Genomic DNA, 56,958 nt, shown 5'->3' with positions numbered 1-56,958 from the left:
GTCCGGCCGGGTTCCTGGCCGGCCTTGCCCTGGACAATGGTGCGGATGTAGGTGATGCGCTCGCCCTTCTTCCCCGAAATCCGTGCCCAGTCGTCCGGGTTGGTGGTGTTGGGCATGTCCTCGTGCTCGCGGAACTCGTCCACCACGGCGCGCATCAGGTGCTCAATGCGCAGGCCCCGCTGGTGCAGCTGAAGCAGGTCCTTGATGGCGTACTTCTTCGCCCGGTCCACGACGTTCTGGATGACGGCGCCGGAGTTGAAATCCTTGAAGTAGAGCATCTCGGTGTCGCCGTTTGCGTAGGTGACCTCCAGGTACTCGTTTGCCTTGTCCTCGGCGTACATTTTTTCCACGGTGCGCCGGACCATTTCCCCGACTGTTGCCACCGGGTCGTAGCCGTGCTCCGCGAGGTCTTCCCGGTGCAGCGGAAGGTCCGGTGTGAGGTACTTGCCGAAGATTTCTGCGGCGCCTTCGGCGTCGGGACGCTGGATCTTGATTTTGACGTCCAGCCGGCCCGGCCGCAGGATGGCCGGATCGATCATGTCCTCCCGGTTGGAGGCACCGATCACTATGACGTTCTCCAGCTTCTCCACGCCGTCGATCTCGCTGAGCAGCTGCGGAACAATGGTGGTCTCGACGTCGGAGGACACCCCGGTGCCGCGCGTGCGGAAGAGGGAGTCCATTTCGTCGAAGAAGACCACCACGGGGCTGCCGTCCGAAGCCTTCTCCCGGGCGCGGCCGAAAATCAGCCGGATGTGCCGCTCGGTCTCCCCCACATACTTGTCCAGCAGTTCCGGGCCCTTGATGTTCAGGAAGTAGCTGCGGGCGCCCAGTGTCCCGTTCTGTTCCATGACACGGGCGGCCAGGGCGTGGGCCACGGCCTTCGCGATGAGCGTTTTGCCGCACCCCGGAGGGCCGTAAAGCAGGATCCCCTTGGGCGGTTTCAGCCCGTGCTCGCGGTAGAGGTCCGGATGCATGAACGGCAGCTCCACGGCGTCGCGGATCTGTTCGATCTGCGGGCCCAGCCCGCCGATATCGGCGTAGGAGATATCCGGAACTTCCTCCAGGACCAGGTTCTCCACTTCGCTGCGCGGAATTTTCTCCAGCGCGTAGCCGATGCGGGTATCCACGGTCAGCGCGTCCCCCACCCGCACCTTGTCCCTGCTGAGGGGGCCGTTGAGCCGGACCACCCGTTCGTCGTCGGCGCGTCCGATGACCAGGACCCGGTCCGGGTCCAGCAGTTCCTTGACCGTGAACAGTTCGCCTGCCCGTTCAAAACCGAGCGCCGCGATGACGGTGAGGGACTCGTTAAGCAGCACCTCCTGGCCCGGGACGATTTGTCCCAGGTCCAGGAGCGGTGAAACCGCCACCCTCAGCTTGCGCCCGGACTGGATGATGTCCAGGCTTTCCTGCACCGATGCCGTGGTGGTCACTCCCGGCTCGGCATCCCGGCGCTGGTTCACTCCGATCACGGTGCCGAAGCTGAACGGTGTGGCGCCCTCATTCTCCAGTGCATCCTTCAACCGGATGATTTCGGATTTTGCGGTTTCAAGCATGGCTACGAGCCGCGCGTTGTTGTGCGTCAGGGCAGCAAGCTGCCGGTCCAGGTTCCGGAGTTTATCCCGGAGCACATTCAACTGGCGTGCTTCGGCCGCTGTTCCGGCAGAAGCCGGAACAGTGTGGGATTCCCCGGTCCCGGGTGCGACGTTTTCGGGTTCAGCCATGGTACCGACCGCCTTCACATAGCTCTGGGTCTGTCCTTCGACAGTAACCCAGCGCTGCGTGAGATACACGGGGTCCGGCGTCTTGTGTTTCGCCGGTTACCCGTTAAGGGGTGTCGGTCTCCTGCTGGAACTTTTCGGCGTTTTCGAGGGCTCCGCGCTGCACTGTGGAGCTCGCGTCCTTGGCCGCCCGGCGCAGCTTGTGGGCTGATACTTCGCGTTCCCCCACTGCTGCGGGTGTCCATGCGTTGAGGTCCTCTTCGCTGAAATTGGTCTTGGACGCGCGGCGCTTGGCCACCAGTCCGGTGGCGCCTTCGGCCAGCCGGCGGGCGGTCAGCAGGAAGCCCGTGTGGGCCACCATCCGGTGGTCCGGGCGGACTGCGAGGCCTTCAAGGTGCCAGCCGCGGACCATGGACTCCCAGCCGTCCGGCTCGGTGAAGCGGCCGTCGGCGCGGATGGCCTCCGCCGTGCGGGAGAGCTGGGTGACCGTGGCAACGTAGGAGATCCACACCCCGCCCGGGGCCAGGACAGTGGCGACGGCGTCGGTGCACTCCCACGGGGCGAGCATGTCCAGGACCACGCGGTCCACGCTGCCCGGCTCTTCGGCCTTGACCACTTCGTCCTGGAAATCCCCCAGGGTGATGTTCCAGGCCGGGTGCGGGCCGCCGAAGAAGGTTTCCACGTTGCCGCGTGCGATCTGCGCGAACTCCTCCCGGCGCTCGAACGAGTGCAGGCTGCCGTTGTCGCCTACGGCGCGCAGCAGCGAGATGCTCAGCGCACCGGATCCGACGCCGGCTTCGACTACCCGGGCACCGGGGTAGATGTCCGCCATGGTGACGATCTGCGCGGCGTCCTTGGGATAGACCACTGCGGCACCGCGGGGCATGGACAGTACGAAGTCCGAGAGCAGCGGGCGCAGGACCTGGTACTGGTGGCCGGCGGTGTTGGATACTACGGAACCTTCGGGCAGCCCGATCAGGGTGTCGTGCTGAAGGTACCCGCGGTGGGTGTGGAAGGCGCCGCCTTCGGTGAGGGTGATGGTGTTGCGCCGGCCCTTTTCGTCGGTGAGCTGGACCCGTTCCCCGGGCTTCAGCGGTCCCCTGCGGATATCGGCGCCGTGGGGTGCAGCGCCGGGGGCCTGCTCCTGGTTATCGGAGTTCATGGATCTTCCTTTGGTTCTCTTGCGGGTATGTAACGGGCAACGGCGGTGCCGGGCCCGTAAGGAGGTGTGTGGCGGCCGGCCCTAGCGGGGCGGGCGGGCGGGTTTGCCGGTCACGGCGGTGACGACGGCGGCCTGGCGCAGCAGGCCCGTGACGGCGCCGTCACTGTCAATGACCGCGTATTCGCTTCCCTGCAGTTTGGCCAGGTAGGAGACCAGTTCCTGGCCGGCCGCGGCTTCGGGCACATAAGCGCCGGGCGCCAGCGGGCGGGCCACGGACTGCACGGGTATCTGTTCTGCCGTGCCGGGGGGAACGGAGGCCAGGGCATCCCGGTCCACCACCGCTTCGGGCTGGCCGGTGGCGGCGGTGACCACCACGGCGGTTCCCGGGTGCTGTTCGGCCAGATGCCGGGCGGCAGCCGCCGTAGAACCGGCGGGCAGGGAGACCGCAGGTTCCATCAGCGCGGAGGCAGCAACCCGGGGCAGGCGCAGGCGCAGCCGGGCATTGGTGATGGCCGCTCCCGCCCCCATCCACAGGAAGCCTGAGAGCAGGGCAGCCACCAGGACCAGGCTGAGGGTGGGCGTATCGCCGCGCACATAGGGCGGAATGAACAGCAGCCCCAGGATCAGGACAACAATGATCCGGCCGGCCCAGCCTGCCGCAATGGTGCCCCGTTCCTGCGAGCCGGTGGCTTTCCAGACGGCGCTTTCCACAATCCGGCCGCCGTCCAGCGGCAGGCCCGGAAGGACGTTGAAAACGGCCACGAGGAGGTTGGCGTAGGTGAAAACGGCTGCGACCAGCCAGCCCACCGTGCCGGAGGGAAGGATCCTCAGTAACCCGTAGCCGGCCAGGGCCAGCAGGAAATTCGCAGCCGGTCCGGCCAGCGCCACCAGCAGGGACCTGCCCGGTGTGGAGCGAAGGTCACCGAACTGGGTGTGTCCGCCCCACAGGGTCAAGACGATCTTCGTGGTGGGCCAGCGGTAGGCACGCGCAATGAGTGCGTGGGCAACCTCGTGCGCGAGTACCGACAGCAGGAGCAGGATGGCGTAGCCAAAGGCAACAGCGTAGGCGCCGGCCCCGAGGTTCGGGAAGAACTGCCGCACCTGGGGCCCGAACACGGCCACAATAAGCGCGGCAACCAGGAACCAGGAATAGGCCAGGATGATCGGCACCCCGGCAATGCTGCCCAGCGCGATGCCTTCCCGGCGGGCGGTGCCGCCGGGCCCGCTGCTGCTCACCTGGCGGGCTCCGGAACGGGACCCGAAAGCAGGAGCAGCAGGTCGCGGATGCCGCGCCCGGCCAGGGTGTCCCATTCATGCCGGACGGTCCCTGCCGGCAGCGGTACGAAGTTGGGTACTCCCAGTGTGGGAAGTCCGGCCGCCTGTGCGGAGGCGGCACCGGGCAGGGAGTCTTCGACGGCCACGATGCCGGTTTTCTCCAGTCCGGGAAGGGCTGCCGCCATGGTGTCGAAGGCCAGCTGGTAGGGCTCGGGGTCCGGCTTGCCTGCGCTGACCATGTCTCCGGTGACCACCACATCGAAGGTGCCTGCCGGCAGGGCCCGGACAATTTCCCGGGCCAGGACGGGTTCGGACATGGTCACCATGGCGCAGGGAATATCCGCCTGGCGCAGTTCTGCCAGCAGCTCACGCGCGCCGGGCCGCCAGGGTACAGCGAGGCGGACCTGCTCGGTGACCTGCCCGATCAGCCGGTCGATGATCTCCCGCACAGCCAGGGGCACGCCGGCGTTGCGGAGCATTCCGGCTGAGAATTCAAGGGCCTGGCCCACCATTGCCTCCGCCTGCGCTTCGGTCCACTCGATGCCGTAAGCGGCCGTGAGGTCTTTTTCGGCGGCGATCCAGTAGGGCTCTGTGTCAACGAGGGTGCCGTCCATATCCCAGAACACGGCCTGCAGGGTCGGGGCGGCATGGCTGCGGGCGGAATGGCCTGCGGGAAGTGTGGGCATGCCCTAAGTCTAAGGGGCGGCGCGGACCGGCGTTTCTTTTGCTCTGCGCGAAGCGCCCTGACCCGGTCCTGACACAGGGTGAAACGGGGCATAGTGTGATCGTGTGAGCACTACCGACGGCTTCCCGGCAACCGGGCTGCAGGACTTTTTTGGCGATGAGACTTCCCCCGAACGCGTCACCGTGATGCTGGCGGCGTTCGAGGGCTGGAACGATGCAGGTGAAGCTGCCTCGGACGCGCTGAAATTCCTCCACCGGCACTGGGACAGCGAAAAAATTGCCAGTATCGACGCCGATGAGTACTACGACTTCCAGTTCACCCGGCCGGCCATCAAGCGAACGGCCTCCGGCGGTCACCGGATCAAGTGGCCGACCACCCGGATCTCCCGTGCCGAGGTCCCGGACAGCAACCTTGACGTCATCTTCGTGACCGGGGTGGAACCCTCCTATAAGTGGCGGGCCTACACCGCCGAACTTATTGCCCTGGCCAAGGAACTGGACGTGGACTGCATAGTGCTTGCCGGCGCACTGCTGGCCGATGTGCCGCACTCGCGTCCCATCCCGGTTACGGCCACCTGCGAGGAACCGGACCTGCAGGAAAGCCTGAGCCTGGAGGAGTCCGCCTACGAGGGACCCATCGGCATTGTGGGCGTGGTCTCGGAGATGGCTAACCTCGCGGACATTCCCTCCGTCTCGCTGTGGGCGGCCGTGCCCCACTATGTGGGGCAGGCGCCATCACCCAAGGCGCAGCTGGCACTGCTCAACCGGATCGAAGAGCTCCTGCAGGTTCCCCTGGACACCCGCCTGATCACCGAAGAGGCCGAGGCGTGGGAACGCGGGGTGGACGAGCTGGCCACCGAGGACCCCGAAGTGGCCGCCTACGTCCGCCAGCTGGAAGAGGCCAAGGACACCGCCGAGCTCCCCGAGGCCAGCGGTGAATCCATTGCCCGCGAGTTCGAGCGTTACCTGAAGCGGCGCCGGCGGGACTGACCTGCGCTAGAGGCGGATGCCCAGCAGGGCATCCAGTGCGGCGGAGACCAGCTCTCCCCCGGCCGGTGTCCCCGCAGGGACGGTGGCCAGTGCCGCCGCGGCCCAGGCATCGGCGGCCTGGAGTGCGGCAGGGGCATTAAGGTCATCGGCCAGTGCTTCGCGGATCCGTGCGAGCAGGCCTTCGGCCGCACTCTCGTCCGTGAACTCCAGTGCGTGCCGCCAGCGGCTGAGGCGTTCCTCCGCCGACCGCAGCTGATCTTCGGTCCAGAACCAGTCGGTGCGGTAGTGGTGGGAGAGCAGGACCAGGCGGATGGCTGCCGGTTCCACCCCCTCGGCGCGCAGACGCGAAACCAGGACCAGGTTGCCCAGGGACTTGCTCATTTTCTCGCCGTCCAGGCCCACCATGCCCGCGTGTGCATAGTGGGAGGCCAGCGGGGTTCCGGCACTGGCGTAGGCGTGCCCGGCACTCATTTCGTGGTGCGGGAATACCAGGTCCGAGCCGCCGGCCTGAACCGTGAAGGGGCGGGGCAGGAACCGCTGGGCAATGACCGAACACTCAATGTGCCAGCCGGGCCGGCCCTGGCCCAGCCGCCCGCCGTCCCAGGACGGTTCCCCGGTCCGGGCCTGGCGCCACAGCAGCGGATCCAGGGCGTTGCGCTTGCCCGGACGGTCCGGATCTCCGCCGCGTTCGGCGAACACCGGAAGCATGGCTTCGCGGTTCAGGTGCGAGACCTGGCCAAGCCACCACGCATCGGGGTCTTCCGGGGCGAGCCGGGAGGCGGCGTCGACGTCGAAGTACAGATCGCCGTCGGGCTCCCCCGCAGTTCCGGGAACCCGGTAGGCCAAGCCGCGGTCCATCAGGTCCTCCACCACCGGAACAATCCACTCCACGGCCTCGACGGCACCAATGTAGTGGTCCGGGGCCAAAACGTTCAGGGCCTCCATGTCATCACGGAAGAGCTGGGTCTGTTCCTGGGCCAGCTTGCGCCAGTCGGCACCGGTGGCGTTGGCGCGTTCCAGCAGCGGATCGTCGACGTCGGTGACGTTCTGCACGTACCGGACGGTGTATCCGGCGTCGCGCCACTGGCGGTTCAGCAGGTCGAATGCAACGTAGGTGGAGGCATGGCCCATATGGGTCGCGTCGTAGGGGGTGATCCCGCAGACGTACATGCTCGCGTCTGAATCCGGCTGCACGGTCACCGGCGCCTGCGCGGCGGTGTCGTAGAGGCGGACGTTGGTCGACGTACCGGGCAGAGTGGGCAGGGAGGGGGATTTCCAGGCAATCACGCTATCAACTCTACTGGGCGCTGCCTCCGGCCGCTGACGCTCCCGGACCGGCCGGGCGGCCGTCAGGCGGCAATAAAGCCGAAGCCGAGAAGCAGGTAGATCAGCACGCCCAGCAGGATGCGGTACCAGACGAAAAGACTGTAGCTGCGGGTCGAGACGTAGCGAAGGAACCAGCCGATAATGACGAATCCCACAACGAAAGCGACAACGGTGGCAGCGCCGGTCTGGGCCGCCGAGTACGGCATCGGCTCATCCAGCGCCTTCACCAGCTGGAACAGTCCGCTGCCGAAGACGGCGGGAATGGCCAGGAGGAAGGCGTAGCGGGCCGCGGCTTCGCGGGTGTAACCCATCAGCAGCCCCGCCGTGATGGTGCCGCCGGAGCGGGAGACGCCGGGAATCAGGGCCAGCGCCTGGGCGAACCCGTAGAGGATGCCGTGCTTGTAACTGAGCTGGTCCAGGGAGCGCTGCTGGCGTCCGACGGCGTCGGCGATGGCCAGGATGATGCCGAAGACAATGAGCATGGTGGCCACAAGCCACAGGCTCCGGAACGTGCTTTCGATCTGGTCCTGGAAAAGCAGGCCCAGCACCACGATCGGGATGGTGCCGATAATGATGAGCCAGCCCATGCGCGCATCGGGATCGCTGCGGGGCACCCTGCCCGTGAGGGAACCGAACCAGGACTTGATGATCCGGACAATGTCCTTCCAGAAGTACACGGCCACGGCCGTCTCGGTGCCCAGCTGGGTGATGGCGGTGAACGCCGCCCCCGGATCCCCGGCACCGGGCAGCAGTTCCCCCACAATGCGCAGGTGCGCGCTGGAGGAGATGGGCAGGAACTCTGTCAGGCCCTGGACCAGGCCTAGGAAGATCGCTTCAAACCAATTCACACTAAGACTCTATGGCACCGGAGGGCTTCTTCCGGGCACTGCGGTGCGGTCAGCGGCTGGCCGGGCGCCCCAGCGGATTGCCGTTTTCATTCCCGTCATCCCCGGGAATCCCGTCCGGCGTTATCGGGTCCGTGTCGTCCTCGAGGGCCTCGTAGTCGTCTTCGTCGTCTTCGTAGATTTCCAGCGGGGTGACCTCCCCGTAGGCGTCATAGAGCACTTCCTCGTAGACTTCGAAGGCATCGGCGATCGCGAGGTACGCGCTCTCGACGACGGGATCCTTTTCGCCGCGGCGGCTGGCAGCCGCCGCAAGGTGCTCCTCGAAGGCCGTGACCAGGGACTGGAGCGCGATGCGCGGATCTATGCTCATTCCCTAGACGTTAGCGGTAAAGTAGGCAAAATTGGAGGGAAATGCGCGAACAAATTCTTGCACCAGATGTCTCCCGCCGGCGCGAAAACACCCGGGACTATGAATACCTGGTGGTCTCTGTTGAGCCCACCGAATCCCTGCCCGAAGCCCGGCGCCGCCTGATTGAACACGCCGAGTACGGCAAGTGGGAACTGCACCGCAGCCGCATCTACAGCGGCGGCGGACGGCGGTTCTGGCTGCGGCGAAGAATCCTGCGAGTCCAGCGGACCGCCTAGGGCCTACTCCAGCGGGCCCAGGACTGCATTGGCCACGGAGGCATGCACCGAGTCCTCGCTCGAGGGATGGAACATGCCCGCCAGTACATCCCGGTACAAGCGCTCCAGCTCCTGTCCCCGGGAGTAGCTCCGGCCGCCCGCCACCCGCATGGCGGTTTCAACGACGCCGCGGGCGGTTTCGGTGCTGCGGTACTTCAGGCCCGAGAGCAGCGGGAACCAGTAGCTGCCGTGGTCCGTGCCCTCTTCCAGGTCCCGGGCGACGGCGTCCAGCTCCAAGCCTGCGCCGTCCATCCGCAACGCGGCGTCGGCAACCTTCCACCGGGTGTCCGGATCAGCCGACGCCGGAACGCCGTCCGGTGAGCGGCGGCCACGGGCTGCGTCAGCGGCCAGCTGCACGGCGCGGTCCCCGATCCCCGTGTAGACCGCGGACAGCAGCGTCTCGAAAAGGCTGAAGATGCCGAAGACGAACGCGTCGCGGTGCGGGCCCACCGGCGTCGTGTGGACCATCCGGGCTGCCGGTACCACCGCGTCGTCCAACCGTGTGGTGCAGGACTGGCTGGCCCGCATGCCCATGGTGTTCCAGTCATCGGCGATGGTGATTCCTGCTGTCCCCCGGTCCGCGAAGCCAAAAACCAGCCGCGGGTCATCCGGGGCGGAGGTGTCCTTCCCGAAGATGCCCAGCCGGGTCCACGCCGGGGAAAGGCTGGTGAAGATCTTGGTGCCCGTGAAGGCATAGCCGCCGTCCCCCGTGGGCCGTGCCGCTGTGTGGGAGTCAAAGAGCACGGCGGGATTGCCGGGCTCGGAGACGCCGAAGGCAAACAGCTCCCCCGCTGCCGCTTCCTTCAGGACAAAGGCCAGGGAGTCATCGCCCTGCCGGGCCAGCAAGTGGGCTACTCCGCACCATACCTGGTGCATGTTCACGGCCAGCGCGGTGGCCGGGGCTGCTGCCGCCAGCAGGCGCTGGCTGGCAACGACGTCGGGAATGCCCAGTCCCGCCCCGCCCTCGGCTACCGGCGTGAACAGGGCGAGATACCCTGCTGCCCGCAGCTCTTCCAGGTCTTCGGTGAAGAAGCTGTTGGTTTCGTCGTAGCCTGCGGCGCGGGACCGCACGCGCTCAAGCAGATCCGGGGTGAGGATGTCGGTGGCGGGCACAGGGGTTCTCCTTGTTGGGGCAGCAACCGGGTGCGGTCAGTAACTTGTGAGCAGCCGCGACAGGACCCGGGTGCCGAACTTGAGTGAATCCACCGGCACCCGCTCGTCCACGCCGTGGAACATGCCGGTGAAATCCAGGTCCTCGGGCAGGCGGAGCGGGGCGAAGCCGTAGCCCGTGATGCCCAGCCGGCTGAGGGACTTGTTGTCCGTGCCGCCCGAGAGTGTGTAGGGAAGCACGGGCGCGCCGGGATCCTCGGCCTGCAGCGCACCGACCATGGAGTCCACAAGGTTGCCCTTGAACGGCACCTCCAGGGACACGTCCTGGTGCTCATAGCTGATGTCAATGCCGTCGCCGGCCAGTTCCCGGATGGTGGCCAGCACCTGTTCCTCCTGCCCGGGCAATGTGCGCGCATCAATCAGCGCCTCGGCAGTCCCGGGAATGACGTTGTGCTTGTAACCGGCCTTCAGCACGGTGGGGTTGGAGGTGTTCTGCAGCGTGGCACCCACAAAACGCGCCACGGTGCCCAGTTCGGCCAGGATGCGGTCCGGGTTGTCCGGATCGAACTCGACGCCGGTCAGTTCCGTCACGCCGTCAAGGAAGGCCCGCGTGGTGTCCGTCAGCTCAATGGGCCAGGGGTGGCTGCCGATATTGGCGACGGCGCGCGCCAGCCGCGTCACGGCGTTGTCGGTGTTGATCTGGGAGCCGTGCCCGGCGCGCCCGTGGGCCACCAGCCGGAGCCAGGAGATGCCCTTCTCCGCCGTCTGCAGCAGATAGGTCCGCCGGCCGCCGATGGTGGCCGAGAAGCCGCCCACCTCGGAGATAGCCTCCGTGGCGCCGTCGAACAGTTCCGGCCGGTGTTCCACAGCCCAGCGTGCTCCGTAGTCACCGCCGGCTTCCTCGTCAGCGAAGAACGCGAAAACAATGTCCCGGCGGGGCTTGGTGCCCGTGGCCGCCATGGAACGCATCACGGACAGGATCATGGCGTCCATGTCCTTCATGTCCACGGCACCGCGGCCCCAGATCAACCCGTCGCGCTCTTCGCCGCTGAACGGGTCCACGCTCCAATCCTGTTTCTGTGCCGGCACCACATCCAGGTGCCCGTGCACCACCAGGGCGGGCAGGGATGAATCACTGCCCGCCATCCGGGTCACCACCGACGCGCGGCCGGGCGCGGACTCAAAGAGATCCGCCGAGAGCCCGGCTTCCTCGATCAGCCCGGCCGTGTATTCAGCCGCGGCGCGCTCCCCCGGTCCGGAGTTGTCGCCGAAGTTGGAGGTGTCGAACCGGATCAGCTCCCGGCAGATCCGGGCCACCTCGTCTTCGGCGCGTACTGCTGCGCCGGACCGGACTGCACGGGAGTCGTCCCCGGCGGAGGAATTGGAGCGGGCGTCTTCAGGCATGGTGTCCCCTTCGGTATGCTGTGCTGCCAGCTTAGCCAGAGAGGGCGTGAGGTGCGCCGCATTTCGCCTTCCGGCGACGCCCAACCTGCCTGCGGCTTGGGTCGATTCGTTGTTCGGTGCGAAACCGTGTTAGAGTTTTTCCCGTTGCTTCCACAGGTTTTGAACAACACCGGAACCTGTGGAGATCACCCAAGCGCGGGTGGCGGAATGGCAGACGCGCTAGCTTGAGGTGCTAGTCCTCTAACGAGGGTGGGGGTTCAAGTCCCCCTCCGCGCACAGACAAACCCCCGGAATCTTTCGATTCCGGGGGTTTTTTGTTGGCCGCGAAAAGCACGTTGATGTGATGTTCGGCACCACTGGACGAACGGCTTGGATGCTAGGTGCCGGGTGCGGAACAGTATCCGTCCCGTTTGCGGGTCAATCATCGCAGGGCCGCTGCGGGGCGTGTTGCCCGGATGAACGCACCGGTACCCTCGATGCCATGGACGGCGGCGCGGTTTTCAATCTCCTGCTGGTTGTGTTCTTCATCCTGCTGGGCGGAGTTTTTGCGGGTGCTGAAATGGCCCTGGTGTCCCTGCGGGAAAGCCAGATCAGCGGCATTGAACGCAGCGGCCGGCAGGGGGCGCGCACCGCGCGTCTGGCCCGCAACCCGAATCTTTTCCTCTCCGCCATCCAGATAGGCGTGACGCTCACCGGTTTCTTCTCAGCGGCCTACGGCGCTTCCGCCCTGGCACCGGCGGTGGTGCCGCTGCTGCGCCGGTGGGGACTGTCCGAGGCGGCCGCTGACACTACGGCCTTTATTGTGCTGACCCTGTTCGTGGCCTACCTGTCCCTGGTGCTTTCGGAACTGGTACCCAAGCGCCTGGCCATGCAGAACGCGGTACGGTTCGCCAGGATCCTTTCGCCCGCACTGAACCTGTTCGCGGTGCTGATGCGCCCGGTAATCCGGTTCCTCTCGGTCTCCACCGATACCGTGGTGCGCCTGCTGGGCGGCAACCCCAACGTGAAGACGGTACCGGTGAGCAGCCAGGAACTTTGGGACATGGTGGCAGCCAGTCCCATGCTTGCCGAGGACAGCAGGCGGATCCTGTCCGATGTGTTCGGAGCCGGTACGCGGTTGGTGCAGGAAGTGATGCGTCCGCGCACCGAAGTGGTTTTCCTCCGCGCGGACCTGTCGCTGGAGCAGGCCCGGGAACAGGTGCGCGAACTGCCGTACTCGAGGTACCCGGTCATCAGCGGGTCCGTGGACGACGTCGCCGGGTTCATCCACGTCCGTGACCTGATGCCGGATCCGCAGGACCCGGAACGGGACGTGCGCACCGTGGCGCAGATCCTGCGGCCCATCCTCTTTGTACCCGGCACGGCCACGGTGCTGCCCTCCCTGACCCGGATGCGGCGGGAAAACAGCCACATAGCCGTTGTGGCCGACGAATACGGCGGTACGGACGGGATCATCACCTTGGAGGACCTGATCGAGGAACTCGTGGGCGAAATCTACGATGAATACGACACCGGCCGGGACCCGGAGGACCGTTACCGGCGCGAGAAGGGCCAGCTGGTGGTGGACGGCGCGCTGATCCTCCAGGAGTTCGAGCGGCTCACCGGCGTCGCCCTGCCGGAGGGGCAGTACGAGACACTTGCCGGCTACATCCTCGAACAACTGGGCCGGATGGCCCGCCCCGGCGACACTGTCCAGGGGCCCGGCTGCCGGTTGGAGGTACTGGGTGTGCGCAGGCGGCGGATTGGTGCGGTGCGGGTAATTCCCGAAGCCGCCCACTGAACGGCGTCCACTGAACGGCGCCCCCGTTGCCTTTACCGGGTGCCACCGCGCACAATACCGAGCAACGTGGTTTGGACCGATTGTCCGGGAGGGCAGACATGGCCGATATCAAGTCTGAAACGGACCGGACCGAACTCAAACGGGTCATGGGCACGAAACTGCTGCTGCTTTTCATTGTGGGCGACATCCTCGGCACTGGCGTTTATGCCCTGACCGGCCAAGTGGCCGGGGAAATCGGGGGCGCGGCGTGGGCGCCCATCCTGCTGGCCTTCGCGGTGGCCACCATTACCGCCCTGTCCTATCTGGAACTGGTCACCAAGTATCCGCAGGCCGCCGGAGCCGCCCTGTACACGCATAAAGCCTTCGGCGTACATTTCCTGACGTTCCTCGTGACCTTCGCGGTCCTCTGTTCCGGGATCACCTCGGCCTCGACCGCTTCCAAGTTCCTGGCTGAAAACTTCATGGTGGGGTTCCATCTGGGCTGGGGGCAGGCCGGCGTCACCTGGGTGGCGGTGATCTTCATGCTGCTGCTGGCGGCCGTCAACCTCCGGGGTGCGGCCGAAAGCGTGAAGTTCAACATTGTGCTGACTGCCATCGAGCTGACCGGCCTGCTGATTGTCATCCTGATCGGGTTCTGGGCCATGGGGCAGGGAAACGCCGACTTCTCCCGGGTGGTCGTGTTTGAAACCGAAGCGGGCAAAAGTGTTTTCCTGGCCCTCACCGGCGCAACCTCGCTGGCGTTTTTCTCCATGGTCGGGTTCGAGGACTCAGTGAACATGGCCGAGGAAACCCATGACCCCGTACGGATCTTCCCTAAAGTAATGCTGACCGGCCTGAGCATCACCGTCTCCGTCTACCTGTTGGTGTCCATCGCAGCCGTGGCCGTGGTGCCGGTGGGACAGCTGTCCCAAAGTGCCACGCCGCTGCTCGAGGTGGTGCGCGCCGGCGCCCCCAACCTGCCCGTCGACGCGGTCTACCCGTTCCTGTCCATCTTCGCCGTGGCCAACACCGCCCTGATCAACATGCTGATGGCCAGCCGCCTGCTGTACGGCATGGCCCGGCAGGACGTCCTGCCGCGCGGGCTGTCGCTGGTGCTGCCGGGACGGCGGACCCCGTGGGCGGCGATTGTGTTTACGACGGCGATCGCAGTGGGGCTGATCATTGTGGTCACCAACTTCATGGGCAAGGGAACGGTCACTGCGCTTGGCGGGACCACCGCCCTGCTCCTGCTGTGTGTCTTCACGGTGGTGAACATCGCCTGCATCGTGCTGCGCCGTACGCCGATTGACCGGCCGCACTTCCGCTCCCCCACCGTGATGCCCTTCATCGGTGCCATCACCTGTGCCTTCCTGGTGGGTCCGTGGGCCCAGGATGCCGTGGAGTACCGCATCGCGGGCATCCTGCTGCTTCTGGGCCTGGTCCTTTGGGTACTGACCTGGTTCTGGAACCGCGCCGTCAAGGCCCGCAAAACCCGCTTCAGCGACCCGTCCCAGCTCAGTTGATGCTTCGCCGGCGGCACGCGGCCGGCGAAGAACCGCCAGGAAGGAGGAGACCATGACCGTCGTCGTCGGATATGTACCCACACCGGAGGGGGAAACAGCACTGCGTGCCGGGGTGCGGGCAGCCCGGGAACTGGCCATGGGGCTGGTGGTGGTGAACGTGGAGAGCACCCGCGGGGCCCGGGACCCGGGCGAATCCCCCGGCTACCTGCAGGAGCTGGCCACGGTCCTGCAGGAAAGCCGGCTGCCGCATACCCTGCTGCATCCGGTGGGTGACTTTGACGCGTCGGAAGAGATCCTGAAGGCCGCCGAGGGCCATGGCGCCCAGCTTGTGGTGCTGGGCATCCGGCACCGGACACCGGTGGGGAAACTGTTCCTCGGCAGTACGGCCCAGCGGGTGCTCCTTGAAGCAGACTGCCCGGTCCTGGCGGTGAAGGCCGGGCAGGCGTGAGCTACAGCCTGGCCAGCACCGCTTCGATTCCGGTGAAGGTCTCCGCGAAGGACGTGGACAGCGGAGACAGGCCGATGCGGATGCCGTCGGGATTGCGGTAGTCCGGAATGACCCCCTGCTCCCACAGGGCGGCGGTGACCGCCTTGAACGCGGGATGGTCAATGGTGATGTGGCTGCCGCGGCGTTCCGGATCGCGCGGCGAGGCCAGCACGACGCCGCGCGGTGCCAGCAGCGCGTCCACAGCGGCAACGGCGTATTCGGTCAGCGCCTGCGACTTTGCCCGGACGGCTTCCATGCCGGCCTCGCGGATCAGGGCCACCATGTCCTGCATGGCAAGCATGCCCAGAATGGGCGGGGTGCCGGAGACCAGGCGCCGGATGCCGCTTGCCGGGACGTACCCCGGCGCCATCCCGAACGGGTCCTCGGAGCCGAGCCAGCCCTGGATGGGCTGGGTGAACTCCGCCTGGTGGCGGGCGGCGACGTAACCCCAGGCAGGTGCGCCCGGGCCGCCGTTGAGGTACTTGTAGCTGCAGCCGACGGCGTAATCCACACCCCACGCGTCCAGTTCGGCAGGGACCGCGCCGGCGGAGTGGCACAGGTCCCACAGCACCAGCCCGCCGGCGTCGTGCACCAGCGCGGAAATGGCTGCGGCATCGGCGAGGTAGCCGGAGCGGTAGGCGACGTGGCTGAAGACGGCCAGCGCGGTATGCGGGCCCACGGCCTCGGCCACGGCTTCGGCGCTGACTCCGCCGTCGTAATCCGCGCGCACCCAGCGCAGGGTCAGCCCGCACTCGCGGGCAACCCCCTCCAGTACGTACCGGTCCGTAGGGAAGTTGTCGGCATCGAGCAGGATCTCGGTTCGGCCCGGCCGGGCGGCGACGGCCGCCCGGGCCAGCTTGTACAGCAGCACGGTGGTGGAATCCGCCACGATGCACTGGCCCGGTGCCGCACCCAGCGCCACCGCCCCCAGTTCGTCGCCAATCCGCCCGGGAAGCTCCAGCCACTCCTCGTCCCAGCCGCGGATCAGCCGCTGGGCCCACTGTCCGGTGACAAAGTCCTGCAGGTGTTCGGCGGTCGCCCGGAGCGGCCGGCCCAGGGAGTTGCCGTCAAGATACGCGCTCACCTCCCCGGCCGGAAGGAAGCGGTCCCGGTAACCCGCGAGGGGATCCGCGGCATCCAGTTCCTTGGCGGTAACCAACAGGGAGGCGGCATCAATCATGGGAGGAACCTTAGCAGTTGGGGAAGTGCCGGATTGGCGGCGGGACGGGACGGGCCCCGCCGAGCTCCGCTGCTGCGGAGGCCGACGGGGCCCGGGGTGCTGCTGGGAAGTACTGCGGAGCCTGGGGAAGCCAGGCCCGGCCAATCAGGCCCGGGTGGCGGCAGCGAACCCGTCCCCGGGGGCGGCTGCCTCCAGCGGACGGACGGTGCCGGCGAAGTGCCGGCGCATCGAGCGCGGATTCCAGCCCGTGAAGGTGGAACCGGCCCAGCTGCTGCCCGCGTCGTCGTCGTGGATCGACACTGCAACAGTGGCCGGCAGGAACACCGGGGACTCAAAGTCGATGGTCCACTCGAAGGGGCCCTCCTGAGTCTGCACCGCATCGGAAACCACCCGCGAGGCCAGGTACATGCCGTGGGCCAGGGACCGCTTCATGCCCAGCGCCTTGGCGGACAGGCGGCTCAGGTGGATCGGGTTGAAGTCCCCGGAAACGCGGGCATAGTTGCGGCCGGCGTCGGCACCCAGCCGCCACATGGCGGTAGGCAGCGGCGGAACGAACTCGGGCCGTGCCGCGGACTCGCCGGGCCGGTCCGTCTTGGGAAGGAAAACACCCTTCGCCAAGTAGGTGGAACGCCCGCGCCACAGCACTTCGCCGTCCGCCCCCGTAACCTCGGCTACCAGCTCCACAGAGGTGCCGGACCGGTGTCCGCCCAGGTTCTCTGCCCAGGCGGTGACTGTCAGCGGCTCGCTGTAGTGGATTGGACGGTAATGCTGGACCACGTTGCGCAGGTGCACCATGCCCAGCAGGGGCAGCGGAAAGTCATCGCGCGCCATGAGGCTCATGGCCACCGGGAACGCGAAGGTGTGCACGTAACCGGTGGGCAGGTAATCCGTGGCACTGTGCAGGACCAGGCGCTGGAAGTCGGTCAGCTTGGCCAGGTCGACGGCGGCGCCGGACACCACGTGCCGGTCCGCCGGCAGCGTCGTGCTGCCTTTAGCGGAGGACATCCTGGCCTTGGCGGCACTGCCCAGTGCGCCGGCATAAAGCTTGCCGAGGGCCGGGATTTCACGCAGCTGGGTGAAGCTCATGCGCCCACCATGTTCTGCCCGCATACCCGAACCACCTGGCCGTTGACCCCGGCCGCGGAGTCCGAAGCCAGGAAGGAAATGGTTTCGGCCACATCCACCGGCAGGCCGCCCTGCTGCAGGCTGGACAGGCGGCGTGCCACCTGCCTGGTCAGGGCCGGAATAGCAGCAGTCATGTCCGTTTCGATAAACCCCGGAGCGACGGCATTGATGGACCCGCCGCGCGGAGCCAGCAGGGGTGCGGTGGCCCGGACCATGCCGATGACGCCGCCCTTGGAAGCGGCGTAGTTCGTCTGGCCGCGGTTGCCGGCAATACCGCTGGTGGAAGCCAGCGACACGATCCGGCCCTCGGGGCTGAAGCCGCTGGAGGCCAGGAAGGCCTGGTTCATGCGCAGCTGGGAGGCAATATTGACGGCGATGACCGAACCCCAGCGGGCTTCGTCCATGTTGGCCAGCAGCTTGTCGCGGGTGATCCCGGCATTGTGGATCACGATGTCCAGGTGCCCGTAGCGCTCGACGGCATGGGCAAGGATGCGCTCTGCCGCGTCATCGCGGGTGATGTCCACCTGCAGCGCGGTGCCGCCGATTTCGTTGGCGACCTTGGCCAGCTGTTCGCCGGCGGCCGGCACGTCCACCACAATCACGGTGGCGCCGTCGCGGTGCAGCACCTTGGCAATGGCTGCGCCGATGCCGCGGGCGGCACCGGTTACCACGGCCACCTTGCCGGCCAGGGGTGCGTTCCAATCCGCCGGCAGCGAGCCTGCGTCGGAGCCGACAGTGATGAACTGGCCGCTGACGTAGGCGCTTTTGCCCGAGAGGAGGAAACGCAGGGCAGCGGCCACTGAGGGGGCCGACGCCTGCACGCCGTTGGCGAGCACGATGCCGTTGGCGGTGGCGCCGCCGCGCAGTTCATGCGCGATGGAACGCAACGTACCGTCAATGCCTTGGCGGGCGGCGGCGGCGGCCGGATCCTGCGCTTCTGCTGCGGGCCGGGACACTGTGAGCACCCGTCCGCCCGGGGCGAGGTCGCGCAGGGCGGCGCCTGCCGCCAGTGTGGGTTCGGCCAAATCGGTGGGATCGGCGGCATCATCCAGGACAATCAGGATGGCGCCGAGCTTTTCCTTCGGAGTGGCATGCCGGCGTACGTCCTGGTCCCAGGCAAGCAGCAGCTGTGAGAGGTCATCCGCGGTTTCGCCCTTGCCGAGCACCAGCACCGGCCCCGGTACCAGCGGCTTGGCCGGGTCGAAGCGGCGCAGGATGGCCGGCCGGGGCAGGCCGAGCTTCTTGGACAGGTCTTTGGTGAAGCCGGTATTGACCAGCTTGAGGTAGGTATCAGTCATGGCTAGCGCGCCTCCAGGATCGCGACGAGGCCCTGCCCGCCGGCAGCGCAGATGGAAATGAGGCCGCGGCCCGAACCCTTTTCGTGGAGCATCTTGGCCAGCGAGGCCACAATGCGTCCGCCGGTGGCAGCGAAGGGGTGGCCGGCGGCCAGCGAGGAACCGTTGACGTTGAGCTTGCCGCGGTCGATGCTGCCCAGCGGTGCATCCAGGCCCAGGCGGGTGCGGCAGAACTCTTCGTCTTCCCAAGCGGCCAGGGTTGAGAGCACCGTGCCGGCGAAGGCCTCATGGATTTCGAAGAAGTCGAAGTCGTCGAAGGTGAGGCCATGGCGGGCCAGCAGGCGCGGGACGGCGAAGGCCGGAGCCATCAGCAGTCCGTCCTTGCCGTGCACAAAGTCCACGGCGCCGGCTTCGGCGTCCACAACGTTCGCGAGCATCGGCAGGTCGTGTTCGCGGGCGTAGTCCTCCGAGCCCAGCAGCACCACGGAGGCACCGTCGGTCAGCGGAGTGGAGTTGCCGGCGGTCATGGTGGCGGCATCCCCAAGGGACTTGCCGAAGGCGGGCTTGAGCTTGGCGAGCTTCTCCATGGTGGTGTCCGGACGCAGGTTCGCGTCCTTGGACAGCCCGCGGTACGGGGTGACAAGGTCATCGAAGAAGCCGCGGTCGTAGGCGGCAGCCATATTGCGGTGGCTGTTGTAGGCCAGCTCGTCCTGTGCCTCGCGTGTGATCTTCCACTGCGCGGTGGTCAGGGCCTGGTGCTCGCCCATGGACAGGCCGGTGCGGGGCTCGCCGGTGGACGGGGCATTCGGGGACAGGTCCTTGGGGCGGATCTTCGCGACGGCGGCCAGCTTCTGCTTGGTGGTGCGGGCGCGGGAGAGGTCCAGCAGGGCCCGGCGCAGGCCTTCACTGACGGCAATCGGGGCGTCCGACGCCGAGTCCACGCCGCCGGCAATAGCGGATTCCAGCTGGCCGAGCTTGATCTTGTTGGCCAGGCTGACCACTGTTTCCAGTCCGGTGGCGCAGGCCTGCTGGACATCGTAGGCGGGGGTCTCCGGCGACAGTGCCGAGCCCAGGACCGCTTCGCGGGTCAGGTTGAAATCGCGGGAGTGCTTCAGGACGGCGCCGCCGGCTACTTCGCCGATCCGCTCGCCCTGCAGGCCGAAGCGGGCAATAAGCCCGTCAAGGGCTGCCGTGAGCATGTCCTGGTTGGAGCTGTAGGTGTACTTTCCGCCCGAACGGGCGAAGGGGATCCGGTTGCCGCCGATCACCACGGCCTTGCGTACCGCGGGTGCGGTCTCGTTGGGCCGGGCGGTGAGGGGTTCGGGCTGTGCAGCCATTCGTCGTTCTCCTTGGGAGTGCTTGGGGGTTGGGTGGCACGGTGGGGTGTGACGGTAGTTACTGTTACCCAGCGTACCTGATACGCTCAGTATCGTGAACAACGCACTAGAGGACTCCTCCGCGGCAGCCCCCGCCGGTGACGGCCGCGCGCTTCGCTGGGAAGCGCACCGGGCCGAACGCCGCCGTACGCTCATCAAGACCGCGCGCCGTGCCGTGCACTCGCTGGGCTACGCGGCCTCCATGGAAGAGATCGCGGCGGCCTCCGGTACCTCCAAATCGGTGTTCTACCGCTACTTCGGAGATAAGGCCGGGCTGCAGAAGGCCATGGGCGAAATGGCCGTGGCCCGCATGCAGGAGAAAATCCTGGCGGCCGGCCGCACCGCTTCCTCACCGCGCTCCGGGCTGCGGGCCATGGTCTCGGCGTACCTGCAGATGGCGGAAACCTCACCCAACGTGTACCTGTTCGTCACCGGCCGGCTGGCCGAGGGCGGCCCGGACCAGCAAGTGGACACCACGCTTTCGCACTTCTTCGAAACCATCACGTCAATGATGGATTCGGCCATGCGGCACTACCTCGCCGGCCGTGAAGTGCCGCCGGAGGCCAGCGGCACCGCGCAGTACTGGCCCACAGCTGCGCTGGGCATGATCCGTGCGGCCGGAGAACGCTGGATCGCCGCGCCGCCGGGCAAAGACAAGCCCACCGAAGAACAAATGACCGAGCAGCTGACCGTCTGGCTCTTTGACGGCATCGGCTACGACCAGGGGCACACACCCCTCCCCCGGATTTCCTGAGCACGCCCCACCTCCACAAGAAGGAAAAGCAATGACGCAAACACTTTCCCCCGCCGAACGCCAGTTGCCGGCCAGCGCCACGATCAGCGACAACGATGCCGCTGTGGTGGACACCGCTTCCCTGGGCCGGGCACTGCTGGGCAAGTGGGCGGACATCCGCCTGCAGGCCCGCGAGCTTGCCGGCCATGATGAGCTGCACACCCCCGCCGGATTGAGCCACACCGAGCACCGCGAACGGGTTATGGGCCAGCTGAAGGTCCTGGTGGACACCAAGGCCGTTCACCGTGCCTTCCCCAAGTATGTGGGCGGCGAGGACAACCACGGCGGCAACATTGCCGGGTTCGAGGAACTCGTGGTGGCTGATCCGTCGCTGCAGATCAAGGCCGGCGTGCAGTGGGGCCTGTTCGGGTCCGCCGTCCTGCACCTGGGCAACCGGGAACACCATGAGAAGTGGCTGCCGGGCATCATGAGCCTGGAAACCCCCGGCTGCTTTGCGATGACCGAAACCGGCCACGGCTCGGATGTCGCCAGCATCGCGACCACCGCCGAGTACGACGCCGCAGCGCAGGAATTCATCATCAACACGCCGTTCCGCGCAGCGTGGAAGGACTACATCGGCAACGGTGCCGTCCACGGCAAGGCGGCCGTTGTGTTCGCCCACCTGATCACCAAGGGCGTGGACCACGGTGTCCACGCGTTCTATGTGGAACTGCGCGATGACAACGGTTTCCTGCCCGGCGTGGGCGGCGAGGACGACGGCGTCAAGGGCGGACTGAACGGCATCGACAACGGCCGGCTGCACTTCTCCAACGTGCGCATCCCCCGGACCAACCTGCTCAACAAGTACGGCGACGTAGCCGAAGACGGCACGTACACCTCCGCCATCGCCAGCCCCGGCCGGCGCTTCTTCACCATGATCGGCACCCTGGTGCAGGGCCGCGTCTCCCTGGACGGTGCGGCCGTTGCCGCCAGCAAGATGGCGCTGAAGACCGCCATCCAGTACGGCACCGAGCGCCGGCAGTTCAACGGTGCATCCGACATCAAGGAAGAGGTGCTGATGGACTACCAGCAGCACCAGCGCCGCCTGCTGCCCCTGCTCGCCACCACTTTCGCGGCCGCCTTCGCCCACGAGGAACTGCTGCAGAAGTTCGACGACGTCTTCTCCGGCGCGCACGACACCGACGCGGACCGCCAGGACCTTGAGACCCTTGCCGCCGCGTTGAAGTCCCTCTCCACCTGGCATGCCCTGGACACGCTGCAGGAATGCCGCGAAGCAACCGGCGGTGCGGGTTTCCTTGCCGAGAACCGGTTCACCGCACTGCGCGCGGACCTGGACATTTACGCCACCTTCGAAGGTGACAACACGGTGCTGCTGCAGCTGGTCGCCAAGCGCCTGCTGGCTGACTACGCCAAGGAATTCGCCGGCGCCGACTTCGGGGTGCTGGCCCGCTACGTTGTGGGCCAGGCCGCCGACGTCACCGTGCACCGCACCGGCCTGCGCCGCATTGTGCAGACCGTGGCCGACTCCGGTTCGGAGAAGAAGTCCGCCGTGGCGCTGCGTGATCCCCGTGCCCAGCATGACCTGCTGGCTGACCGGGTGAGCACCATGGTCGCCGAGGTAGCCGGCGCGCTGAAGGCCGCCCGCAACATGCCGAAGGAAAAGGGCGCGGCGGTCTTCAACGAGAACCAGCACGCCCTGATCGAAGCAGCGCGCGCCCACGCCGAACTGCTGCAGTGGGAAGGCTTCACCCGGGCGCTGGACCGGATTGACGACGCCGGCACGCGCCAGGTCATGACCTGGGTCCGCGACCTGTTCGGCCTCTGCCTGATCGAAAAGAACCTGGGCTGGTACCTGATGAACGGCCGGCTCTCGGCGCAGCGGGCCCGGACCCTTGGCCCCTACATCAACCGCCTGCTGGCCAAGATCCGCCCGCACGCCCTGGGCCTGGTCGATTCCTTCGGCTACGGCCAGGAGCACCTGCGCGCCAAGATCGCTTCCGGTGCGGAGAAAGCCCGCCAGGACGAGGCGATGGAATACCAGCGCCTGCTGCGTGCCAGCGGTGCCGCTCCGGTGGATGAGAAGGTGCTGATCGCCCGCGAAAAGGCTGCCTCGAAGGCGTCGAAGAAGTCCGGGAAGAAGTAAGCCCGAAGTACGCCGGAAAACATAAAGGCGCTGCCCCAGAAATGCGGCAGCGCCTTTTGCGTGTCCGGGCTTTTTGCGTGTCCGGGCTAGGCCAGCACGGACCGGTAGACATCCAGGGTGGCTTCGGCAATGGATTCCCAGGAGAACTGGTCGGTGGCGCGGAGGCGCCCGGCCTCCCCCATGCGGCGGGCCAGGTCCGGATCGGCCACCACAGTAGTCAGGGCTGCGGCGAAGTCGCGGACAAAGGCTTCCGGGTCCAGCGGGGTGCCGGTGCCGTCGGTGACCTGGTCAATGGGTACCAGCAGCCCGGTGACGCCGTCCTCGACCACCTCCGGGATGCCGCCCGTGGCACTGGCGACGACGGCGGTGCCGCAGGCCATGGCTTCAAGGTTCACGATGCCCAGCGGTTCGTAGACGGACGGGCAGGCGAAGACGGTGGCAATGGAGAGGATCCGGATCAGCTCGGCCCGCGGAAGCATCCGCTCGATCACGATGACGCCTGTACGGGTGCGCCGCAGGTCCTCAATCAGGGCGGCTGTTTCGGCCGCGAGCTCGGGCGTATCCGCGGCACCGAGGCAGAGGACCAGCTGGACCTCCGGCGGCAGCAGCGCTGCGGCGCGCAGCAGGTAGGGCACGCCCTTCTGCCGGGTGTTCCTGCCCACAAAGACCACGCTGGGACGGTCCGGGTCAATGTCGAAGGAGCGGACGCCGTCGGGGTCGATAACCGGCTGCCACTGCTCAACGTCAATGCCGTTGTGGACCACCTTGACCTTGGCCGGATCCACGTCCGGGTAGCTGCGCAGGATGTCCTGGCGCATACCCTCGGAGACGGCGATGATCGCGGCGGCGGCCTCGTAGGCGGTTTTCTCCACCCAGGAGGACACAGCGTAGCCGCCGCCCAGCTGTTCGGCCTTCCACGGCCGCAGCGGCTCCAGGCTGTGCGCACTCAGGACATGCGGGATGCCGTGCAGCAGCGAGCCCAGATGGCCGGCCATGTTGGCGTACCAAGTGTGGGAATGGACCAGGTCGGCGCCGGCCAGCCCGCCCAGGATTTCAAGGTCCGTACCCAGGGTCTGTACGGCCGGGTTGGCGCTGCCCAGCTCCGCCGGCACGGGGTACGCGGTTACTTTCGCTCCATGGAAATCCTCCGGGCGTTCGGCCCCGAAACAATGCACATGGAGATCTACTTCTCCGGCCAGGACACGGCTAAGCTCGGCGACGTGAACGCCTGCTCCTCCGTAGATTTCCGGCGGGAATTCCTTCGACACAATATCTACTCGCACTAAACCAACGTAGTGCACCGGGCAACGTGTGATCTAGTGTGAAGTCAGTAGACTTATTTTTTTGCGGAAGAGGTTCAAGACAATGGCGCCTAAGAAGGTCCTGGCAGTAGTCCTTGCAGGTGGGGAGGGCAAACGGCTGATGCCGTTGACGGCGGACCGCGCAAAACCCGCGGTTCCCTTTGCCGGGCGGTACCGGCTTATCGACTTCGCACTGTCAAATCTGGTGAATTCCGGGTACCTGCAGATAGTGGTCCTCACCCAGTACAAGTCGCACAGCCTTGACCGGCACATTTCCGAGACCTGGCGGCTGTCCACACAGCTGCAGAACTATGTGGCCTCGGTTCCGGCGCAGCAGCGCGTCGGCAAAAGCTGGTTCCTGGGCAGCGCGAACGCCATCTACCAGTCCATGAACCTGATCGATGACGCCCAGCCGGACATCGTCGTGGTGATCGGTGCGGACCACGTGTACCGAATGGACTTCTCGCAGATGGTTGAGGCGCATATTGCCTCCGGAGCCTCGGTCAGCGTGGCCGCCGTGCGGCAGCCGCTGCATCTGGCGGATCAGTTTGGCGTCATCGAAACGGACCCGGCGAATCCCGGCATGATTTCCGCGTTCGTGGAGAAGCCCGAGACCACCCCCGGGCTGCCGGATGATCCGGGCAGCTTCCTTGCGTCCATGGGCAACTACGTCTTCAACACCGACGCCCTGGTCGAAGCCCTGCAGGTCGACGCCGAGCGGCTGATCACCAAGCACGACATGGGCGGGGACATCATCCCCTACTTCGTGGAGCGGCAGGACGCGGCCGTATACGACTTCACCCGGAACGTGATTCCCGGTGCCACCGGCAGTGATCACCAGTACTGGCGGGACGTAGGCACCCTGGACTCCTACTATGACGCCAACATGGACCTGATCTCGCCGCTGCCCGCCTTCAACCTGTACAACCTGAAGTGGCCCATCTACACCCGGCAGAGCGTCTCCCCGCCGGCGAAGTTCGTGCGCAGCGCCTCCGAGCAGGCCGGTACCGCGTTTGATTCGATTGTTTCCGACGGCACCGTGATCTCCGGCGGCACCGTCACCGGATCCGTGCTGGCGCAGGACGTCTATGTGGACCACAACGCCGTCGTCACCGACTCGGTGCTGATGGACAAGGTGTATGTGGGTGAGGGTGCGGTGGTCCGCCGCGCGATCATCGATAAGAACGTGCGCATTCCGGCCGGCGCCACCGTGGGTGTGGACCGGGAGCTGGACCTGCGCCGCGGGTTCACTGTGACCGAGTCCGGACTGACCGTGCTGAGCAAGGGCCAGCGGGTGCCGGTGGAGGCTCCGGCCGAATAGGTCCTGCCGGCCTCCGGGGGCACCGGGTGTGAGATACGCCCGGTGCCCCCGCGCCCGATACGGGGACGGGACTGCTTCTCCGGTATCCTCGAAGTGCGCACCCAATGCGCCGGTCCCGTGTATCCGCCGGGGCCGATGAGCAGAAGGTCCACATGAGCACCCCAGAAGTCCCGGAAGAATTCAGCCCGGAAGATATTGAAACCGCCCTGAAGGTCTTGGCCTCCATCCATGTCCTGGATGAGGAAGACCCCGACTACGTTGCGGTCCGGCGGGCCACCGCCAAAATGTTCAAGTCGGTGAAGAAGCACCGGAAGAACGAGAAGCGTTCGGCCGTGGCGGACGCGGACCGCGCCGTCGTCGCCCTCACCGCCACCGGCGCAGCAGACCGGATTGATGACGAGACCCGCGGTGCGCAGCTCACCAGTGCAGCGCATGGTCCGTCCGCCGGGACGCTGCTGAAGCCGCGCAACTGCTACATCTGCAAGCAGCCCTACACCGTGGTGGATGCCTTCTACCACCAGCTCTGCCCCGAGTGCGCCGCGTTCAGCCACACCAAGCGCGACGCCCGCACCGACCTCACGGGCAAGCGGGCGCTGCTGACCGGCGGGCGGGCGAAAATCGGCATGTACATTGCCCTGCGGCTGCTGCGCGACGGCGCGCACACCACCATCACCACCCGCTTCCCGAAGGACGCCGCCCGCCGTTTTGCGGCCATGGAGGACTCCGGGGACTGGCTGCACCGGCTGCGCATTGTAGGCATTGACCTGCGCGACCCGGCGCAGGTGATCTCCCTGGCCGAATCCGTAGCCGAAGCCGGGCCGCTGGACATCCTGATCAACAACGCCGCCCAGACCGTGCGGCGCTCGGCGAACGCCTACCGGCCGCTGACCGACGCCGAGCTGGCGCCGCTGCCGGACGGCCCCATGCCGGAACTGGTCACCTTTGGCCACACCTATGACGCGCACCCCACCGCCCTGGCCGGGTCGGTCGCAGCGCATCCGGTGCTGGCCGCCGACGCCGTGACCTCACTCGCGCTGACTGCAGGCTCCTCCTCGCTGGCCCGGATGGAAGCCGGAACCGCCATCGATGCCGGCGGATTGGTGCCTGACACGGCGCCGATCAACAGCTGGACCCAGGTTGTGGACCAGGTGGACCCGCTGGAAATGCTCGAGGTCCAGCTGTGCAACGTCACCGCCCCGTTCCTGCTGGTTAACCGGCTGCGTCCGGCCATGGCAGCCTCGCCCGCCCGGCGCAAGTACATCGTGAACGTCTCCGCCATGGAAGGGCAGTTCTCCCGGCGCTACAAGGGTCCCGGGCACCCGCACACGAATATGGCCAAGGCCGCATTGAACATGCTGACCCGCACCAGTGCCCAGGAAATGCTGGATACGGACGGGATCCTGATGACCGCGGTGGACACCGGCTGGATTACGGACGAGCGCCCCCACCCCACCAAGGTGCGCCTGGCCGAGGAGGGCTTCCACGCCCCGCTGGACCTGGTGGACGGCGCAGCCCGGGTGTATGACCCGATTGTGATGGGCGAGAAGGGTGAGGACCAGTACGGGGTCTTCCTGAAGGACTACAAGCCCTCACCCTGGTAGGCGCCGGGCGGCAATCCGCTGCACCGCCTTGCCGAGCTCCGAGAACACCAGCACAGTGGCACCCACTGCCAGGCAGAGGAACCACTGTGCGGAGGTGAGCGGAACGGTATCGAAGAATCCCTCGAAGATGCTCAGCTGCACCACCAGCACCTGCAGGACCACCACGGCGGCCAGGGACACCCAGACAGCACGGTTGGTGAAGGTGCGCAGCGAGAACACGCTGCCGGTCTCGGAGCGGACGTTGAGCAGGTTGAAGACCTGGTAAAACACGAACGTGGTGAAGGCCATGGTGGTGGCGAAATTGGTGCTGCCGGCACTTTCGGGGAACCAGTGCGGTGCGCCGACCAGCACGATGCAGGTCCCGGCTGCCATCACGATGCCCAGCAGGGTCAGCACGGCGATCCGCCGCCCGGTCAGCAGCGGCTCGTCCGCCCGCCGCGGGGGCCTGTTCATCACCTCTGGGTCGGTACGGTCCACCCCCAGCGCCAAGGCCGGCGGTCCGTCCATGATGATGTTCACCCACAGGATCTGCAGGGCAGTGAACGGCGCCCCGCCGCCAAAGCCGAAGGTGGCAGCGGCCAGGAAGATCAGCACGAACCCCCACGCAGTGGTCAGCTGGAACCGGACGAACTTGAGGATGTTGTCATAGATCCCCCGGCCCTCCTCGACAGCGGCCACAATGGTGGCGAAATTGTCATCGGTGAGGATCATCTTCGCCGCACCCTTGGACACGTCGGTGCCGGTGATGCCCATGGCGATGCCGATGTCCGCACGCTTCAGTGCCGGTGCATCGTTGACGCCGTCGCCGGTCATGGCAACCACGTACCCGTCTGCCTGCAGCGCCTTGACGATGCGGATCTTGTGCTCGGGCGAAACCCGGGCCAGAACCCCGAGCCCGGGGGCTTCCCCGCGCAGCTGCCCGTCATCCATGGCATCGAGGGCTGTGCCGGCGACGGCGCGGCCCCCGATCCCCAGGTCCCGGGCGATGGCCGACGCGGTAACCAAGTGGTCTCCGGTGATCATGCGGACGTCTATGCCTGCGGCGTGGGCCCGGGCGATCGCCTCGCCGGCCTCTTGCCGCGGCGGATCCATGATGCCCGCGACGGCGTACAGCACCAGGTTCGCTGCCTCCGCCGACAGCGCCTCGGGACCGGCCGGCAGCGGTGCATCCATTACCCGTCCCGCCACTGCCAGGGTGCGCAGCCCCGCCGTGGCGAGGGCATCGACGTCGTGCCTGATGCGTGCCCGTTCCTCTGGACCCAGGGGAACGGGACCGTCCGCGGTCATAAGGAACGCCGCACGGTCAAGGACCACGCCGGGTGCGCCCTTCACGTTGCAGTGCACGGCGGTGCTGTCGGAGGTCCGGTTGAACGTGGCCATGAACTTGTAGTCCGAGTCGAAGGGCACCTCGGCAAGGCGCCGGTGCGTGGAGCGGGCGCCGGCCACGTCGATGCCGCCCTTTTCCGCCAGCACCACGAGTGCCCCTTCCGTGGGGTCTCCCGTCAGCCGGCCGTCCTCCACCGACGCGTCGTTGCACAGCGCCATCGCCAGGTACGCCTCGGTGAGGACGGGGACGGGCTGCCCGTCCGGGCTGAGGATCTTACCGTCCGTGGAGTAGCCGGAACCGGTGACCCGGAAGCGGCGGCCATCCGGAGCATAGAGCCGGCGGACCGTCATTTCGTTCAGCGTGAGCGTGCCGGTCTTGTCGGTGCAGATCTGCGAGGTGCTCCCCAGCGTCTCCACTGCTGCCAGCTGCTTGATGATGGCTCCGCGCGCGGCCAGGCGGGAGGCACCCATCGCCAAAGTGAAGGCGACGACGGCGGTAAGTCCCTCCGGGATGGTGGCCACCGCCAGGGACACCGCCGTCAGGAACAGGTCCTCCCAGCTGTCCCCGCGCAGCAGCCCCAGCACGAACACCAGGGCGACCACGGCCAACGCAATGTAGGTCAGGACTTTCGCCAACTGGTCGATGCTGCGCTGCAGGGTGGTTTTTTCCTCGGTGGTGCTGCCCAGCAGGTGGGCGATGGTGCCGATCTGGGTGTCCATGCCGGTTCCGGTCACCAGCAGCTCGGCCCGCCCGCGGGTGACGTCCGTGTCCATGTACAGCAGGTTGGTCCTGTCCCCCAGAGGCAGCCGGGGATCCGCCAGCACCCCTGTCCCCTTATTGACGGGCTTGGACTCCCCCGTCAGCGCGGCCTCGGCCACCTGCAGCCGCACGGCTTCGAGCAGCCGCCCGTCGGCGGGCACGCTGTCACCGGCTTCCAGCAGCACGACGTCGCCGGGTACCAGGTCAGTTCGTTCCACAGTTGCCGGGGTTCCCCCGCGCAGCACCCGGCAGGTGTCCACGGATGCACTGCGCAGCGCCTCCAGGCTGGACTCGGCTCGCTGCTCCTGCACGTAGTTCAGGACGGTGTTCAGGATGATCACCAGCAGGATCACCACCGGCGTCTCCCATTCGCGGGAGACCACCGCGCTGACAACTGCGGCAATGATCAGGACAACGGTCAGCCGGTCGGACAGGAGCCGGAGGATTTTCCGCCAGACGGGCACCCGTTTTCCTTCAGCGAGCTGGTTTGGACCGTAACGCTCCGCGCGCTCCCGGACCTGGCCGGCGTCGAGGCCGCCGCCCGGATCGGTGCCCAGGGCGGACGCCACCTGGCCGGCGGTAAACAGCCAAGGGGCGGACAGCTCGTTTGGGGCGGCAGGAGTGTCACCGGGACCGCTGCCGTTGGCCTGCAAACTCATGGGCTCCCCCGAGGGGTCTTGAAGATGGTGCCACCCATGGTAGCAACGCGGGCAGGGCGGCGGACGCTTTGGCAAAGCATGCATACTGCGGCAGGGTGTAACCGTGCCATCCTCCGCTCCTCCCCCGCCCGTTCCTCAGCCGCCGGCCGGCCGCGCCGCCCTGGTCCCCGGACTCATCGCCGCCGGTACGGCCGTCGCCGCCGCCTATCTGATCTCCGCACTGGTGCCCGCTGTGCCGGTGCTGACGGCAGCTGTGCTACTGGGGCTGGTGGCCGCCAATCTGCCGGGGGCGGCACCAAAGGCTGCCGGGACGTGGAAGCCCGGGCTGGCCCTGGCTGCCCGGAAGTTCCTGCGCACCGGCATTGTGCTCCTGGGCCTGAAGGTCTCCCTGGTGGACATTGCCGGACTGGGCTGGGCCGCCCTGGGGTTGGTGGTGGCCCTGGTCCTGGCCGCGTTCGCGGGTACGTACGGGATTTGCCGGCTCTTCCGGCTGCCGGGTGAGGAACCGGTCCTGATCGCTGCCGGATTCTCGATCTGCGGTGTATCCGCCATCGGTGCCGTGGCGGCGGTCCGCCGCACCCGCACCGAAGACACGGTGGTGCCGATTGCGCTGGTCACGCTGTGCGGAACCCTGGCCATCGCGGCCCTTCCGCTGGCCGGCTCGCTGTTGCACCTGGCCCCGGAAGTCTTCGGGACCTGGGCCGGGGCGTCAGTGCACGATGTAGGGCAGGTGGTGGCCACGGCGCAGACCGCCGGTTCCGCGGCGCTGGCCGCCGCCGTCGTCGTGAAGCTGGCGCGGGTAGTGCTGCTGGCGCCCATGACCGCTGCCGCCGGCTTGCTGGCGCGCAGGGCGGGCAAGGCCGGCAAGGCGGGCGGGGATGGCAGGGCCGGCAAACAGCCGCCGCTGGTACCGCTGTTCGTCTTGGGCTTCCTGGCACTGATCCTGGTCCGGACCACCGGATTGCTGCCCGCTGCCGCGCTGGATGCCGCGGCCGTGCTGCAGGAGCTGCTCTTCGCCGCGGCACTGTTCGGGCTTGGCGCCGGCGTGCGGGTGAAGGCACTCTTTGCCTCCGGCATCCGGGCCGTAGCGGCGGCCCTCGCGGCCTGGGCCTGGGTGGCTGGACTGGGCCTGGCGGTGGCATTCGGGCTGGGCACTTAGGCGGGCGCAGCGGCGTAAATGTCCGGGACCTTGTTCAAGTGATTGAATGGGCAGGTGCCTAACCAGAACCTGAGCCGCGATGAGGCTGCCCTGCGGTCCCGCCTGTTGTCCGTGACCTCCTATGACGTCCACCTCGATCTGGGCAATGCCGAAGATCCGGATGCTGAAGGCTTCCGCTCCCGGAGCACCATTGCCTTCAGCTGCTCCGAGCCCGGAGCCGCAACTTTCCTGGACTTCATCCACGGCGGGGTCAGCTCCGTAGTGCTGAACGGGAAGGAGCTGGACCTGTCCGAAGCACTGGAGGGTTCCCGCATCCACCTGCCGGCCCTGCAGCCGCAGAACACCGTCACCGTGGACGGCACCGCCCTGTACAGCCGCAGCGGTGAGGGCCTGCATCGGTTCCGCGACCCTGCCGACGGACGCACCTACTTGTACACGCAGTATGAGCCCGCAGATGCCCGGCGGGTTTTCGCTGACTTCGAGCAGCCCGATCTCAAGGCATCCTTCGGCTTTACGGTGACCGCCCCGGCCGGCTGGCAGGTGGCCTCCAATGGTGTTGAAACCGCCCGCACTGAGCTGGACGGCGGTAGCCTGGCCCGCTGGGAATTCGCTCCCACCCAGCGGATTTCCACCTACATCACCACTGTGCTGGCCGGCCCGTACCACCGGGCGGAGGACGAATGGTCCCTCCGACTCGACGACGGTACGGACCTGCACGTGCCGCTTGCCGCTTACTGCCGTGCTTCGCTCGCAGAGCACTTCGATCCTGAGAACATTTTTGCGGTCACGAAGCGGGGCCTGGACTACTTCCACCGCCTGTTCGCGTACCCGTACCCGTTCGGCAAATACGATCAGGCTTTTGTCCCCGAATACAATCTCGGCGCCATGGAAAATCCCGGGCTGGTCACGTTCACCGAGTCCTATGTTTTCCGCTCCCGGGCCACCGAGGCGCAGTATGAAGCCCGGGCCAACACCATCCTGCACGAGATGGCACACATGTGGTTCGGCGACCTGGTGACCATGAAATGGTGGGACGATCTGTGGCTTAAGGAATCCTTCGCCGACTACATGGGCGCGCTTGCCGTTGACCGGGCCACCGACTTCACAAATTCCTGGGTCAGCTTCGCGAACCGGCGCAAGGCCTGGGCCTACGTCCAGGACCAGCTGCCCACCACGCACCCGATCGTGGCTGACATTCCGAACCTGGAAGCGGCCAAGCAGAACTTCGACGGGATTACCTACGCCAAGGGCGCCTCGGTCCTGAAGCAGTTGGTGGCCTATGTGGGGTTCGAGACGTTTATCGAAGCCGCGCGTGCCTATTTCCGTGAGCATGCCTTCGGCAACACCACCCTCGACGACCTGCTGGCCGCCTTGGCCGACGCTTCCGGCCGCGACATGGGTCTTTGGGCACGCCAGTGGCTGCAGACCGCCGGCGTGCCTGTCCTGGTTCCGGAGACTGAAACCGACGACGACGGCGCCTACACCTCAGTGGTGATCCGCCAGAACGCACCGGACCCGGTCAGCGGGGAACAGGTCCCCCGCCCGCACCGGCTCCGCATCGGGCTGTACGACTTTGACGGCGCCGGGTTCCTGGCCCGCACCGACACCGTTGAACTGGACGTAGCCGGGACCCGCACCGAGGTGCCCGAACTGATCGGGCGGAAGCGTCCTGCGGTGCTGCTGCTCAACGATGAAGACCTGACCTACGCCAAGATCCGCTTTGATCCGGCGTCGCTGGCCGTTCTGGTGGAGTCGCTGCACCTGCTCGCCGATCCCCTGGCCCGGGCCATCGCCCTGTCCGCGCTGTGGAACAGCGTCCGCGACGGTGTGCTCAGCGCCCGGGACTATGTGCACCTGGTGCAGAGGGTGGCCCCGCATGAGACCGGTGCGGGCGTGCTGAACGTACTGCTGGATAACGCGCGCAGCGCCATTGAATACTACGCACCGGCTTCGCGCCGCGAAGAGCTGCGCAGGGAGTTCGGTGCCTGCATTACCGAGCAGCTGCGTGCGGCACCGGCGGGCAGTGACCGGCAGGTTATCTGGGCACGGGCGGCTGCCGCCGCCGGGCAGCGCAGTGCAGGCTCCGCCGAGCTGCTGCGAAGCCTGCTGGAGGGCAGCGCCGGGATCAGCGGGCTCACCGTCGACACGGACCTGCGCTGGCGGCTGTGGGTTGCCCTGGCAGCCACCGGATCCGCCACCCGGGCGGAACTGGATGCGGAGCTGGAACGCGACAACACGGCGTCGGGCCGGGTGGGACACACCACGGCAGCCGCGGCCTTCCCGGATCCGGCGGTGAAGGACGCTGCGTGGCAGGCCGCCGTCCACTCGAACGGACTGTCCAATGAACTGCTCTCCGCCACCATCACCGGGTTCGGACTCGGCAGCCACGAGCTGCTGGACGGCTACATCCCGGACTACTTTGCCTCCCTCACGGGTGTATGGTCCAGCCGCAGCATCGAGCTGGCCTCCCGCGTAGTGGGCGGACTCTACCCCGGCGGCCAGGATGCGGCTCCGGGAACCGCACCGGCTGACCACCCGGTGGTGCAGAAATCCGTGGAATGGCTGGAGCAGCACCCGGACGCGCCGGGTGCCCTGCGCAGGATCATCATTGAACAGCAGGACCAGCTGCTGCGCTCCCTGCGGGTCCAGGCAGCCGGCCTGTAGGCCCCGTCGCTGCTGGGCCCAGTAGGGACGGGGCCCAGTTGGGGTATGTTCCTCAGGCCAGCTGCGGTTTGGCGACGGTCAAGAGGATGGCCGAGTCCTCCAGGGCCCGCACTGAATGGCGGGCCTGCGGCACAATCAGCAGGTCTCCGGCGGAGCCGTCCCAGGTTGCGCCGTCGGAGACCAGGCTGACCCGTCCCTTGAGGACGAAAACAGTGGCTTCGCCCGGGTTTTCATGTTCGTCCAGGACAAACCCTGCCCGCAGGGCAATCACGGTCTGCCGCAGGACATGCTCGTGCCCGCCGTAAACCGTGGAGGCGCTGCGGCCGCTGGCGGCCGAGTGAGCCCTTTCCATCTGCTGGCGGACAAGGGCGGTAAGGGACTTTTTCTCCATGCCCGCAGTCTAGGCACTCCGGACGCGGCAGGGTAACCGGGCTGCCGCGCCCCGGGTGCTGCCGGGTGCTGCCGGGGTCAGGGAACCCGGTTCAGCCACTCGGCGGTGTCGAACTTTTCCTTGACCTTCTGCTCCGCCAGGTCCATCTCTTCATCGCTTATTCCGGCCTGGACTGCGCCGTAGCGGGCGGTGAAGGTGTCGATCATCGTCGCAATGATCTCCTCCCGCGAAAGCCCGGTCTGCCGCTTGAGCGGATCAACGCGTTTCTTGGCGCTGGTGGTGCCCTTGTCGGACAGCTTCTCCTTGCCGATGCGCAGCACCTCCACCATTTTGTCGGCGTCGATGTTGTAGGACATGGTGACGTGGTGAAGCATTCCACCGCTGCTGAAGCGTTTCTGCGCGGCACCGCCGATCTTGCCCTGGTCCGTGGCCATGTCGTTCAGCGGCACGTACCAAGCCTGGATGCCCAGCTTCTTCAGGGATTCCATCACCCAGGCGTCAAGGAAGGGATAGGAATCGGCGAAGCTCAGCCCGTCCACCAGGGACTGGGGCACGTACAGGGAGTACGTGATGGCGTTGCCGTGTTCCATGAACATGGCACCCCCGCCGGTGATCCGCCGCACAACGGTCACGCCGTGGCGTTCGGCACCGGCCGGATCCACCTCGTTTTTCAGTGACTGGAAGCTGCCGATCACTACGGACGGAGTTTCCCACTCCCAGAACCGCAGCGTCGGGTTCCGGTGGCCTGCGCCCACTTCCTCGGCCAGGACTTCGTCCATGGCCACGTGCATGTGCGTGGACAGCGGGGTGGGCGGGATGATTTCCCACTGGTGGTCGCCCCAGCCGGTGGCCTTCCCCAGTGCGCGCCGCACTGCCGTCGCCACGGCTTCCGGAGAGAAGCCAAAGAGCACGGCGTCCGGGCTCAGCCTGGCGTGCACGGCAGCGGCTATGTCGCCGAAGCCTGTTTCCGCGGGCAGCCCCTCGAGGGCGGCGTTGATGTCGAGCAGCGCCTCATCGGGTTCCAGGAAAAAATCACCGCCCAGGGACACGTCTGCAAGGCGTCCGTCACGGACGTCGAGGTCCACCACAACGAGCTTGCCGCCGGGGACCTTGTACTCGCCGTGCCGCCGGCTGAAGCTTCCATCCGCGCTTGCCATCACAACTCCTCATCTTGACCGGTGCCGGGACCGGGCGGTCCCCCACTACGGGGAAAGGCCCGCCGGGCTGATGCCGGCGGACCTTCCTCCAAGTACTGCTGTTCTTCCGAACGTTACTTCTTAGCGCCGAAGCCCTTGAAGCGGGCGTTGAAGCGCTCGACGCGGCCGGCGGAGTCCATGATGCGCTGCTTGCCCGTGTAGAACGGGTGCGATGCGGAGGAGATTTCCACCTCGATGAGCGGGTAGGTGTTTCCGTCTTCCCACTCGATCGTCTTGGAGGACGTGGCGGTGGAGCTCGTCAGGAAAGCGGTGTCGGACGCGAGGTCACGGAAGACAACCGGAGCATACTTGGGGTGGATATCAGACTTCACAGTTTTACCTTCTTTTGGTGCCTGGATTTTGCCAGGCACAGGTGGGTTAAAAGCTTTATTGGCCGGTGTTTCGACCAGCAACCCATACTACCGCACTTACCGGGCCGGCAGGAAACACCTGCAACCGCGAGTCAGGACAGCGGCTGCGTGCCCCACTGTGTGTTTACCGCCGTCAACAGCGAGGGGATCCCCTGGTTCAGGCCTGCAATCTCGATCCGGGACGGTCGGTAGTAGTCATCCAGATACAGCGAGAACGTGCCCTCGGGGATCACCGCCAGGGAAGCCGGTTCCGCGCCGTCGGACGCAGCATTGCTGAAACTGCCGCTGATGCGCGTGTACGCGGCCCCCGCCAGCACGGCCCCGTACTCCACCTCCACCGTTTCCGCCGCCGACAGCATCGCAGCCACGCGCTCGGGCCGGACCGTCAGCTCGGCGGCATCGGCCAGCACGGCGGCGTAGGCCTGTTCCGGGGAGCCGCGCCGGTCCGCAGAAATATCCTCCCCGCCCTGCCGCACCACCCGGTTGTCCCCGCGGATTTCGATTTTCAGGCCTGCGCCGTCAGGGGCCGCACCGGTTGCCGCACTGTCCGTGCCTGTACTGCCGGGCACAGCACCGGCGGCCGCGGGACCGTGCAGGTCCATGGTGAAAGCGGGAACCGTGCCGAAGGTGACGGTGTACTCCCCCGCGGGCAGCCAGCTGGTGCCGGTGGACAGGGTCTGCACACCGCCGCCGCCGGCCGTGATGGCCGCGGCCACACAGCTTCCGGCTTCAGTGCCGGACATCGGTTCGGGATCAACCCGCAGCAGCCACTGGCAGGCATCCTGCACTGCCGGGGCCATGCCTATCTGGTTTCCGGCTACTCCCACCCGCACCGGCGGTGGGCTCTCCGGTGCGGGTGCCGGGGCTGGAGGCGGGCTCGGGTCCGGGCCCGGGTCAGCTGTCCGCGGCGGTGCGGTGCGGGCCGGCTGCGGAGTAGCGGAAGGCGAAGCAGCGCGCTCCCGGAGCTGTTCCGCCGTCGGTCCGCATGCTGAAAGCGGCAGCAGCAGTACTGCGCACAGTGCAAGGACCGTGCCCAGTCGGGTCCGGGATTCCATGGCGGCTCCGGTGGATGCTCAGGGGGATGGTGGCTGGGCACAGTCTGGCACTTGGGGCGCGCGAGGGTAAGAGCAGTTCGGGTCCGGTGTGTAGCTGGAGCCGGTGTGTAGTTAGGGCCGGCACTCCCAGAAAGCCACGGCGCTGGCGGCTGCCACGTTGAGCGAGTCCACGCCGCCGCTCATCGGAATCCGCACGGCCAGGTCCACAGCAGCCAAGGTGGATTCGGCCAGCCCGTCCCCCTCGGTCCCCAGGACCAGGGCCAGGCGTTCATCCCGACGGGCACTGAGTTCGTCCAGGGTCAGGGAATCCTCGCGCAGGGCCAGGGCTGCGGTGGCAAAACCGGCAGAGCGCAGCTGTTCAAGCTGTCCGGGCCAGTCGGTCAGGCGGACCCACGGAACCTGGAAGACGGTTCCCATGCTCACGCGGATGGCGCGCCGGTACAACGGGTCCGCGCAGCGGGGCGTGACCAGTACGGCATCAACCTGGAGCGCCGCCGCAGAGCGGAAGATTGCCCCGATGTTGGTGTGGTCCACGATGTCTTCCAGGACCGCGACCCGGCGGGCGGTTGCCAGCAGCGCGTCCAGCTCCAGCGGAGCCGGCCGTTCCATGGCCGCCAGGGCGCCGCGGTGCAGATGGAATCCGGTGATCTCCTCCAAAACGTCCGCCGTACCCACAAAGGCGGGGACATCGGGGAAACGGTCCAGGATGTCCTGCAGGTCCGGCAGCCATTTCTCGGCCAGGAAAAAGGAACGCGGGCGGTGGCCGGCGTCGACTGCGCGGCGCAGGACCTTGGAGGACTCGGCAATGTACATGCCCTCCTCCGGTTCGCGGCGCCGCCGAAGCGAGGTATCCGTGAGGGAGGTGTAGTCGCTGACCCGCGGATCGGCGCCGGACTGCAGGTACTGAAGGCTCACCTCTGCACTGGCCTTAGCTGCGGCGCGCGGTGGCCGAGTAACGGCCGCCGTCGCGCTTCAGGTCCAGCGGAAGACCGAAAGCGGTGCTCAGGTGTTCTTCGGTGAAGACCTCTTCAATGGGCCCGGACGCTACCACCCCGCCGTCGCGCAGGAGCAGGGCATGGGTGAACCCGGTGGGGACCTCTTCCAAGTGGTGGGTCACCAGCACCATGGCGGGCGCTTCCTCGTCCCGGGCAAGTTCGCCCAGCCGGAAGAGCAGGTCCTCGCGGCCGGCGAGGTCCAGCCCGGCAGCCGGCTCGTCCAGCAGCAGCAGCTCCGGGTCGGTCATGAGGGCACGGGCGATCTGCACGCGCTTGCGCTCACCTTCGCTCAGCGAGGAGAAGCGGCGGTTGAGGAACGTGGACATTCCCCAGTCATGCAGGAGACGGAAGGCACGGCGCTCGTCGAGCTTCTCGTACTTCTCGCGCCAGCGCCCGGTTACGCCGTAGGAGGCGGTCACCACTACGTTCAGGACAGTTTCGTCTTCTGGAATCTGGCCGGCCAGGGCCGCGGATGCGAGGCCGATCCGGGGGCGCAGTTCAAAAACGTCCACCGCGCCCAGAACTTCTTCGAGGATTCCCGCAACACCGCGGGTGGGGTGCATGCGTCCGCCGGCTATCTGCAGCAGCGTAGTCTTTCCGGCACCGTTGGGCCCCATGATGACCCAGCGCTCCCCCTCCTTGACCTGCCAGTCAATGCCGTCCAACAGGGTCTTACCGCCGCGAACCACGCTCACGCCGGCAAATTCAAGAACATCACTCATAGCACTAGACACTAGGCTAAAGAAAGGGACATTGGCGAAACGATACGCCGCAGCGGCCGGTGCAATGCGGCCCGCATGCCCCGGTACCGCACAGGTACCCGATGCCGGACCAAGCAGAACGGATGCCATGCCGAACACCCCCGAGTACAGTGTCGTCAGCTATGGGCGCGACTTGTCAGATGCCTACCTGGGCTCGGTGCAGGCCGCAGTGACCGGGATCGGGGCGCGGATCCTAGAGCTGGAGAACGCTGCAGGGGACGGCTATACGGTGTCCAAGCTTTTTGTCGCGTACGACGGCGGGACAGCCAGGCTGCGGCGCACCGTTGCGGCCGCTGCGGCAGCGGTGCCGCAGAAAAACGGTGGGGAGCAGACCGCAGTGGTGCCGCCGTCGCTCCTTGAAGAGGCCCGCAAGCTGCTGGTGATGGATGTTGACTCCACCTTGATCCGCCAGGAAGTCATTGAGTTGCTGGCCGCCCATGCAGGGCGGGAAGCAGAGGTTGCAGCCGTCACGGAGGCCGCCATGCGCGGCGAACTGGACTTCGCCGCCAGCCTGCACGCACGGGTGAAGAATCTGGCCGGGCTCCCCGCTTCCGTAATAGACGAGGTGGGTACCCGGATTGAGCTCTCCGCAGGCGCCGAGGTGCTGGTGAAGGAATTCCTGGCCGCAGGACACGGCGTGGCAGTGGTGTCCGGCGGGTTCAGCCAGGTGCTCGATCCGCTGGCTGCCCGCCTGCAACTGACCTTCGCCCGCGCCAACATGCTGGACATCAAGGACGGTGTGCTGACCGGAGCGGTGGCCGGCGAAGTGGTGGACCGTGCGGTCAAGGCCCGGTCACTGGCCGAATGGGCCGGTGAACTGGGTGTATCACCGGAACACACCATTGCCGTGGGCGACGGCGCCAATGACCTGGACATGCTGGCGGCGGCCGCGCTGGGCGTGGCGTTCAACGCCCAGCCGGCAGTGCAGGCCGCCGCAGATGCCGTGCTGAACCTGCCCAACCTGGACGTGGTGCAGCACTTCGTGAAGCTCTAGGCGTTCTCGCCGGCCGCGAGGTAGTCGGCGCCGCCCACGTACTCGGTGTGGCCGGAGGGAACATCGGCGGTGGCCATGCGTGCCACTTCGGCACCGAACTCAGCGACCGAGTACAGCCGGCCTGCTTCCTCCCGGCGGGCTTCGATTGCGCCGGGGTTGGCCCGGTCCAGCAGGGTTGCGGTGACGGTTCCCTCGATCATGTCACCGGAGACCACCACGAGGGAGATCCCCTTTTCCTCAAGCTGCGGGAGCATCGCGCGCAGCGCGTCTTCCCCGGCACGCTTGCTCAAGGCAACAGCTTCGTATTCCGGCATGGTGGGAACCGAGGCGATGAAATGCGCCTGGTGGCTGGTCACGAACACTACGCGGGAGCCGGCGGGCATGGCCTCGAGGGCCTGGGTGAGCATGTTGACCTGCGCGTCGCGGTTGAGCTTCAGCGCGTAGTCCTCCTCCATGCCGGTCTCCATGCCGCCGGAGGCGTTGAGCACCAGGACGTCCAGTCCGCCGAAGTTCTCCTGCGCAGCGGCCACGAGAGCAGCCGGTCCTTCTGGAACGGTGAGGTCGGCGCCCACTGCCACAGCCCGGCCGCCGTCGGCCTCAATGCCGGCCACCACCTTGTTGGCCCGCGGTGCCTTCTGGCGGTAGTTGACCACCACACCGGCACCCTCGGCTGCCAGGAAGCGGGCTACCTCGGCGCCGATTCCGCGCGATGATCCGGTAACAACCGCGGCTTTGCCCTCAAGCAGGCCCATACAAACTCCTTTTGTAGAAAGTGTCTAAGCATCTCGCTCCGACTCCCATCCTGCCAGCCGTCCGGCCCGCAGGCAGTTGAGGAAACCTCCAACGAATGCGGGCCGGAGACTTACGGTACTTAGTGCCCCATGCCCAGGCCGCCGTCCACCGGAATGACAGCGCCGGAGATGTAGCCTGCTTCCTCGCCTGCAATCCAGCGGACGACGGCGGCCACTTCCTCGGGCTCCGCGAACCGGCCGGCCGGGATGGAGGACAGATAGTTCTTCTGGGTGTCCTCGGGCAGGGAACGGGTCATGTCCGTGTTGATGAAGCCGGGAGCCACCACGTTGGCCGTGATGTTCCGGGAGCCCAGTTCGCGGGTCAGGGACCGGGCGATGCCGATCAGGCCGGCCTTGGACGCGGCGTAGTTGATCTGGCCGGGCGAACCGTAGAGGCCTACCACCGAGGAGATCAGCACCACGCGGCCCTTCTTCATCCGGAGCATGCCCTTGGAAGCACGCTTGACCACGCGGAAAGCGCCGGTGAGGTTGGTGTCGATGACGTCGGCGAAGTCCTCTTCACTCATCCGCAGCAGCAGCGTGTCGCGGGTAATACCCGCGTTGGCCACCAGCACCTCCACCGGCCCGTGTGCGGCTTCGACCTCGGTGAAGGCCGCGTCCACGGATGCCATATCTGTCACATCGGCCTTGACGCCCAGCATCCCCTCGGGAACGTCGCCGCTGCGGTACGTGATGGCCACCCGGTCTCCCGCGGCCAGGAATGCCTGGGCTATCGCCAGCCCAATACCGCGGTTTCCGCCGGTCACCAGGACGCTGCGGCCGGACTCGTTTTCTGGGGTGCTTTGCACGGATCTTCCTTCTTTCAGCCTGTGATGGGGGTTGCCTCGATCCTACGTGCGGCGGATTCAACTTCTGCAACGCCCCCGCTAGTGAGAGAATGGACGAACCTGTTTGGAGAGTGATGGCTGCTATAGATGGCTAAGGACACAAATCGCGGGGACAGTGTTCCCCGGATCACCGCCGCGCCTAACCCGCACACCGATGAGATGCATGCCCGCATGATCAAGTACGGCGTGTCGATGGGCATCCGCGTGGTGTGCCTTTTCCTGCTGTTCTTCGTTCACGGCTGGTTGTTGTGGGTGGTTATTGCCGGTGCAGTGGTATTGCCCTATTTCGCTGTCATCATGGCCAACGGCGGCGCCGACACCCGCAACATGCAGGCCTCCGACGCCATGATCAACCAGCCTCCGGCTGCAGCTATTGACGCTCCTGCTCCGCCGCCGGACACCGCACACACCGAAGAATCCCCCGAGACCTCCGTGGTGCCGGGCGAGATAGTAGAGAACACTGATGATGACGACGACGACGACGACAAGGCCTAAGCCCAGCGCATGAACCTCTTGGACTCACTATCCGGCGGCCTCTCCGGCTCGCACTCCGGTACCCGCTCCGAATCCGGGGCGCCGGCCGGCCCCGAAGGCACCCCAATTTGCTCCCGCAAGGCCTGCCGGCAGGAAGCGGCGTGGCAGCTGTTGTGGAACAACCCCCGCATCCACACCCCCGAGCGCCGAAAGACCTGGCTTTCCTGCAGCGAGCACCGCGACTGGCTGGAGGACTACCTGCGCACCAGAGGCCTGTGGAAAGAAACCCTCCCACTGGCGTCCGGCACCCAAAGCGGAGCCCTGTAGATGTACCGCTTCCTTTTATCCGCCCGCTGGCTCGGTTGGCTTGTGATGGTTTGCGTCCTGGCTGCCGCGTGCGTCGGACTGGGCCTGTGGCAGATGGACCGCCGTACGGAGTCCCTGGCCGACAGTGCGCGCATCGAATCCAACTACGACGCCGCCCCGGTTGCGTACGCGGAGGCCGGAAAGTACTTCGACCGGTTCGACGAATCGGCCGAGTGGCTGCCCGTGACCCTGGAGGGCACCTACGATTCCTCGGAGCAGCGTATTGTACGGAACCGGCCCCTGAAGGGACGGCCCGGCTACGAGGTGCTGGTGCCGCTCAAGCTCGACGACGGCACGGCGGTGGCGGTCAACCGCGGCTGGCTGCCGATCGGCGACGATGAAGCGGGGCACCCGGACAGCATTCCGGCTGCGCCGGAAGGACGGGTCAGCGTTGTTGCCCGGGTCAAGGCCGCCGAGCCGGAGCTGACTCGCAGGGCTCCCGAAGGCCAGCTCGCGTCGATTGACCTTTCCGCGTTTGCGGACGAACTGGAGTACCCGCTGCACGAGGGCTCCTACGGGCTGATGGCCAGCGAAGATCCGCGCACGGCCGTTGTCCCCGAAGCTGCGCCGCGGCCGGAAGTGGATGAAGGCCTGCACCTGTCCTACGGACTGCAGTGGTACGGGTTCGCGTTGATGATGTTCCTGGGCCTGGGATACGCCGCCCGTCAGGAAGCCCTGAACCGCTATTACGACGGGATCGAGGATGACGAGGACGACGACGACGAAATCATCGCCGCCAATCCGACTCCGTCCCGCCGTCGTCCGCCGCGGAAAAAGCGCGGACCAACCGGCGAAGAAGAGGAAGACGCAATCCTGGACGCGCAGGGGTTCTAACAGGCAGCCGGGTTCCAGGCAGCTGGGGGCATGGAGTTTCCGGTACGATCCGGAGCCATGACCACGCTCCCCTCGACCCGCCGGGAACTGCGCCGCCTGCGGCTGGCCGCCTCCGGGCTGGCGGCAGCCAAGGCTGCCTCCCCCGCTGATGCCGTGGGACGGCTGCTGGCGGTGCAGGCCCAAAACGCCGCCGGAGCCGCGTGGAGCATAGGCCAGCGGACCGTCGGCGGCACCGAATCCGGTGTCCGCGCAGCCATTGCCGGGCGCGGCTTGGTTCTCACCTGGACCATGCGCGGGACCCAACACCTGGTGCGCGCCGTCGATGCTGCATGGCTGGTACCCTTGCTCGGACCCCGGGCCAACGCCCAGCAGGCGGGCCTTCGCCGGGCCGCCGGAGTGAGCGAAGAAATCCTGGACCGGTGCACGCGCGCCGTGGCCGAAGCCCTCAGCGGCGGTCCTGCGGCCCGGTCCGTACTCGTGAAAGTGCTGGCTACTGCGGGCGGACTGACCGACAGTGCTGCGGCGTCGCACGTCTTGCGGTTCCTGGCCCAGTCACAGGTCATCGTGTTCGCTCCGCCGGCAGGCAAGACAGCCATGTTTGAGCTCTATGCGCGGGTCATTTCCCCGGCCGCTCCCCTGCCCCGCGATGATGCCCTGGCGACGCTGGCGGTCCGCTACGTGCAGGGTCACGGCCCGGTGCGGGCGCAGGACCTGGCCTGGTGGAGCGGGCTCACACTGCGCGACGCCAGGCGTGCCTTCGAAGTGGCCGGAGACCGGATCACGCCGCTGACGGCCGCGGAGCCTGCCCGCGGGGAGGACCGGTGGTGGGTGGCGCCGGAACTCCTCGAGGAGCAGGAAACGGGCCGGTCAGGCGGCGTACGCCTGCTGCCGGGTTTTGACGAATACCACATCGGTTACGCAGACCGGGATCTGATCATGGCCGCGGAGCACCGCGCAGTGGTGGGCCCGGCGAAAAACGGATTGTTCCGGAACGTGCTGCTTGTGGACGGGCGGATTGCCGGGATATGGGAAAGGAACGGCTCCACGGTGGACGTGGAGCCGTTCCTGATGCCCGGACGCCGGGACGTTGATTCGGATCCTGTTGGGCTCGACCCTGCCGAACTGGAGCGGGCGGTCCAGGAGTACGGGAGTTTTCGGGAATCTCCCGGGAACGGCTCCTAGGCCAGGGTCACCAGTTCCAGGTAGTTCTCGTTCCAGTGGTCCTCGTCGCCGTCCGGCAGCAGCACCACGCGCTCGGGGTTCAGTGCTGCCACGGCGCCCTCATCGTGGCTGACCATCACCACTGCACCCGTGTAATTGCTCAGGGCGCCCAGGATCTCGGCACGCGAAGCCGGGTCGAGGTTGTTGGTGGGTTCGTCCAGGAGCAGCACGTTGGCGGAGGAGGCCACGATGGTGGCCAGCGCCAAACGGGTCTTTTCACCGCCGGAGAGGACACCAGCCTTCTTCTCCACGTCGTCGCCGCTGAACATAAAGGAACCGAGAACGCTGCGCACCTCGGCGTCGTCCATGTCCGGGGCGGAAGAACGCATGTTCTCCAGGACCGTCCGGTCCGTGTCCAGGGTCTCGTGCTCCTGGGCGTAGTACCCGACCTTCAGGCCGTGGCCGGGGATGATTTTTCCGGTGTCCGGCTTATCCACGCCGGCCAGCATCCGCAGCAGGGTGGTCTTTCCGGCACCGTTCAGGCCCAGGATGACCACCTTGGAGCCGCGGTCAATGGCCAGGTCAACGTCGGTGAAGATTTCCAGCGAACCGTAGCTCTTGCTCAGGCCCTCGGCCATCATCGGGGTCTTGCCGCAGGGTGCGGGATCCGGGAAGCGCAGTGCTGCCACACGGTCGCTGGCGCGGACGGCGTCGAGCCCGCCCAGCAGCCGGTCCACGCGCTTGAGCATGCTCTGGGCAGCAGAAGCACCGGAGGCACGTGCCTTCATCTTGTTGGCCTGGGCAAGCAGGACCCCGGCCTTCTTTTCGGTATTGGCACGCTCCCGCTTACGGGCCCGCTCGTCTGTCTCGCGCTGGACCTTGTACCGCTTCCAGTCCATGTTGTAGATGTCGATGGTGGCGCGGTTGGCATCCAGGCTGAAGACCTTGTTGACGGTGGCTTCGAGCAGCTCGGTATCGTGGCTGATCACGATCAGGCCACCGGTGTGGTTCTTCAGGAACTCGCGCAGCCAGGCGATGGAATCGGCGTCGAGGTGGTTGGTGGGCTCATCGAGGAGCATGGTGTCGGCGTCGGAATACAGGATCCGGGCCAGTTCCACACGACGGCGCTGACCGCCGGAAAGGGTCTTCAGCGGCTGGTTCAGCAGCCGGTCCGGCAGGGCCAGGTTGGCGCAGATGGTGGCAGCTTCGGATTCGGCGGCGTATCCCCCGGCGGACAGGAATTCGGATTCGAGCCGGTCGTAGCGGTTCATGGCCTTCTGCGAAATCTTCGGATCATCACTGGCCATCTCGTCCTGGCACTTTTTCAGCTGCGCGGAAACGACGTCGAGGCCGCGGGCGGAGAGGATCCGGTCCCGGCCCAGCTGGTCCATGTCCGGTGTGCGCGGATCCTGGGGCAGGTAGCCGATCTCGCCGACGCGCTTGACGCTGCCGGACGCCGGGAGGGTCTCGCCGGCCAGCACCTTGGTGAGAGTGGTCTTGCCGGCACCGTTGCGGCCCACCAGCCCGATCTTGTCTCCCTTGTCCACACGGAACGAAACCGCTTCCATGAGAAGGCGTGCGCCTGCGCGCAGCTCGAGACCAGATACGGAAATCACTCAGTGGACCTTTCGAAGGGTTTATAGGTGTTGCAGATATAACGCTGCGCGGTGCGCGGGCCTCGTACCGGGTGGGAATCCACCGAGGCGGGAACGGTCACAGTGACCGGTGGCAAGGCCTTGTTGGCCGGATCAGCCTTCCCAGTGTAGCCGCCATGGCCGGTTTGTAGAAAACCTCCAATGGAATCCCGTCATCCCGCCACTAGTGTTCAAAACGCAGGACCGTACCGATTTCTTCCCCAGACGAGAGAGCTGCGATGGACAACACACCGCTTGATGCACCGAGTTCCACCAGCGCTGCTGCCGAGGGTTCACCCCCGCCGGCAGTCCGCCGCAGGCAGCGGGGATGGAAGCCCGGCGACCTGTCCCTGATTGCTGTTTTCGCCGCACTTACGGCTGCCTTCTCGGTTCTGCCCGGCATTCCGCTGGGTTCAGGGGTGCCGATCACGCTGCAGACCCTGGCGGTGATACTGACGGGAATCCTCCTCGGCCCCGGCCGCGGTGCAGCAGCCATAGGACTGTTCCTGCTCGCGGGTCTGGCCGGATTGCCCGTCTTCAGCGGCTTCCGCGGCGGCCTGGGCGTGCTGGCCGGCCCCTCTGCCGGTTACCTGCTCTCCTTCCCGCTGGCTGCAGCCGTTGCGGGCGCCCTTGCCGGTATTGTGCTGCGGCGGGCGAACCGGGCACGGTTCCCGTTGCTGTTCGCTGCCGGGCTGGCCACCAGTTTCCTCGTGGTCCACCCTGCAGGCATTGCCGGGCTCATGGTTAATGCCCACCTGCCCTTTTCCGGCGCCCTGGTTACGGATATAGCGTTCTGGCCCGGCGACGTCCTCAAGAACATGCTCGCCGCGGCGGTGGCGGTCAGTGTGTTCAGGGCGTTCCCCCGCATGGCACCGGCCACCCGGCGGCGCCCCTGATGGCACGTATTGCCCTGGACAATGTTTCGGTGCTGCCGTCCGGCGGCGGGACTGGCGGCGGGACTGGCGGCGGGAGTGGCGCTGGGACTGGCGGCGGGAGTGGCGCCGAGCCGATCCTGCGTCCCTTCTCGCTGCAGTTCACCAACCCCCGTACGGCGGTGATCGGTGCCAACGGCTCGGGGAAATCCACCCTCCTGAAGTTGATCAACGGTCTGGTGCTGCCCGATACCGGAACCGTCACCGTGGACGGCCTGGATACTGAGCGCCAGGGTGCTGCGGTGCGGCGGCGGGTGGGGTTTGTCTTCACGGATCCGCTGGCCCAGCTGGTGATGCCCACCGGCAGGGACGACGTCGAGCTTTCCCTGCGCGCGTCCGTACGCAATCGGTCCGAGCGCCGTGCGGCGGCCGAGGAACGGCTGGATTCATTCGGCCTTCTCCCCCTGGCGGACCGCAGCATCTACGACCTGTCCGGGGGCGAACGCCAGCTGATGGCACTTGCTTCGGTCCTGGCCGTTGAGCCGGCGGTCCTCGTGGCGGATGAACCGAGCACCCTCCTGGACCTGCGCAACACGGCCCGGTTGCGCAGGACGCTTGCCGGGCTGCCGCAGCAAGTCATCTACACCACCCATGACCTCGAGTTTGCTGCCGACGCAGATCGGGTGCTGATGATGGACTGCGGACGGGTGGTGTTCGACGGCGACCCCGGGGAGGCTGTCGCCAGATACCGTGCGATGGCGCTGGACCTGAGGTGAAGAGGCGTTCAGCCGGGCTGGCTTCAGCCGCGCTCCTGACGGGCGGATACCGGACCGGAACCTCCCTGCTGCACAGGGCACCGCTAGCCCTGAAGGCTGTAGTCCTGGTGCTGCTCTCCGCGGTGGTGCTCGCCTCGTCATCCTTTGTGGTGCAGGCCTCCGCTGCGGTGCTGGTGGCCGGGCTTTATGTCCTGGCACGGATGGTGCGGGAGTTGTGGGTGCCCTTGCGGTTGATGTGGCCGCTGCTGGTCCTGCTGGCTGCGGTCCAGGTGTGGATGGAAGGACCGGCTGCGGCAGTGCTGGTCACCGGCCGGATAGTGCTGTGCGTAGTAGCCGCCCGGCTGTTGACGCTGACCACGGCGCCCCAGGAACTGATGGACGGGCTGGCAGCGCTGGCCCGGCCCCTGAAGTGCCTGGGGGCGGACCCGGAGCGGTTCGCCCTGACGCTTGCCCTGATGATGCGCAGCCTTCCGTTCCTTCTCGGTTCGGCAGGCGAAGTCCGCCAATCAGCAATGGCCCGGGGACTGGAACGCAACCCGAGGGCATTGGCGGTGCCCGTGGTCATCCGGGCGGTGGCGTATGCCCACCAGACCGGTGAAGCACTGGCCGCCCGTGGGTTGGGTGAACCAACGCCGCAGCAGCCCTCCAAACGGAAGCATGCTGGCCGTCAGGGATAATCGATGGCATGAGTTTCAACGAAAACGCGCGCCTTGATTCCTCACGAGTGAGCGACCGGCGCGGCAAAGGCAAAGGCATCGCTGTTGGCGGAGGGCTGGGCGGCGGACTGCTGCTGATCCTCTCCCTGTTCTTCGGCTCCGACGTTATCGATGGGCTGGGATTAAGCGACGGCGGCGCCTCCTCCGCTGGGCAGGGCCAATCCGAAAGCATCAGCACGTGCCTGAACGGCGAGGATGCCAACGAACGCCTGGACTGCCGCATCCTCGGTACTGCGGAGAGTTTGGACAGCTTCTGGGAACCGCAGCTCGCTGAGCGCGGTGTCACCTACACCGAGCCCGGTGTGGTGCTGTTCTCGGACCAGACCACCACGGGCTGCGGAGCTGCAACCAGTGCTGTGGGGCCCTTCTACTGCCCCGCCGATGAACAGACCTACTATGACACGGCGTTCTTCTCCGATCTGGTGAACAGCTATGGTTCCTCCGGCGGACCGCTGGCTCAGGAGTACGTGGTGGCGCACGAATTCGGCCACCACATCCAGCAGCTCACGGGATCCAGTACAGGCCGCAATGCCGACCCGCAGGGACCCGAGTCCGCCTCGGTCCGGACCGAGCTCCAGGCCGACTGCTATGCGGGCCTCTGGGCACGCCATGCGGCGTCTACTCCCGCACCGGGCAGCGACGTTCCCTTCCTCGCACCGTTTACCGAAACGGACATCAACGACGCCCTCTCGGCTGCCTCTGCCGTAGGTGATGACCGGATCCAGGCTTCGGCCACGGGGCAGGTCAATCCGGAGAGCTGGACGCACGGCTCGAGCGAGCAGCGCCAGGCGTGGTTCCTGGCGGGCTACAACGACGGCGGCTCCTTGGAAACGTGCGACACCTTCAGTGCCGCTGACCTGTCACGCCCGTAAGGGTTTCCATCCGGCTCAGCACCCGTGCCCGCTGAGCCACCGCCCGCGGTGCCCCGAGCGGACCGCTCACATCCGGCCCAGCAACTCCCGCAAATCCGTGGGATCGGCATCCCCCGGAGGACGAAAGTGCACGGTGCGAATGCCGAGCGCCCGTGCAGCGGAGATATTTGCCTCGTTGTCGTCGATAAAAACCACGTCGCCGGGCTCTGCATGCAGGTCCTTCAGGACGAGCTCGAAGATCCGGCGGTCAGGTTTGGTCATTCCCAGCGGGCCGCTGAAATAGGTCTTGGCAAAGTGCCGGGCCCACGCTGAATCGCGGAGGTAGCGCCGGGACATTTGCGTCGGCATGTTCGAAAGCACAGCCAGCTTCGCGCCTTCGCCTTCAAGGGCCTGAACGACGTCGGCTGTGTCCGGATTGAGGTGGGACCACTGTGCCGCGTCCAAGTCCTCCAGCACCCGCACCCGCTCCTCGTCCACCTTGGGCAGGGCAAGCACGGCGGCCCAGTACGCAGCCGGACTGAGCAGGCCGGCGTCATAGCTTTCCCGGTGCGTCCAATAGGGGCTCGCGGGATCCTGCAGATGCTGGCCGGTCTCCAGCTTCAGTGCGGCCCAGTCTGCCGGCTCCGGCGCGGTGGAGATCACCATGCCGTAATCGAACAGGTACCAGGTGCCGGGCTTGGAAATGTTCTCGGTGTTCCCCATGCGGCGAACCCTAGCAGCGGATGTCAACGGCCATAACCGGTTCTCCTCCGCTTGACCGGGTCCCGGCAACTGACATAAGTGTCCGTGCCTTCCGGCCAGCACACGGAGGCGGCAGTGACTGGCGTGTCAAGAGTGACCAGCTGCCGCTTCAATGCATACTGAATTCCGATTCCGGAAGCCCTAGAGGTAAGGAACCTCAGTGAAGAAGAGTTATGGACTGCCCGCACTGCCCGTCTTGGCCTTGTCACTGGCTTTGTCTACCGCACTGTCAGTCTGCGGCCAGGACAGCAGGGATGACCCGGCCGAAGTCCGTTCGGACGTACGAGCGGCCTTTGCGGAGTACCAGTCCGCGGCAGCAAAGGCGGCCAAGACCATGAACGAAAACTTTGACGCCTATGAAGCCAAGTTTCAGGATGCTTTGAGCCCTGAAGAAATGACGAAGTTCAAAACCGGTGACTATGACACGGTTGAAGAAAATTACGACGCCCTGAAACCCGAGAGCCAAAAGGCGTTGGCGGACTTTCACGCGGAGTTCAACCCGATGTCCGGTTCCTACCACTGGGAGGGGATGAGCGATTCAGACCGCGCCATCATCGGGTACAACTCCATGCTGATCACTGCGTTTACGGACGAGAACGATGCGAAGGCGGCGGCGGACATCGCGGATGAGGACATCATGGTCATCGATGCACGGCACGCGGTAATCATGTACGAAGATCCGGACCACGACGCGTCGACAACCAGCAGGGACGTTTTCATGGTGAAAGTCGGAAAAGACTGGAAGATTGACGGAGCCAAAGAGTTCGAGGACTACGTCAAGCCGAAGGAGGGGTAGCCGGCGCAACGCTGCTAGGCCGCAGGTTGGCCCACATTGACTTCGGTAAGGTCCCGGCAGAGCAGCCACTGTCCCTCTGTTAGCCGCCAGGATTCCATCAGCAGCGCACGCGCCGTGTTATCCCCGCCCACACGGTAGGTCATCTCGTAGAACACCACCGCTTCGTCGCGGCCGCGCGGGGCTACAGTACGGAAATCGGCATGGACCGTGCAGCCCTTCAATGCAGAGACGGTAGCGCGGAAACCCTTCCGAGCCGTCGCACCGTCGAACGGCTCGGCAGACGCAGCCGCGGAGCCCAGCCATCCGTGGTACTCCGGCGCCAGGAACGCCTCGATGGGTGCACTGTCTCCGGACGCCATGGCCGCGTTCCAGGCAGTGAGGTACCGGTCGTGAAAATGGTCTGTGCTTGCAGTATTGCCCATGGCGCGAACGCTAGCAGCGCCGGCTGGGATGCTGATACCGACACGCAAAGAGCCGCCCCCGGAAAATCCGGAAGCGGCTCTTTGCCGTATCCACAGCTGCTAGATGTTGAACCCGAGGGCGCGCATCTGGTCGCGGCCGTCGTCGGTGATCTTTTCAGGTCCCCACGGCGGCATCCACACCCAGTTCAGGCGCCACTCATCAACGACGCCGTCCAGCGCCTGCGCGGTCTGCTCTTCGATGACGTCGGTCAGCGGGCAGGCCGCAGTGGTCAGCGTCATGTCGATCAGCAGTGCGCCGTCCTCGGCGTACTTCAGGCCGTACAGCAGGCCAAGGTCAACGACATTCACCCCCAGCTCGGGGTCAATGACGTCCTTGAGGGCCTCTTCGACGTCCTCAAGGGACGTGGAGGCCAGATCGGAGTCGCTCATTATTGCTCCTTCAGCTGTTCCGAATTACGCGCCGGCCGCGGCGTTGGCGCCGGTGAAGCGGTCGTAACCCTCTTCTTCGAGCCGGTCGGCCAGCTCGGGGCCGCCCTGCTCGGCAATGTGTCCGTCAACGAAAACGTGGACGTAATCGGGCTTGATGTACCGAAGGATACGCGTGTAGTGCGTGATCAGCAGCGTACCCATGCCGCCCTTGGAGTGCTCACGGTTCACGCCTTCGGACACAATCTTCAGGGCGTCGACGTCGAGGCCGGAGTCGGTCTCGTCGAGGATGGCGAACTTCGGGTGGAAGAGCTCGAGCTGCAGGATCTCGACGCGCTTCTTCTCGCCGCCGGAGAAGCCTTCGTTGACGTTGCGCTGGGCGAAGTCGGCGTCGATGCGCAGGTCACCCATGGCAGCCTTGACGTCCTTGGTCCAGTGGCGCAGCGAGGGGGCTTCGCCGTCGAGGGCGGTCTTGGCGGTGCGCAGGAAGTTGGTCATGGTGACGCCGGGAACCTCGACCGGGTACTGCATGGCCAGGAAGAGGCCGGCGCGGGCACGCTCGTCCACGCTCATGGCCAGGACGTCTTCGCCGTCAAGGGTGATGGAACCGCTGTCCACGCTGTAGCGCGGGTGGCCGGCGATGGTGGAGGCCAGAGTGGACTTGCCGGAGCCGTTGGGGCCCATGATGGCGTGCGTCTCACCGGTGTTGATGGTCAGGCTGACACCCTTCAGGATCGGCTTGCGGCCCTGTTCGGTCTCAATGCTGACGTGAAGATCCTTGATCTCAAGAGTAGACATGCGAGTTGGCTTTCTCCTTTGCACCCAGAGGTGCGTAACTAAGCGTTGGGGATGGAAGGCGGCTCAGGTTCGGGTGCCGGAATTCTCCGGCACCCGAACCCGTGTCCTAGTAGGCTCCGGAGGCTTCGAGCTCGCGCTCGACGGCGTCGGTGAGACGCTCTTCCAGGGCGGGAACCTTGATCTGCTGGATGATCTCGGTGAGGAAGCCCCGGACCACCAGGCGGCGGGCGGTGTCCTCGGGGATGCCGCGTGCCATCAGGTAGAACAGGTGCTCGTCGTCGAACCGGCCGGTGGCGCTGGCGTGGCCGGCACCCTCAATGAGTCCGGTCTCGATTTCCAGGTTCGGCACGGAGTCGGCGCGGCCGCCGTCGGTCAGCAGCAGGTTGCGGTTGACCTCGTACGTGTCGGTGCCTTCTGCTTCCTTGCGGATCAGGACGTCGCCAACCCACACGGTGTGCGCGTCGCGGCCCTGCAGGGCGCCCTTGTACATCACGCGGGACTTGCAGTTGGCCACTGCGTGGTCCACGAAGAGGCGCTGCTCCAGGTGCTGGCCGGCGTCGGCGTAGTACAGGCCGAACATTTCCACGTCGCCGCCGGTGGCGGTGAACTTGGAGGACGGGGTGACACGCACCAGGTCGCCGCCGAGGCTGACGACGACGTGCTTGAACTTCGCGTCGCGGCCAATCTTCGCGTACTGCGCGGAGGCGTGCACGGCGTCGTCGTCCCAGTCCTGGACCGAAACAACGGTGAGTTCTGCGCCGTCTTCGACAACAATTTCGACGTTCTGCGACAGCACGGCCGAGCCCTTGTGGTCCAGGACCACAACACCCTTGGAGAACTTCTCCGCAGTGATGACGATGTGCTGGGCGGCCGGGTCCTTGCTGACGCCGTTGATGGTCAGCGTGACGCTGCCGTCAATAACAGTCTCGGCGGGGATGGTCACGGACGTGGCCTCGCGGAAGTCTTCCCATGCGGCAGCGGCAACCCGGTCTTCGGGGATGCCGGCCGAACCGACGCGGGCGTCGGTGCGGGCAATGCTCTCCACCCGCACGCCGTCCGGCGCGACGACGGCCAGCTCGGGAGCCGTACCGTCCAGGTCCGCGGTGTGCAGTCCGCGCAGGCGCTTGAGCGGGGTGAACCGCCAGTCTTCTTCACGGCCGGTCAATTTGCCGAAGTCAGCCCGGTGGAAGGACGTGGTGCGTCCGGCGCGCGAGCTGTCCGGGATGCCCTCTCCGCCGCCGTGGCTGTGGGACTTGCTGCTGTCGCCGCCCAGCGGTGAGGAGTCATCGTTCAGCGGGGAAAGGTTTTCGCCTTCCTCGGTGAAGCCGTCAATGCGCATCCGGTTGGTTTCCTTCGGGGAAACAACCTTCGCCTTGACCTCCTCCACTACATTGCTGACCTTTTCGGTCACGGTTTCGACGACGTCGTTAAGCTTCGACATTAACCGACGGCTCCTTCCATCTGGAGTTCGATGAGGCGGTTGAGTTCAAGGGCGTATTCCATCGGCAGTTCGCGTGCAATCGGCTCGATGAAGCCGCGCACGATCATTGCCATTGCCTCGTCCTCGGGAAGGCCGCGGGACATGAGGTAGAACAGCTGCTCCTCGCTGACGCGGGAAACAGTGGCTTCGTGGCCCATGGTGACGTCATCTTCGCGGATGTCCACGTACGGGTACGTGTCCGAGCGGGAGATGGTGTCCACCAGCAGGGCGTCGCAGCGCACGGTGTTGGCCGAGTGCGTGGCGCCTTCGCGGACCTGGACCAGGCCGCGGTAGGCGGCGCGGCCGCCGCCGCGGGCCACGGACTTGGAGATGATGGAGCTCTTGGTGTTGGGGGCAATGTGGACCATCTTGGATCCGGTGTCCTGGTGCTGGCCCTCGCCGGCGAAGGCGATGGACAGGGTCTCACCCTTGGCGTGCTCGCCGACCAGGTATACAGCCGGGTACTTCATGGTGACCTTGGAACCGATGTTGCCGTCGATCCACTCCATGGTGGCGCCCTCGTGTGCAATGGCACGCTTGGTGACCAGGTTGTACACGTTGTTGGACCAGTTCTGGATGGTCGTGTAACGGACGCGGGCGCCCTTCTTCACGATGATTTCCACGACGGCGGAGTGCAGTGAGTCCGAGGTGTAGATCGGTGCGGTGCAGCCTTCGATGTAGTGGACGTAGGAATCCTCGTCCGCAATGATCAGCGTGCGCTCGAACTGACCCATGTTTTCCGTGTTGATGCGGAAGTAGGCCTGCAGCGGGATTTCCACGTGGACGCCCTTGGGGACGTAGACGAAGGATCCGCCGGACCACACGGCAGTGTTCAGCGAGCCGAACTTGTTGTCGCCAACCGGGATGACCGTGCCGAAGTACTCCTGGAACATTTCCGGGTGTTCCTTCAGGGCGGTGTCCGTATCCAGGAAGATGACACCCTGGCGCTCCAGGTCCTCGCGGAGCTGGTGGTAGACCACCTCGGACTCGTACTGGGCGGCGACGCCGGACACCAGGCGGCCGCGCTCGGCCTCGGGGATGCCAAGCTTTTCGTAGGTGTTGCGGATATCCTCGGGGAGGTCTTCCCAGGTGTTGGCCTGCTTCTCCGTGGAACGCACGAAGTACTTGATGTTGTCGAAGTCGATGCCGGAGAGGTCTGCGCCCCAGGTCGGCATGGGCTTGCGGTCGAAGTACTTCAGGCCCTTGAGGCGAAGGTCCAGCATCCACTGCGGCTCATTCTTCTTAGCCGAGATGTCGCGGACAACTTCCTCGCTCAGGCCGCGCCGGGCGGTGGCGCCGGCGACGTCGGAGTCTGCCCATCCGTACTCGTATGTACCGATGCCCTCGAGTTCAGGGTTCTTTTCCAGGATGTCTGAAATAACAGACTCCGGCACCATGGAAGGTGCCGTCGGCTTCTGGGTTACTTGATCCGTCATCACGGCCTTTCTTGCTGATGAATGGATGTGGACTGGGGGGTCTCGGCGTGCAGTGGAACCTGCGGCGCGGATCTGTTCCGACCCACGGGAATGTGGGTCGTACAAACGTGTCCGCCCCGGGACAAAGTGGACAGTCTGCGGACGTCCACGTCCAGAAGGCGGGCAAAAACTTCGGTCTCCTTGTCACAGAAGACGGGATAGGCCGTGGCTAATCCCTGTATGGGGCAGTGCGCCTGGCACAGCTGGATGCTAAGCAGCGTACTCTTCTTCGCCCCGGCGCCGATCATGGTGGTTGATGCCACGAAGCCGTCCTTGCTCAGTTCCGCGGCCAGTGCCTGGGCACGGTCGGCGACCTCGGGGCCTGCGGCGTCGACAACGGGACGGTACCGTTCCTCCATCTGGCCGAAGCGTTCGGCCGCGAAGGCCTCGATGGCCTGCGGGCCCAGTGCTGCACCCAGCTGGCGCAGCGCTTCGGTGGCGATGTCCAGGTAGTCATTGCCCAGATATGCCTGGCCCTGCGGACTAAGCACGTAGCGGCGGGCCGGGCGGCCGGCTCCGGATGAAGAGTTCCGCACCAGCTTGACCTGGATCAGGCCCTTGGTGGACAGGGCGTCGAGGTGGCGGCGCACGGCTGCCGGCGTGAAGCCGAGCCGTTCGCCCAGCTCAGCCGCACTGACCGGGCCGTGTTCCAGAACCGCACCCAGCACCTTGTCCCGGGTGCGCTCCTCCGCTTCGCGGGCAGCGCTCGGCGGGGCCGCCGCCTTCGTATCAGAGTTGCTCACAGAATACACAACACAAGCATGACCTAATCTGTTCCCTGATTCCACTAAGGCAAGGCTTGCCATCGGCCGTGCCGGACCCGGCAGTGCCTCGTGCGGGAGCTTGTACTACCTAACGTAGAATATGCAGGTGCCTAACGATGAACCCTGCCTGACCATTAAAGGTCTGATCAAGGACTGTGGCCCGGTTGCTGGTTTGGACGGCAAGATGGTCCGCGTGCTGGCCGGCGTCGACTTTACTGCCCGCCGCGGCGCCGTCACCGCCCTCCTTGGCGCCAACGGCGCCGGCAAGACCACCACCCTGGAGTGCGCTCAGGGCCTGCAGCCCATAGACGGCGGGGAAATCCGGCTGCTCGGGCAGGACCCTTACCGCGCCGACGCCCACCTGCGCAGCCGCGTAGGCGTGATGCTGCAGGAAGGCGGCCTGCCGCCGTCGGCCCGTCCCGTGGCCCTGCTGGAACACGTTGCCCGCATGTACGAGTCGCCCCGTCCGGTGGCCGAACTCGTGGAGCGGCTGGGTATTGGAAGCTTCGCCAACACCGGCATCCGGAGGCTCTCCGGCGGCCAGAAGCAGCGGCTGGCCATGGCGGCGGCCCTGATTGGCCGGCCCGAGGTGCTGTTTTTGGACGAGCCCAGTGCCGGGCTGGACCCGCAGTCCCGCCAGATTGTCTTCGACCTGATTTCCGAACTGCGCTCCGAGGGCCTGGGTATCATCCTCACCACCCACTTGATGGACGATGCGCAGAAGCTTGCGGACTACGTCTACATCATCGACGCCGGCAAGACCGTTGCCTCCGGTACCGTGGCCGAGCTGACCTCGGCCACCGGACATCAGGCCGAGCAGCGCCTGCTGACGTTCGACGCCGACCCGGGCCTCGACGTCGCGGCCCTCGCGTCAGGTGCACTGCAGCACCTGGACATTGCCGAGGCCGCCCCCGGGCACTACGCCCTGCGCGGTGCCCTTACTCCTTCGGACCTGGCCGCCGTCGCCGCGTGGTGGGCCGAGCGGCAGATCCTGCCGTCGTCGGTCCATATGGCCTCGCGCACCTTGGAAGACGTGTTCCTCGACCTTTCCGGAAGGACCATCCGTTGAGCGCTCCCGCTTCGCTTCCGGCACGCATCCTGAACCAAGGCCGCTATGAGGCCGTGATGATGCTGCGCAACGGGGAGCAGCTGATCCTCGCCGTGGTGCTGCCGCTGATGGCCATGGTGGCCCTGGTGGTCACTCCCCTGCTGGACGGCTACGGCACCAGCCGGATCAATATGGCCACGCCCGGCATCTTCGCGCTGTGCGCCATGTCGACTGCCTTTACCGGGCAGGGCATCGCCACGGGCTTTGACC

General features: G+C 66.4%; 53 protein-coding genes, 1 tRNA gene and 1 pseudogene (2 of these 55 running past the window's edge). 24 read left to right on the top strand and 31 right to left on the bottom strand.

The annotated features are described in order from the left end of the window. The 4 genes and pseudogenes from arc to QNN98_RS09025 form a co-directional block, all read right to left on the bottom strand. Positions 1-1,655: pseudogene (gene arc / locus QNN98_RS09040) on the bottom strand (proteasome ATPase) (its annotated part extends 37 nt beyond the left edge of the window); the annotation flags it as partial. 169 nt (positions 1,656-1,824) lie between these two features. Next, complete coding sequence (locus tag QNN98_RS09035; RefSeq protein WP_227926282.1) at positions 1,825-2,880, bottom strand: tRNA (adenine-N1)-methyltransferase; 1,056 nt, start codon at positions 2,878-2,880, stop codon at positions 1,825-1,827. Positions 2,881-2,961: 81 nt separating this feature from the next. Beyond that, positions 2,962-4,116, bottom strand: coding sequence for a site-2 protease family protein (locus QNN98_RS09030; protein ID WP_283996861.1), 1,155 nt, complete (start codon positions 4,114-4,116; stop codon positions 2,962-2,964). Further along, positions 4,113-4,841 carry an HAD family hydrolase gene (locus tag QNN98_RS09025; RefSeq protein ID WP_283996860.1) on the bottom strand — a complete coding sequence of 243 codons (729 nt, stop codon included), beginning with the start codon at positions 4,839-4,841 and terminating at the stop codon, positions 4,113-4,115. Before QNN98_RS09025 ends, QNN98_RS09030 begins: the two co-directional genes overlap by 4 nt. Before the next feature lie 136 nt (positions 4,842-4,977). Between QNN98_RS09025 and QNN98_RS09020 the strand changes: the two genes are divergently transcribed. Further along, positions 4,978-5,829: a PAC2 family protein gene (locus QNN98_RS09020; protein WP_227911585.1), complete on the top strand. Its 852-nt coding sequence runs from the start codon at positions 4,978-4,980 to the stop codon at positions 5,827-5,829. Positions 5,830-5,835: 6 nt separating this feature from the next. On the opposite strand, the gene mshC is transcribed toward QNN98_RS09020, so the two are convergent. The 3 genes from mshC to QNN98_RS09005 form a co-directional block, all read right to left on the bottom strand. Next, positions 5,836-7,116: a cysteine--1-D-myo-inosityl 2-amino-2-deoxy-alpha-D-glucopyranoside ligase gene (gene mshC, locus QNN98_RS09015; RefSeq protein ID WP_227926285.1), complete on the bottom strand. Its 1,281-nt coding sequence runs from the start codon at positions 7,114-7,116 to the stop codon at positions 5,836-5,838. 62 nt (positions 7,117-7,178) lie between these two features. Then, positions 7,179-8,003, bottom strand: coding sequence for an undecaprenyl-diphosphate phosphatase (locus tag QNN98_RS09010; RefSeq protein ID WP_227911382.1), 825 nt, complete (start codon positions 8,001-8,003; stop codon positions 7,179-7,181). A 49-nt stretch (positions 8,004-8,052) separates the two neighbouring features. Next, complete coding sequence (locus QNN98_RS09005) at positions 8,053-8,370, bottom strand: hypothetical protein (RefSeq protein WP_227911381.1); 318 nt, start codon at positions 8,368-8,370, stop codon at positions 8,053-8,055. A 41-nt stretch (positions 8,371-8,411) separates the two neighbouring features. Here QNN98_RS09005 and QNN98_RS09000 point away from each other — a divergent pair, with 41 nt between their 5' ends. Then, positions 8,412-8,645 carry a DUF5703 family protein gene (locus QNN98_RS09000; protein ID WP_227911380.1) on the top strand — a complete coding sequence of 78 codons (234 nt, stop codon included), beginning with the start codon at positions 8,412-8,414 and terminating at the stop codon, positions 8,643-8,645. Between the two features lie 3 nt (positions 8,646-8,648). On the opposite strand, the gene QNN98_RS08995 is transcribed toward QNN98_RS09000, so the two are convergent. Beyond that, positions 8,649-9,797, bottom strand: a complete 1,149-nt coding sequence (locus QNN98_RS08995; protein ID WP_283996859.1) for an acyl-CoA dehydrogenase family protein — start codon at positions 9,795-9,797, stop codon at positions 8,649-8,651. A 36-nt stretch (positions 9,798-9,833) separates the two neighbouring features. Next, entirely contained in the window at positions 9,834-11,198 is a 1,365-nt protein-coding gene (locus QNN98_RS08990; RefSeq protein WP_229959082.1) for a M20/M25/M40 family metallo-hydrolase, read from the bottom strand. A gap of 193 nt (positions 11,199-11,391) precedes the next feature. Here QNN98_RS08990 and QNN98_RS08985 point away from each other — a divergent pair. From QNN98_RS08985 to QNN98_RS08970, 4 genes are all read left to right on the top strand, one after another. Then, positions 11,392-11,474 (top strand) — tRNA-Leu (locus QNN98_RS08985). A gap of 205 nt (positions 11,475-11,679) precedes the next feature. Next, a complete protein-coding gene (locus QNN98_RS08980; protein ID WP_227911377.1) occupies positions 11,680-12,978 on the top strand; it encodes a hemolysin family protein in 1,299 nt (432 codons plus the stop codon). A gap of 98 nt (positions 12,979-13,076) precedes the next feature. Then, positions 13,077-14,480, top strand: coding sequence for an APC family permease (locus QNN98_RS08975; protein ID WP_283996858.1), 1,404 nt, complete (start codon positions 13,077-13,079; stop codon positions 14,478-14,480). A gap of 52 nt (positions 14,481-14,532) precedes the next feature. Beyond that, positions 14,533-14,928, top strand: a complete 396-nt coding sequence (locus QNN98_RS08970) for a universal stress protein (protein WP_227911375.1) — start codon at positions 14,533-14,535, stop codon at positions 14,926-14,928. Between the two features lies 1 nt (position 14,929). On the opposite strand, the gene QNN98_RS08965 is transcribed toward QNN98_RS08970, so the two are convergent. The 4 genes from QNN98_RS08965 to QNN98_RS08950 form a co-directional block, all read right to left on the bottom strand. Further along, the gene (locus tag QNN98_RS08965) at positions 14,930-16,147 is read right to left on the bottom strand and encodes a kynureninase (RefSeq protein WP_227926290.1); all 1,218 of its coding nucleotides are present in this window, start codon (positions 16,145-16,147) and stop codon (positions 14,930-14,932) included. 144 nt (positions 16,148-16,291) lie between these two features. After that, positions 16,292-17,233, bottom strand: a complete 942-nt coding sequence (locus QNN98_RS08960; protein WP_283996857.1) for a MaoC family dehydratase — start codon at positions 17,231-17,233, stop codon at positions 16,292-16,294. After that, on the bottom strand, positions 17,230-18,570 hold the full coding sequence (locus tag QNN98_RS08955; RefSeq protein WP_227911372.1) for a 3-oxoacyl-ACP reductase: 1,341 nt from the start codon (positions 18,568-18,570) through the stop codon (positions 17,230-17,232). Before QNN98_RS08955 ends, QNN98_RS08960 begins: the two co-directional genes overlap by 4 nt. Positions 18,571-18,572: 2 nt before the next feature. Next, positions 18,573-19,904 carry an acetyl-CoA C-acetyltransferase gene (locus QNN98_RS08950; RefSeq protein ID WP_283996856.1) on the bottom strand — a complete coding sequence of 444 codons (1,332 nt, stop codon included), beginning with the start codon at positions 19,902-19,904 and terminating at the stop codon, positions 18,573-18,575. Positions 19,905-19,998: 94 nt separating this feature from the next. Here QNN98_RS08950 and QNN98_RS08945 point away from each other — a divergent pair, with 94 nt between their 5' ends. Together QNN98_RS08945 and QNN98_RS08940 are read left to right on the top strand one after the other, a co-directional pair. Beyond that, entirely contained in the window at positions 19,999-20,697 is a 699-nt protein-coding gene (locus tag QNN98_RS08945; RefSeq protein WP_283996855.1) for a TetR/AcrR family transcriptional regulator, read from the top strand. 31 nt (positions 20,698-20,728) lie between these two features. Next, on the top strand, positions 20,729-22,840 hold the full coding sequence (locus tag QNN98_RS08940; RefSeq protein WP_283996854.1) for an acyl-CoA dehydrogenase family protein: 2,112 nt from the start codon (positions 20,729-20,731) through the stop codon (positions 22,838-22,840). Positions 22,841-22,926: 86 nt separating this feature from the next. On the opposite strand, the gene glgA is transcribed toward QNN98_RS08940, so the two are convergent. Further along, positions 22,927-24,123, bottom strand: coding sequence for a glycogen synthase (gene glgA / locus QNN98_RS08935; protein ID WP_283996853.1), 1,197 nt, complete (start codon positions 24,121-24,123; stop codon positions 22,927-22,929). Positions 24,124-24,205: 82 nt separating this feature from the next. Here glgA and glgC point away from each other — a divergent pair, with 82 nt between their 5' ends. After that, positions 24,206-25,462, top strand: a complete 1,257-nt coding sequence (glgC, locus tag QNN98_RS08930) for a glucose-1-phosphate adenylyltransferase (protein ID WP_283996852.1) — start codon at positions 24,206-24,208, stop codon at positions 25,460-25,462. Positions 25,463-25,614: 152 nt separating this feature from the next. Then, positions 25,615-27,063, top strand: coding sequence for an SDR family NAD(P)-dependent oxidoreductase (locus tag QNN98_RS08925; RefSeq protein ID WP_227911366.1), 1,449 nt, complete (start codon positions 25,615-25,617; stop codon positions 27,061-27,063). Here the strand turns inward: QNN98_RS08925 and QNN98_RS08920 are convergent. Then, complete coding sequence (locus QNN98_RS08920) at positions 27,052-29,808, bottom strand: cation-translocating P-type ATPase (RefSeq protein ID WP_283996851.1); 2,757 nt, start codon at positions 29,806-29,808, stop codon at positions 27,052-27,054. The genes QNN98_RS08925 and QNN98_RS08920 overlap by 12 nt on opposite strands. 103 nt (positions 29,809-29,911) lie before the next feature. Between QNN98_RS08920 and QNN98_RS08915 the strand changes: the two genes are divergently transcribed. Both QNN98_RS08915 and pepN read left to right on the top strand, forming a co-directional pair. Beyond that, complete coding sequence (locus tag QNN98_RS08915) at positions 29,912-30,967, top strand: YeiH family protein (RefSeq protein ID WP_227911364.1); 1,056 nt, start codon at positions 29,912-29,914, stop codon at positions 30,965-30,967. Between the two features lie 54 nt (positions 30,968-31,021). Then, positions 31,022-33,631: an aminopeptidase N gene (pepN, locus tag QNN98_RS08910; RefSeq protein ID WP_283996850.1), complete on the top strand. Its 2,610-nt coding sequence runs from the start codon at positions 31,022-31,024 to the stop codon at positions 33,629-33,631. Positions 33,632-33,683: 52 nt separating this feature from the next. On the opposite strand, the gene QNN98_RS08905 is transcribed toward pepN, so the two are convergent. The 6 genes from QNN98_RS08905 to QNN98_RS08880 all read right to left on the bottom strand — a co-directional run bounded on the left by QNN98_RS08905 (position 33,684) and on the right by QNN98_RS08880 (position 38,361). After that, complete coding sequence (locus tag QNN98_RS08905) at positions 33,684-34,022, bottom strand: cupin domain-containing protein (RefSeq protein WP_227911361.1); 339 nt, start codon at positions 34,020-34,022, stop codon at positions 33,684-33,686. Positions 34,023-34,099: 77 nt separating this feature from the next. Further along, the gene (gene lplAB, locus QNN98_RS08900) at positions 34,100-35,179 is read right to left on the bottom strand and encodes a lipoate-protein ligase LplAB (RefSeq protein ID WP_227911360.1); all 1,080 of its coding nucleotides are present in this window, start codon (positions 35,177-35,179) and stop codon (positions 34,100-34,102) included. A 113-nt stretch (positions 35,180-35,292) separates the two neighbouring features. Further along, positions 35,293-35,550, bottom strand: coding sequence for a type B 50S ribosomal protein L31 (locus QNN98_RS08895; RefSeq protein WP_227911359.1), 258 nt, complete (start codon positions 35,548-35,550; stop codon positions 35,293-35,295). Positions 35,551-35,681: 131 nt separating this feature from the next. Beyond that, on the bottom strand, positions 35,682-36,389 hold the full coding sequence (locus QNN98_RS08890) for a hypothetical protein (RefSeq protein ID WP_227926300.1): 708 nt from the start codon (positions 36,387-36,389) through the stop codon (positions 35,682-35,684). A 366-nt stretch (positions 36,390-36,755) separates the two neighbouring features. After that, positions 36,756-37,559 carry a TrmH family RNA methyltransferase gene (locus tag QNN98_RS08885; protein ID WP_283996849.1) on the bottom strand — a complete coding sequence of 268 codons (804 nt, stop codon included), beginning with the start codon at positions 37,557-37,559 and terminating at the stop codon, positions 36,756-36,758. Positions 37,560-37,572: 13 nt separating this feature from the next. After that, positions 37,573-38,361: an ABC transporter ATP-binding protein gene (locus tag QNN98_RS08880; protein WP_283996848.1), complete on the bottom strand. Its 789-nt coding sequence runs from the start codon at positions 38,359-38,361 to the stop codon at positions 37,573-37,575. A 127-nt stretch (positions 38,362-38,488) separates the two neighbouring features. Here QNN98_RS08880 and serB point away from each other — a divergent pair, with 127 nt between their 5' ends. Beyond that, positions 38,489-39,394: a phosphoserine phosphatase SerB gene (serB, locus tag QNN98_RS08875; RefSeq protein ID WP_283996847.1), complete on the top strand. Its 906-nt coding sequence runs from the start codon at positions 38,489-38,491 to the stop codon at positions 39,392-39,394. Here the strand turns inward: serB and QNN98_RS08870 are convergent. Then, positions 39,391-40,146: an SDR family oxidoreductase gene (locus QNN98_RS08870; protein WP_227926303.1), complete on the bottom strand. Its 756-nt coding sequence runs from the start codon at positions 40,144-40,146 to the stop codon at positions 39,391-39,393. The two genes, serB and QNN98_RS08870, sit on opposite strands and share 4 nt — an antisense overlap. A gap of 119 nt (positions 40,147-40,265) precedes the next feature. Beyond that, positions 40,266-40,994, bottom strand: a complete 729-nt coding sequence (locus QNN98_RS08865; protein WP_227911353.1) for a beta-ketoacyl-ACP reductase — start codon at positions 40,992-40,994, stop codon at positions 40,266-40,268. A 126-nt stretch (positions 40,995-41,120) separates the two neighbouring features. On the opposite strand from QNN98_RS08865, the gene QNN98_RS08860 reads away from it, so the two are divergent. The 4 genes from QNN98_RS08860 to QNN98_RS08845 are packed head-to-tail and all read left to right on the top strand — an operon-like array spanning position 41,121 to position 43,889. Continuing rightward, positions 41,121-41,528, top strand: a complete 408-nt coding sequence (locus tag QNN98_RS08860) for a DUF3099 domain-containing protein (RefSeq protein ID WP_283996846.1) — start codon at positions 41,121-41,123, stop codon at positions 41,526-41,528. Between the two features lie 9 nt (positions 41,529-41,537). Beyond that, positions 41,538-41,834 (top strand): hypothetical protein, encoded by a 297-nt coding sequence (locus QNN98_RS08855; protein ID WP_227911351.1) that lies wholly within the window; start codon positions 41,538-41,540, stop codon positions 41,832-41,834. Continuing rightward, positions 41,835-42,707: an SURF1 family cytochrome oxidase biogenesis protein gene (locus tag QNN98_RS08850; RefSeq protein ID WP_227911350.1), complete on the top strand. Its 873-nt coding sequence runs from the start codon at positions 41,835-41,837 to the stop codon at positions 42,705-42,707. A gap of 57 nt (positions 42,708-42,764) precedes the next feature. Then, positions 42,765-43,889 (top strand): winged helix DNA-binding domain-containing protein, encoded by a 1,125-nt coding sequence (locus QNN98_RS08845; RefSeq protein WP_227911349.1) that lies wholly within the window; start codon positions 42,765-42,767, stop codon positions 43,887-43,889. On the opposite strand, the gene QNN98_RS08840 is transcribed toward QNN98_RS08845, so the two are convergent. Further along, positions 43,886-45,484 carry an ABC-F family ATP-binding cassette domain-containing protein gene (locus QNN98_RS08840; protein WP_227911348.1) on the bottom strand — a complete coding sequence of 533 codons (1,599 nt, stop codon included), beginning with the start codon at positions 45,482-45,484 and terminating at the stop codon, positions 43,886-43,888. The two genes, QNN98_RS08845 and QNN98_RS08840, sit on opposite strands and share 4 nt — an antisense overlap. 257 nt (positions 45,485-45,741) lie before the next feature. Here QNN98_RS08840 and QNN98_RS08835 point away from each other — a divergent pair, with 257 nt between their 5' ends. The 4 genes from QNN98_RS08835 to ypfJ are packed head-to-tail and all read left to right on the top strand — an operon-like array spanning position 45,742 to position 48,738. Then, complete coding sequence (locus QNN98_RS08835) at positions 45,742-46,398, top strand: biotin transporter BioY (RefSeq protein WP_283996845.1); 657 nt, start codon at positions 45,742-45,744, stop codon at positions 46,396-46,398. Beyond that, entirely contained in the window at positions 46,398-47,150 is a 753-nt protein-coding gene (locus QNN98_RS08830) for an energy-coupling factor ABC transporter ATP-binding protein (RefSeq protein WP_283996844.1), read from the top strand. Before QNN98_RS08835 ends, QNN98_RS08830 begins: the two co-directional genes overlap by 1 nt. After that, entirely contained in the window at positions 47,147-47,827 is a 681-nt protein-coding gene (locus QNN98_RS08825; protein WP_227911345.1) for an energy-coupling factor transporter transmembrane component T family protein, read from the top strand. The genes QNN98_RS08830 and QNN98_RS08825 overlap by 4 nt, the downstream gene beginning before the upstream one ends. A gap of 8 nt (positions 47,828-47,835) precedes the next feature. Next, the gene (gene ypfJ, locus QNN98_RS08820) at positions 47,836-48,738 is read left to right on the top strand and encodes a KPN_02809 family neutral zinc metallopeptidase (RefSeq protein ID WP_227911344.1); all 903 of its coding nucleotides are present in this window, start codon (positions 47,836-47,838) and stop codon (positions 48,736-48,738) included. A gap of 66 nt (positions 48,739-48,804) precedes the next feature. On the opposite strand, the gene QNN98_RS08815 is transcribed toward ypfJ, so the two are convergent. After that, complete coding sequence (locus tag QNN98_RS08815; protein ID WP_283996843.1) at positions 48,805-49,440, bottom strand: HAD family hydrolase; 636 nt, start codon at positions 49,438-49,440, stop codon at positions 48,805-48,807. A gap of 199 nt (positions 49,441-49,639) precedes the next feature. Here QNN98_RS08815 and QNN98_RS08810 point away from each other — a divergent pair, with 199 nt between their 5' ends. Then, positions 49,640-50,275 (top strand): hypothetical protein, encoded by a 636-nt coding sequence (locus tag QNN98_RS08810; protein WP_283996842.1) that lies wholly within the window; start codon positions 49,640-49,642, stop codon positions 50,273-50,275. A 14-nt stretch (positions 50,276-50,289) separates the two neighbouring features. Here QNN98_RS08810 and QNN98_RS08805 read toward each other — a convergent pair whose 3' ends face one another. From QNN98_RS08805 to QNN98_RS08780, 6 genes are all read right to left on the bottom strand, one after another. Continuing rightward, on the bottom strand, positions 50,290-50,697 hold the full coding sequence (locus QNN98_RS08805; RefSeq protein ID WP_227926312.1) for a DUF4440 domain-containing protein: 408 nt from the start codon (positions 50,695-50,697) through the stop codon (positions 50,290-50,292). A gap of 99 nt (positions 50,698-50,796) precedes the next feature. Beyond that, positions 50,797-51,126: a metal-sulfur cluster assembly factor gene (locus QNN98_RS08800; protein ID WP_227911340.1), complete on the bottom strand. Its 330-nt coding sequence runs from the start codon at positions 51,124-51,126 to the stop codon at positions 50,797-50,799. 24 nt (positions 51,127-51,150) lie between these two features. Then, on the bottom strand, positions 51,151-51,921 hold the full coding sequence (sufC, locus tag QNN98_RS08795; protein ID WP_283996841.1) for a Fe-S cluster assembly ATPase SufC: 771 nt from the start codon (positions 51,919-51,921) through the stop codon (positions 51,151-51,153). Between the two features lie 106 nt (positions 51,922-52,027). After that, positions 52,028-53,260 (bottom strand): Fe-S cluster assembly protein SufD, encoded by a 1,233-nt coding sequence (sufD, locus tag QNN98_RS08790; protein ID WP_227911584.1) that lies wholly within the window; start codon positions 53,258-53,260, stop codon positions 52,028-52,030. A gap of 101 nt (positions 53,261-53,361) precedes the next feature. After that, on the bottom strand, positions 53,362-54,837 hold the full coding sequence (sufB, locus tag QNN98_RS08785) for a Fe-S cluster assembly protein SufB (protein ID WP_269437332.1): 1,476 nt from the start codon (positions 54,835-54,837) through the stop codon (positions 53,362-53,364). After that, positions 54,837-55,628: a helix-turn-helix transcriptional regulator gene (locus QNN98_RS08780; RefSeq protein WP_227911338.1), complete on the bottom strand. Its 792-nt coding sequence runs from the start codon at positions 55,626-55,628 to the stop codon at positions 54,837-54,839. The genes sufB and QNN98_RS08780 overlap by 1 nt, the downstream gene beginning before the upstream one ends. Before the next feature lie 118 nt (positions 55,629-55,746). Between QNN98_RS08780 and QNN98_RS08775 the strand changes: the two genes are divergently transcribed. Further along, the gene (locus QNN98_RS08775; protein ID WP_502864665.1) at positions 55,747-56,709 is read left to right on the top strand and encodes an ABC transporter ATP-binding protein; all 963 of its coding nucleotides are present in this window, start codon (positions 55,747-55,749) and stop codon (positions 56,707-56,709) included. Continuing rightward, positions 56,706-56,958 carry the beginning of an ABC transporter permease gene (locus QNN98_RS08770; protein WP_227911336.1) on the top strand. It continues 491 nt past the right edge of the window, so only the first 253 of its 744 coding nucleotides appear in the window; its start codon is at positions 56,706-56,708; its stop codon lies off the right edge, out of view. The genes QNN98_RS08775 and QNN98_RS08770 overlap by 4 nt, the downstream gene beginning before the upstream one ends.

Source organism: Arthrobacter sp. zg-Y1143 (assembly GCF_030125565.1).
GTDB lineage: Bacteria > Actinomycetota > Actinomycetes > Actinomycetales > Micrococcaceae > Arthrobacter_B.
This window is presented reverse-complemented; position numbering and strand designations above follow the sequence as displayed.

Bases quoted from the DNA above. Each gene is read 5' to 3' on its own strand.
- QNN98_RS09035 (WP_227926282.1), bottom strand. From the start codon at position 2,880: ATGAACTCCGATAACCAGGAGCAGGCCCCCGGCGCTGCACCCCACGGC.
- QNN98_RS09025 (WP_283996860.1), bottom strand. From the start codon at position 4,841: ATGCCCACACTTCCCGCAGGCCATTCCGCCCGCAGCCATGCCGCCCCG.
- QNN98_RS09005 (WP_227911381.1), bottom strand. From the start codon at position 8,370: ATGAGCATAGATCCGCGCATCGCGCTCCAGTCCCTGGTCACGGCCTTC.
- QNN98_RS09000 (WP_227911380.1), top strand. From the start codon at position 8,412: ATGCGCGAACAAATTCTTGCACCAGATGTCTCCCGCCGGCGCGAAAAC.
- QNN98_RS08990 (WP_229959082.1), bottom strand. From the start codon at position 11,198: ATGCCTGAAGACGCCCGCTCCAATTCCTCCGCCGGGGACGACTCCCGT.
- QNN98_RS08980 (WP_227911377.1), top strand. From the start codon at position 11,680: ATGGACGGCGGCGCGGTTTTCAATCTCCTGCTGGTTGTGTTCTTCATC.
- QNN98_RS08975 (WP_283996858.1), top strand. From the start codon at position 13,077: ATGGCCGATATCAAGTCTGAAACGGACCGGACCGAACTCAAACGGGTC.
- QNN98_RS08970 (WP_227911375.1), top strand. From the start codon at position 14,533: ATGACCGTCGTCGTCGGATATGTACCCACACCGGAGGGGGAAACAGCA.
- QNN98_RS08965 (WP_227926290.1), bottom strand. From the start codon at position 16,147: ATGATTGATGCCGCCTCCCTGTTGGTTACCGCCAAGGAACTGGATGCC.
- QNN98_RS08960 (WP_283996857.1), bottom strand. From the start codon at position 17,233: ATGAGCTTCACCCAGCTGCGTGAAATCCCGGCCCTCGGCAAGCTTTAT.
- QNN98_RS08955 (WP_227911372.1), bottom strand. From the start codon at position 18,570: ATGACTGATACCTACCTCAAGCTGGTCAATACCGGCTTCACCAAAGAC.
- QNN98_RS08950 (WP_283996856.1), bottom strand. From the start codon at position 19,904: ATGGCTGCACAGCCCGAACCCCTCACCGCCCGGCCCAACGAGACCGCA.
- QNN98_RS08940 (WP_283996854.1), top strand. From the start codon at position 20,729: ATGACGCAAACACTTTCCCCCGCCGAACGCCAGTTGCCGGCCAGCGCC.
- glgC (WP_283996852.1), top strand. From the start codon at position 24,206: ATGGCGCCTAAGAAGGTCCTGGCAGTAGTCCTTGCAGGTGGGGAGGGC.
- QNN98_RS08925 (WP_227911366.1), top strand. From the start codon at position 25,615: ATGAGCACCCCAGAAGTCCCGGAAGAATTCAGCCCGGAAGATATTGAA.
- QNN98_RS08920 (WP_283996851.1), bottom strand. From the start codon at position 29,808: ATGAGTTTGCAGGCCAACGGCAGCGGTCCCGGTGACACTCCTGCCGCC.
- QNN98_RS08905 (WP_227911361.1), bottom strand. From the start codon at position 34,022: ATGGAGAAAAAGTCCCTTACCGCCCTTGTCCGCCAGCAGATGGAAAGG.
- lplAB (WP_227911360.1), bottom strand. From the start codon at position 35,179: ATGGCAAGCGCGGATGGAAGCTTCAGCCGGCGGCACGGCGAGTACAAG.
- QNN98_RS08890 (WP_227926300.1), bottom strand. From the start codon at position 36,389: ATGGCCCCGGCAGTGCAGGATGCCTGCCAGTGGCTGCTGCGGGTTGAT.
- QNN98_RS08880 (WP_283996848.1), bottom strand. From the start codon at position 38,361: ATGAGTGATGTTCTTGAATTTGCCGGCGTGAGCGTGGTTCGCGGCGGT.
- serB (WP_283996847.1), top strand. From the start codon at position 38,489: ATGCCGAACACCCCCGAGTACAGTGTCGTCAGCTATGGGCGCGACTTG.
- QNN98_RS08870 (WP_227926303.1), bottom strand. From the start codon at position 40,146: ATGGGCCTGCTTGAGGGCAAAGCCGCGGTTGTTACCGGATCATCGCGC.
- QNN98_RS08860 (WP_283996846.1), top strand. From the start codon at position 41,121: ATGGCTAAGGACACAAATCGCGGGGACAGTGTTCCCCGGATCACCGCC.
- QNN98_RS08855 (WP_227911351.1), top strand. From the start codon at position 41,538: ATGAACCTCTTGGACTCACTATCCGGCGGCCTCTCCGGCTCGCACTCC.
- QNN98_RS08850 (WP_227911350.1), top strand. From the start codon at position 41,835: ATGTACCGCTTCCTTTTATCCGCCCGCTGGCTCGGTTGGCTTGTGATG.
- QNN98_RS08845 (WP_227911349.1), top strand. From the start codon at position 42,765: ATGACCACGCTCCCCTCGACCCGCCGGGAACTGCGCCGCCTGCGGCTG.
- QNN98_RS08835 (WP_283996845.1), top strand. From the start codon at position 45,742: ATGGACAACACACCGCTTGATGCACCGAGTTCCACCAGCGCTGCTGCC.
- QNN98_RS08830 (WP_283996844.1), top strand. From the start codon at position 46,398: ATGGCACGTATTGCCCTGGACAATGTTTCGGTGCTGCCGTCCGGCGGC.
- ypfJ (WP_227911344.1), top strand. From the start codon at position 47,836: ATGAGTTTCAACGAAAACGCGCGCCTTGATTCCTCACGAGTGAGCGAC.
- QNN98_RS08815 (WP_283996843.1), bottom strand. From the start codon at position 49,440: ATGGGGAACACCGAGAACATTTCCAAGCCCGGCACCTGGTACCTGTTC.
- QNN98_RS08805 (WP_227926312.1), bottom strand. From the start codon at position 50,697: ATGGGCAATACTGCAAGCACAGACCATTTTCACGACCGGTACCTCACT.
- QNN98_RS08800 (WP_227911340.1), bottom strand. From the start codon at position 51,126: ATGAGCGACTCCGATCTGGCCTCCACGTCCCTTGAGGACGTCGAAGAG.
- sufC (WP_283996841.1), bottom strand. From the start codon at position 51,921: ATGTCTACTCTTGAGATCAAGGATCTTCACGTCAGCATTGAGACCGAA.
- sufD (WP_227911584.1), bottom strand. From the start codon at position 53,260: ATGCGCATTGACGGCTTCACCGAGGAAGGCGAAAACCTTTCCCCGCTG.
- sufB (WP_269437332.1), bottom strand. From the start codon at position 54,837: ATGACGGATCAAGTAACCCAGAAGCCGACGGCACCTTCCATGGTGCCG.